The organism is Nonomuraea sp. NPDC002799 (genome assembly GCF_053592075.1).
Genome location: NZ_JBSFVA010000010.1, coordinates 1 through 56,236, shown reverse-complemented (window position 1 = coordinate 56,236; position 56,236 = coordinate 1). Strand labels below are relative to the sequence as shown.

Genomic DNA, 56,236 nt, shown 5'->3' with positions numbered 1-56,236 from the left:
CACGAACCCCGGCAGCGAGAGCAGATCGTGCAGCGCCGCGTGCAGGCTTCCGTACGCCGGCAACAGGTCGGGCGTCCCCGGCGGATAGCCGCTCACCGGGTCGGTGGTGAACACGCCCGCGCAGATCAGCATGACCCCCCAGACCCCCACCAGGATCGGCCCCCAGAGCGACCCCCTGACCTGTCCGGAGCCTTCGAGCGCCCGCCGCAGCCCGGCGGCGAGCGCGATGAACAGCACGCCCGCGACGATGAAGTTGACCGTCTGGACCCATCCGCCGGCACCGAGCGCGAGTGAGCTGACCGGGTGCCGCAACCAGTCGTAGTCCGGCCGCACGGCCCCTTGGACGAGGAACAGGATGACGAACAGCGGCCCGGCGACCACTCCGCAGAGGAGTAACAGCGCGGTCGTCCGGTCGCCGGTGTGTGTGTTGGTTCGCATGCTTGTCAAGCTAGCCTGACAGGAGCGGACCTGTCAATCCAGCCTGACAAACGGTGGGCCGGCTCTCCGCCGAACGCCGTGGGGGCGCCGCGCGGATGCGCGACGCCCCCACGGGGTGTACGGGTCTAGCTGCCGACCGGTTCGGCGCGGAGCCGGGCCGAGTGCTTGACCAGGGCGATCAGCACCTCCCGGCTGGACTCGCGCTTGCGGGCGTCGCACATGATGATCGGGATCGACGGGTTGAGCTGGAGCGCGAGGCGCACCTCGTCCAGATCGAACGTGGCCGACCCCTCGAAGCAGTTGACCGCCACCACGAACGGCGTCCCGCGCCGCTCGAAGTAGTCGACCGACGGAAAGCAGTCCGCCAGCCGCCGCGTGTCCGCCAGGATGACGGCGCCCAGCGAGCCCTCGGCCAGCTCGTCCCAGACGAACCAGAACCGCTCCTGCCCAGGCGTGCCGAACAGGTAGAGGACGTAGTCCTCGCCGAGCGTGATCCGGCCGAAGTCCATGGCCACGGTCGTGGTGCGTTTGGCCTCCACCGAGGTGAGGTCGTCCACGCCGATCCCGCGGTCGGTCAGGATCTCCTCGGTGCGCAGCGGCCTGGTCTCGGAGACCGCGCCCACCATCGTCGTCTTGCCCGCGCCGAAGCCGCCGGCGACCAGGATCTTGATCGCCGTCGGCAGGCGGGGGCGCTCAGAGCGACCGAAGGCCATCGAGCACCGCCCTGTACAGCTTCATGTCGTGCATGTCCACCTCGGATCGTGGTTCCTGGGCAGAGACGAGTTCGCGGTCGAAGAGGTCGCCGAGCAGCACCCGGATCGTGCCGGCCGGCAGATCCAGGTAGGCGGCGATCTCGGCGACGGACTTGGGTTCGCGGCAGAGCTGAAGGATCCGCAGATGCTCCGGGTCCAGCCCGGCGTCCGGGCCCGGTGGCGGGCCCACCGCCAGCGCCATGGAGATCAGGTCGAACTTGCCGTGCGCGGGCTGCGTACGGCCACGGGTCACCACATAGGGCCGGACGATCTCCGGATCCACCCAGTGCTCGTCGGCGGGCTCGCCGGGGCCCGGCTCCGGGCCCCTTGCCGGGGGGCCTCCGTCCAGGCCTCTCACCGGTCGCTCCGCGCGGCGGCCTCGGCGTTGCGGGCGCCCGAGGTGAGGTACTGGCCCACCCGGGCGACCATCATCGCCATCTCGTACGCGATCAGCCCGATGTCGGCGTTCTGCGCGCAGAGCACGGCCAGGCAGGCCCGCTCACCGGCGGTGGTCACGATGAGGAACTGGTTGCGCCACTCGACGACGGTCTGTCGCACCGGTCCGGCGCTGATGTGCTCGGAGACACCCTTGGCCAGGCTCTGCAGCCCGGAGGCGACGGCGGACAGATGCTCGCCGTCGGTCCGCTGCAACGCGGCCGACGAGGCCATCAGCAGGCCGTCGGAGGACAGCACGATGGCGTGGTCGGCCTCCTTGATGCGGCCGACGAGGTCGTCGAGCAGCCAGTTGAGGTCCGTGCCCGAGGTGGGGGTCATGACTCACCTTCCGGCTGCTCGTCCATCATCTCGGCCGCCCGCGAACGGCCGAGGCGGGTGCCTGACTGCAAAGATCCCATCATCGCGCGGATCTCCTCCGGCGAGCGCTCGTCATCGTCCTCCTCGAAGTCGGGCTGCGTGGGCGTGTCGTCACGCAGGGCCGCCGCCAGGTTGGCCTGGGGCACCCGGAGTGGCAGCCCTGACGGCGTGAATGCGGTCACAGGTTGCGGCTCCGGTTCTTCCGCCGGCGGTTGCGACAGTGGTTGTGACAATGGTTGCGACAACGGTTGCGACAGTGGTCGTTCTGGCAGGGGGGCCGGGTCGTCCACCGGTGCGGGGGCGGTGGCGAGCGGGCGCGCCGGAGCCTGCGCCGGCACCTGCGGTGCGGACCGGCGGGCCGAGTTGAGCGTGCGCACGTTCTCCGCCGTGGCCGGCCGCGTCGCCGTCGCCGTCGCGGCCGCCGAGGCCCGGCGCGGCAGCCGTTCCCCGCTCCCGCGCTCCTGCGGATCCGGCGTGGGGTCGAGCTGGACGAGCTCCTGCGGCAGCAGCACCACGACCGTGGTCCCGCCGTACGGGGACGCCTTGAGCACCACCTGGATGTCGTGCCGCCTGGCGAGCTGGCTGACGACGTAGAGGCCCAGGCGGGCGGTGCCGGTGATGCGGAACTCGGGCGGGTCGGCGATGCGCTCGTTCGCCGACTCCAGGTCCTCGGCCTTCATGCCCAGGCCCCGGTCCTCGATCTCGATGACGTACCCGTTGGCCACGAGCTGGCCGCTGACCTGCACGTTCGTGTAGGGCGGCGAGAACGACACGGCGTTCTCGATCAGCTCGGCGAGCAGGTGGATGACGTCACCGACGGCACGGCCGAGCAGCACGACGTCGCCCATCGGCAGGAGCGTGACGCGGGTGTAGTCCTCGACCTCGGCCAGCGCGCCGCGGACGACGTCCACCATCGGGACGGAGCGCCGCCAGGTTCGGGCGGGGGAGGAGCCGGACAGGACGATGAGGTTCTCGGCGTTGCGCCGCATGCGGATGGCGAGGTGGTCGAGCCGGAAGAGCTCCTTCAGCTCCTCGGGGTCGGCCTCGCGGCGCTCCATGACGTCGAGCACGGTGAGCTGCCGGTGGACCAGGCCCTGGGTCCTGCGGGCCAGGCTGAGCAGGATGTCGCGGATGCTGCGGCGCAGCTCCGCCTGCTCGGCGGCCACGCCGACGGCGGTGCGCTGGACGGCGTTGAACGCCTGGCCCACCTGGCCGATCTCGTCGTCGCCGAAGTCCAGCGCCGGCGCCTCCTTGGCCAGGTCGACCTCCTCGCCGCGGCCGATGCGGTCGACGATGCCGGGCAGCCGGTCGTCCGACAACTCGTGGGCGGCGTCGCGCAGCTTCTGGAGCTGGGCGAACAGCGAGCGGGCCGTGGTGATGGACAGGACGATCGAGGCGATGACCGCGAAGAGTCCGAGACCACCGGCCAGGATCAGCCGGATGACCACATTGACCGCGACCGGAACGGCCCGGTCCACCAGGCGGTCGCCGCCGCTGATCACCAGGGTGTTCAGATCGGCCAGGGCGCGGTCGACCGTCACCTTCCACTGCTCGGGGGCGAACGGCAGGCTGCCCAGGCTGGGGTCCTGCTCGGAGACCTGCGCTTCCAGGCTCCTGAGGCGGGTGAACGACTGGCCGTTGACCAGCTTGTCGTAGGCGCTCTTCTCCGAGGCGGGGAGGTCGACCCCGGCCTGTTCGGCGATGACCCGCCAGGCACCCACGGTCCGCGTGAACTGCGCGTGTTCCGCCGTGGTCAGCTGCCCCTCGGCGAACACGCCGGCGAGCAGCGCGTCCTCCCTGGTGATCATCTCGCGTGCCCGGCTCAGGGACATGAGCGTGCGGATGTCCTTGGCGAGCGTCTTGTCATCGAGGGTCGCCACCGAACCGTAGAGGCCGTAGACCGAGTCGATGATGTCGCCGTAGGCGGCCGTCGCCTGCAGCCGGCCCATCCGGCTCGTGTCGATGGCCTGCCGGGTCTGCTTGAGGGTGCCGAGCCGCCGGAGAGTGTCGGACAGCCGCTTGGCCCCCTCGTCGTCCGTCGCCAGATCGACCAGGCTCCCGCTGGACGCCTCTTCGAAGGCGGCGAGCATGCGGTCGGTCTGCTTGCGCTGGCTCTGCAGGTCCGTGCGGGAGCGGGGCGCCGGGTTGCTCAGCTTGACGGCCGAGGCGCGGCGTTCCTTCTGCAGCTCCACCAGCAGCGGCTCGCTGGGGGCGACGATGCTCGAGTCGACCTGGGTGACCCAGAGCAGGTTGACGCCCTCGCGAAGGGTGACCCACGCAGCGAAGGTCCACAGCGCCGCGAGCGAGACCAGCAGTGCCGTGACTTTGGTCCGCAGTCGTGTATTGCGGAAACCCATTATACCTACCCTGTGAAAAGTCATTTCGTGTGCTGACCACCAGGTCATGCGGTGGCATACCGGCGCTGTCGATCAAGGACCATAGCGCACGGTCAAACCGCTCTCAAGCAACAGTAATCACTTTGCTAGCAAATATCCCGGTTTTTGACAACATTAGTCAAATAGGCGCAGAATAGATATCCTGCCTAAGTGCACGACCCAGCCCCCTCCGAGTACTTCAGCATCACTAATGACGTCGCCGATCGCCTGCTTCGGGGATCGCACCAGCTCGCCGGCGTCCCCGAGGGGGACCGGAGCCTCGTGCTCCGGGCCGCGCTCGACGCGGTGCCCGAAGCGGCCGGCCTGATCGGTCCCACCGCCGGCCTGTTCGCCGACGGCGACAGCTCCGCCAGTCGGTTGTCCTTCAGTTGCCTGTCGGCCGCGGCGACCTTCCCGCACGCGCGGCGGGATCAGATCGCCGATCTCGGGGCACTGACCGCGATCTTGTTCGGCATCGATGACATTACCGACAACATCGCAGGACAGTGGTCTCGTCACGACATATCCGCGTTTTTCGGACAGCTTGGCGCGATCGTCTCCGGCGAGCCGGCCCAGCCGAGCGCCCCCGGCCCGGCAGGACAGGCCCTGCGCGCCTGGCAGGTGTGGTGCGCCCGCTTCCGCGAGCACGCCGGCGCCGCGGTGCACGCCCAGACCCTGCGCGAACAGCTCGAACTCGCCGGCGCCGCCATGATCAGGGAAGGCGTCTGGTCGGCGGGCGGCGAGCCCTGGCCGGCGTACGAGGACTATGTGACCAACGGCGCTCTCACGATCCTCTACCCCACCTGGTGGGCCGCCGCCCTGGCGATCTGCGGTCCGGCGCCCGCCGATGCCGGGCACTGGAGATCGTCCGCGCGGGTCACCGCGCTGGGCGCGGCGTGCATGCGGCTCGCCAACGACATCAGGACGTTCGAGCGGGAGCGGAGCGAGGGCAAGCCGAGCTCCGTGCTCATCCTGGAGCGTGCGGGACTGGCCACCGAGGCGGCGGTCGAGCGGGTCCACGCGCACTTCGCCGAGCTCGACGCGGAGTTCCTGGCGGCCCTCACGGAGGTGCCGGAACCGCTGGCGGGCATCGCCGAAGGGCAGCGCAGGAACGTCGCGTTCAACGGTGGCTGGTATATGGCCAGGGACACGCATGCGTACACCGTTCGGGAGCTGACCAGGGACGTGGGCACGTACGTGGACTAGGACGGCGCATCGGCCGGCCGGTGGCGTTCGAGCGTTCGCCGGGCGAGATGCGACGCGGCGAGCACCGCGGCGCGCGTCACGGCGAGCGGCACGTACAGATCCTTGTCGTGCCAGAGCGGAGGATGCGCCGCGCCGGCTGAGCGCGTCAGGTACGACTGGCCGGCGGCCACGGCGCGCAGGCGGCGCGCATCCGGCTCGCCGGCGGCCAGCAGGATCTGCATCGCGTACGCGGTCTCCTCCGCGGTGCCCTCCCAGCGGCCCCAGGAGCCGTCCGGCCGCTGGGTGCCCAGCACCCACGCGGCCGCCGCGCGCACCGGCTCGGCCGACACCTGCCCGCCGAAGGACTGGAGCGCCAGGGCGCAACTCGCGGTGGCGTAGTAAGGGGAGGCGTGCCACCTGTCCGCCCAGGCGCCGTCCGGACGTTGCCGGTCACGGATCCAGGCGGCCACGTCGGCCATGATCTGCCCGTAGCGCGGCGCGGCGGCGGGCACGCAGGCCACGTACTGGCCCAGCGCGTCCAGCACGTGCGCGTTGACGCTGACCGAGGCGCCCTGCTCGGCCGGCCAGGTGGAGAAATGGCTGCCGAAGCGGAAGCTCAACAGGCTGCCGGGCTCGCACGGCGCGCCCAGCAACGCCAGCGCGTACAGCGCCACGGAGGTCGTGTCGGCGTCGGCGGGCAGCCCCGGCCCCGCGGCCGCGCCGCCGGGCCCGATCGCCGTCCTCAGGTCCGCCACCATCTCCGGCGGCACCTTGACGGGCACGCCCGCGCGCACCAGCCAGCTGAGCACCCAGCCCCGCTCGAACACGGTGATGGGCAGCCCGACCGGCACCGGCCCGCCGTAGAGCCGGACGACCGCCTCCAGGTGGTCACGGGCCGAACGCCCGGTGTCATCGGTGTCCCGGCCGCCCAGCCAGGCGGCGGTGGCGGCAGGGGACGCCCCCACGGTTCCGATGGCCGCCGGGCGGGCGGTGGACACCTGGCCGGCCTCGTCGCCGGCGATCTCCAAGGCGTGCAGCAGCTTCTCCGGGATCTCGGCGCCTGAGCCGATCAACGACGTGACCCGGTGCAGGCGGTCGTAGCTCATCCTCTCGGGCAGCGGCAGCGGCGCGTGCCCGGTCAGCCGCTCGATGTGCCGGTTGATGAGGGCCACGAGCGAGGGCACGATGTGCTCGATCGCCGGCATGTCCGGCAGCTCGATCCGCCTGCCCAGCAGGACGGCCAACCGGCCCAGGCCGCGGTCCGCCACCCGGGCGAGGTGCCCGAGGTCGATGCCCCTGTCCGCGCGCGCCACCGCGGCCAGGATCGCCTCGGTGGCGCTCAGGGTCGGCACGAGGTCGTATCCGTCGGGAGCGCCCCAGGCCCCGTCCTGGCGCTGGGCGCCGGTCAGGTAGTCGAGCCGTTCCCGGTGGCCCACCAGCCAGGGGGCCAGTGAGACCAGCCGGCCGGTCTCGTAGACCGACGTCGACACCTGTCCCCATGGCCTGAGCATCAGGCTGTCGATCAGCTCTCCCGCGGAGGTGGCGGCGTCCGCCGCCGTGTCGCCGGTGACGCTCACGTCCGACGGCTCCGCTCGATCGGCAGCAGGCGCAGCATGATCTGCTGTTTCGGCCGCGCCGACGCTCCCGGCAGCGCGGTGAGCCGTTGCGGGTTGGCCACCACCAGCCGGTACTTGCTCAGCAGGGTGGCGATCACCAGCGGCGCCTCCATGCGGAACAGGTTCTGACCGAGGCAGGAGTGCGGGCCCGCGCCGAAGGGGAAGAACGCGTAACGGTGCCGGCGCTGGGCGCCCTCGTCGGCCCAGCGGTCAGGGTCGAACTCCAGCGGCCGCTCCCAGAACTCCGGGAGCCGGTGGGTGGTGTACGGGCTGATCAGCACCTGCGCGCCGGCCTTGATCCGGACGCCGCCGATCTCCGTGTCCGTCACCGCCTGCCGGGGGATGAGCCAGCCGGCCGGATAGAGCCGTAAGAGCTCTTGCAGGACCATGTGCAGATAGGTGAGCCGAGGCACGTGCTCCGGCCGCGCCGGGCCGTCGCCCACCACGCGGTCGATCTCTTCGTGGAGCCGCGCGCTGACGTCGGGATGGTCGTGCAGCACGGCCCACAACCAGGTCAGCGACATCGCCGTGGTCTCGGTGGCGGTGGCGTACATGCTCACCAGGTCGTCGCGGACCTGCCGCAGGGCCGCTTCGCCGCTGCCCTGTTCGAGCCTGGCCGTGAGGATCGCCGAGATCAGGTCGGATCTCTCGCCGCTGGGACCCTCCTGGCGCGCCCGCTCGATGACGGGATAGACGATCTCGTCGATGTTTCGCGTGGCCGTCAGGTACGCCCGGTCACCGGGGACCCTGATGGAGTACGGCATGAAGGGGAGGAGCAGCCGGAAGGCGATCGAGGTGGCGCAGACGGCGAACTCGGGCGCCAGCCGCTCGGCCATGGCCCGTGAGATCCGGCCGCCGAAGAGGACCTTGACGACGGCCTCATTGATGATCGCGGTCATCTGGTCGGCGCCGTCGAACGGCAACCCGGTCCGCGCGTGGTCGTCGAGCTCCCGGACGCGCTCGGTGATGGCGTCGGCCATGCCGTCGGACAGGGAGGCGGTGAACCTCGGGGTGAACAGCGGCTGGAGGATCTTCCTGGCGGACGTCCAATCCTCGCCCTCGCTCAGGATGCCCTTGCCGGTCACCCGCCGTACCGGGCGCCAGAACATGCCCTCGCGCCGGAAGTTGGTCCAGTCCGCCGTGAGAACCTGCTGGACGTGATCGGGGTGTGAGACCAGGTAAGGGCGGAAAGGGCCGAGGCTGACCCGGACGACCTGGCCCGCGGCTTCGGTGCCCATTTTGGCCAGCTCGTCGACCGGGTCTTTCATGAGCCGGGGTAGGGCTCGGTGAAAGGGGACGACGTGGGGGGTGGTCACGGAGGGTCCCGTGGCGTGCTGGGTGCGGCCGGTCGCCATGCGTGCCTCCTTCGCTGCGTACGGTGTCCGTCTCACATCACGGACGTTCCCTGACAAATGTCAAACGATGAGTGGAGTATCACATGCTTATGCATGTAGGTTCAAGATCGTACCCGGGTAGGAGCGCCTGTTGACTTTCAGCCACCCCTTGGCCGGCGGTGCGGTGATCCGCTGCCGGGACCTGCTCGAACCCGCACTGCGGGACGCCGTTTCGGTCCTGCATCCGTGGGGCGCCAGAATGGCCGCATTCGCCCTGGGCTGGTCGGACGCGGACGGCAGACCGCACAGCGGCGACGGCGGCAAGGGCGTGCGGCCGGCCGTCGCCATGCTCGCCGCCGAGGCCGTCGGCGCCACCGCCGAGTCGGCGCTGCCGGCGGCGGTGGCGGTGGAGCTCGTGCACGCGTTCTCCCTCGCGCACGACGACATCATCGACCACGACGAGCAGCGCAGGCACCGCGAGGCGCTGTGGAAGGCGTACGGCGTCGGGCCCGCGCTGCTGGCCGGGGACGCGCTGCTGGCCCTGGCCGTCAGCCGGCTCGCGGGGCGGCCGGAGGCCATGCCCTACCTGTCGGCGGCCCTCGTCGAGCTCGTCCAAGGACAGACCGCCGACCTGGCCTTCGAGAACCGGCCCTGGCACGGGCCCCACCAGGTCGCCGCCGACGAGTACGCGGAGATGGCGGCCGGCAAGACGGGCGGCTTGCTGGGCGCCGCCGCGGCGGCCGGCGTGGCCCTCGGCGGGGCTCCCGAGCTGGGGGATCGTATGTGGGGGATGGGACGGGATCTCGGGGTGGCGTTCCAGATCGTGGACGACATGCTCGGGATATGGGGCGATCCGGTCGTCACGGGCAAGCCCGTGCACAACGACCTGCGGAGAGAGAAGAAAACCTTTCCCGTCCTCGCCGCTCTGGGCTCCGGCGGGGCCGCCGCCCGCGAGCTGTCGGCCCTGTTGTCGGCCGGGGTCACCGACGAGGACTCCGTGCGGGAGGCCGCCCGGCTCGTGGAGGAGGCGGGCGGTCGCGCGGCGGCTCAGGCCCTGGCCGATCGGTACGTCTCTTCGGCCCTGGCAGTCGTGGACGAATGCCTGCCGGAGGCGGCGGCGTTGCGCGCGGTCTGCGCTTCCCTGGTCGACCGCGTCAACTGACGGGCCCTAAGTGACAGGCCCAGACGGACGGGCCCCGAGTGACGGACCCTGGGTGACGGGTCAGGGACGGGAGGCCGTGCCCAGGAGGGCCAGGTCGTCGGCGCTCAGCGTGAGCGAGGCCGCGGCCAGCAGCGGCCCGAGCTGGTCGACGTTGCGGGCACTGGCGATCGGCGCGGCGACGGTCGGCTGGGCGGCGACCCAGGCCAGCGCCACCGAGGCCGGCGCCACCTCGCGCTCGGCCGCCACCTGGGCCAGCGCCTCCAGCGTCCGGCGCCCGTGCGCCGTCTCCAGATACTCGGCCGCCTTCCCCGCCCGCGGCGAGTCGACGGTCGCACCGGGCGCGTACTTGCCGGTCAGGAAGCCGCGCGCCAGCCCGAAGTACGGCGTGCTGGACAGCCCCTCCCCGGCCACCACGTCCCGGAGCTCCGCCTCGTAGGCGCGCTCGACCAGGTTGTACGGCTGCTGCAACGCCACGTAGCGGACCAGCCCCTCCTCGTCGGAGATCTTGAGGGCCTCCGACAGGCGCGGCGCGGCATAGTTGGACGCCCCGACATAGCGGACCTTGCCCTCGCGCACCAGCGCGTCGAAGGCGCCCAGCGACTCCACCAGCGGCGTGTCGTGATCGTCGGCGTGCGCCCAGTAGAGGTCGATGTAGTCGGTACGGAGGCGGCGCAGCGAGTCCTCGACGGCCGTGCGGATGGTCGCGGGCGCGAGCCCCTTGAGCCCTTCCAGCATGCCGACCTTGGTGGCGAGCACGATGGAGTCACGGTTACGACGCTCGGCCATCCACTCGCCGATGATCGACTCGGAGGTCGACTCGCCGGTCGCCCAGTACGGGTAGACGTCGGCCGTGTCGAGGAAGTTGCCGCCGCCCTCGACGTAGGCGTCCAGGACCGCGAACGAGGTCTCCTTGTCGGCTGTCCAGCCGAAAACGTTGGTGCCGAGCGATATGGGGGAAACGGACAGGGCCGTGGTGCTGATCGATCTCATACGGCTATTATCCGCGGACCGACAAGGAGGCTTCATGCCGCCCCGATTACGCGGTTGCCTGGTCGTCGCCGGTGGCCTGCTCCTGCTCGCCGTAGCCGTGGTGCTCATCGACCCCGGGGAGCTGGTCAAGCCGAAACCCCGTGCCGCAGAGACCGGAACCCCGGCGGAGGTCGTGGCGGAGCATCGGCTCGACGAGCGCCGGATGGAGCTGACGATCAGGTCGGAGGCGCTCGGCGACACCACGAAGGTGCGCCTGCTGCTGCCCGAGGGCTGGGAGTCGCGTACGGACTGGCCGGTGTTGTGGTTGCTGCACGGCGGCCTCGACACCTACACCTCGTGGACCGCCAAGACCGACGCCGAGGCGCTCACCCGCGGCACCGGCGTCCTGGTCGTGATGCCGGACGGCGGCAGATGCGGCAGCTACTCCGACTGGTGGAACGGCGGCGACGGCGGCCCCCCGCGCTGGGAGACCTACCATCTCAAGGAGCTGCTGCCGCTGCTCGAAGCCCGTTACCGGGCCGGCCCAGAGCGGGCCGTCGCGGGTTACTCGATGGGCGGGCAGGGCGCCATGCTGTACGCGGCGAAGGGCCGGTTCAAGGCGGCGGCCTCCTTCAGCGGCGCCGTGCACATCCTCGCCCCCGGCGTCCCCCAGGCGGTGATGGCCGGGACCACGCTCGGCTGCTTCGGCACCGACTGGAAGCGCGTCTGGGGCGATCCGGCGGAGCAGCGGGACGTCTGGCGCGCGCACAACCCCTATGACCAGGCGGAACGGCTCGAAGGTGTCGAGCTGTACGTGGCGGCCGGGGAGGGCGATCTGGTGGAGGACCTGGCGAACCGGGCGGCCAGGGCGTTCGCCGGGCGGCTGGACGAGCTGGACATCCCGGTGCGCACCCACTTCTACCGTGGCGGGCACCAGCACACCTACTGGCAGCGGGAGCTGCACCGGGCGTACCCGATGCTCATGAATGCGATCGGCGCGCGCTGACCCCCGCCGCCGCGACGGCGAGCCGATCCGGCTGACCGGTCACCGGATCGGCCCCGTCGCGGAACTCATCGCCCGTCCGCTCGTCCAGCAGCTCGTCCAGCGCCGTGCGCAGGTGGCCCAGCAGGCCCCACACGTCGTCCATCCGTTCGGGACAGGCCACGATGCCGAAGTCGAGCATGCCGTCGTAGGAGAAGCAGGTGATGTTCAGGCCGCCGCTCATGTCCGTCAGGACGGACAGCGGATAGTACGACAGCACCCTTCCGCCGCACAGGTAGAGCGGGAACTGCGGGCCCGGCACGTTGCTGATGATCAGGTTGATCGGCGGGAACGCCAGCCCGGCCAGCTTGAAGATGGCCGGCGTGGCCAGGCTGGTGATCGGTGCCGGCAGCAGCGAGCACAACTCGCTCAGCCACGTCGCCGGAGCCTGCGCGAACCGCCGTTTGGCCCGGCCCATGGTCGCGCCGACGACGCGCAGCCGCTCCTTGGGGTCCGGCACGTTGGTGGGCATGGGGGCGACCATGGCGGAGATCTGGTTGCCGACCACGTCCTTGGCTCCGGCCGTACGGACCGCCACGGGGACGGCCACGATCAGCGGCGCCTCCGGCAGCGCGTCCCGCTCCCGCAACCACGAGCGCAGCGCCGAGGTGCACAACGTCATGACGACGTCGTTGACGCTCAGGCCGTTGGCCTTGGCGACGTTCTTGACGTCCTTGAGCGACAACGAGCCGAACGACACGTGCCGGCGCGCGCTGAGCGGTCCGCTGAGCGGGGTGCGCGGCACGGTGAGACTGGGCAGCTCGCTGCGCTGGTGCCGGTCGCCGGAGACGAGGCGCGCGGCCTTGGCGATCAGCTTCGCGCCCGGCATCCCGGCGGCCAGCGGAATGGCGTCCAGGTCGCCCGCGGCCCTGACCACGGACTGGACGGCGCGCACGGGATGAGTCGCGGTGCGGACGGCGGCTCCGGTCAGCATCTCCATCAGCCCCGGCCCGTCCGGCGTCGGGTGCGGTGTCGCAGCGGCGCGCCGTTGCTCGTCCGCCGCGAGTCGCGGCGCAGTGCCGTCCGGGAGCGGCGGCGCGGCGGTGGGCCGCCGGACGTCCGGAGTGAGATCGAGCAGGGTGGCGAGGGTCTCCGCGCCCGAGATGCCGTCGATGGCCGCGTGGTGCACCTTCGTGTAGACGGCGACCCGGTCATCGCCGAGCCCGTGGATCAGGTGCATCTCCCACAGCGGGTGCGCCCGGTCGAGCCTGCGCGTGTGGATCTCCGCCACGGCCTCGGCCAGCTGCCAGTCGCCTCCCGGATCGGGCAACGTCATCTCGTGCAGGTGGTGGTCGATGTCGAAGCCGGGATCGGCCACCCAGTAGGGGAGGTCCAGCCCGAGCGGGACCTCGGACAGCCGGAGACTGAGCGCGGGCGACAGATGCACGCGCTCGCGCAGCAGCTCGGCCAGCGCGGCCCTGGTGACCGCACCGTCGGCCGAGTGGAGGATCGCCAGCCCGGCCACGTGCGCGGCGGTGGTCGCCGTCTCGACATTGAGGAACTGGGCGTCGAGTGCGGTGAGCTGACGCATCTGCTCTCCTTTTCTCGTGATCTGCACAGCATCACAGGGGAGGATGTCCGTACGGTTTCCGCGAGAGTCTTTCAGATGAATTCAGGTGCGCCGTGCCGGCGAATAGGAAATGACCTGCTCAGCCGGGATCGGTGACATTTACCTATCCATTGACCACGTGTAGGGGATGCCGCACGACCGCGTCGAACAGGTAGCCGAAGGGATGCCGCAAGGTCGTCAGCGGTTGGGTGGCGCCGGTCTCGTCGGTGGCTCGCGCCATGAGCGTATACGCTCCGGTGCGCCGTGGCGACCACGAGATGTGCCAGGGCAACCAGGCGCCGACCAGGCGCTGACCACGGTGCTCCGCCCTGCGCCAGCTCAGCCCGCCGTCGAAGCTGACCTCCACCCGGACGATTCTGCCCCGTCCTGACCAGGACCTTCCGTGCAGGATGTGCGGGCCGCCGACGGGCAGACGCGCATTCCAGGCGAGCTCGAAAGCGCTCTTCACCGGTTGCGTCGTGACGTCACGATAAAAGACCGTGTCCCACGGGCTGTGCAGCTTTTTCGTGGAAACTTCTATGTCGCCGAGCCATTTGATGGACGCTATTCCCACCCATCCCGGCACCACCAGTCGCACCGGAAATCCATGGTCGGGAGGCAGCGGGCGGCCGTTCATCTCATAGGCCACCAGGACGTCGTCCATGGCCTTGCCGAGCGGCAGCGGCCTGCGTACGTGCCCGTAGTCCTCGAACGGCGCGTCCAGCCCCGTGGGCAGCACGTCCACCGCACCGGGCAGCAGCCCGGCCTCCTTCAGCAGGTACGCCAGCGGCACCCCGCGCCACCGCGCCACCCCGATCGCCCCCAGCCCCCACTGCGTCCCCGGCGCGGGGTCGTGCTGTTGCGTCCCGTAGAACCGCCGGCCGTTGCCCGCGCACTCGATCGCCGCGTCGTAGGTCCGCGACGGCATGGCGAGCAGTTCCTCGTAGCCGAAGTCGCGCGGACATCGCACGCCCGCCCCGTGCACCCGCAGCCGCCAGGTGGTGGCGTCGATGAGCGGGGTGGAGGTGTGGTTGCGCACGAAGAACCGGTCGTTCGGGGTGTGGTACCCCTGCCCCGACATGGCCTCCCACCGCATCTCGACGTTCTCTCCGTGCACCCTGAACAGGTGATCGGGCAGCGGCTTCACGATCGTCGCCAGGGTCTGCTTCATAGACGCCACCTCCGTAATACCTATTTCCTACCTGGAAACCATTTAATCTCCTCGCGCTGTTCCCCCGCACCCCGCCTGGCCAAACTCTGCCGGAACGTTCCATTCCATCTCTCCTGGCCTTACCCGGCCGCCGGAAGGGAGGAACCGCCTCCGGCGCCAGATCCTGGTCAGGCGATCCCGCCGCGGCGCGGGGGATGAGCAGGCCGTCTCCAAAGGGCAGGACCTTCTCTCTTAGCCATTTAGGTGACGAGTAGGCTCAGACCCGCTCATTTCGCCCGATATGTATGAGGAGATGCGTGAGAACCCAGGTGCTGGCCAGGATTTCAGGGGTGGCTCTCGCCGTTGCGGCCGTGCTTGTCGTGGCCGGCCACTTCGAAGCGGACGACAACCTGTCCGCGTTCGGCAGCACGATCAGTGACTTCGCCGCCTCGGACAGGGGCGGGGCCGTGGAAACCGGCATGTTCGTCGCAGGTGTGGCGTCATTGATTCTGCTGGTGGTCCTGCGCGCCACCCGGGCGCCGCTGACCAGGACCACCATCGCGCTGCTGCTGTTGTGGAGCGTCGGCGTGATCGCCTCCGCCGTGATCCCCACCAACCCGGCGGGCATGGACCTGACCACGACCGGCTACGTTCATCGCTACGTCTCCTTCGCGGCCTTCGCCGTCCTTCCCGTAGCCGGCCTCATCCTGGCCCGCCATCTGTCGCGGCAGCCGAGCTGGCGCGGGGTGGCCGCCCCTGTGCGCGGGCTGGCGATCGTCGTCCTGGCGGCCGGCGCGGCCATGCTGTTCGCCGCGTTCCCGGGGCACCGCGTCCTGATCGGGCTCGCCGAGCGGCTGCTGGTCCTCGCCGCCATCGGCATGCTGGGCGTACTCAATGTCCGGGCACACCGGCTGGCGCGCGGATGAGGTCTTCTGACGCATGAGGTACCCCGTGGTACGGGCCGCCCGCCGGATGCGCATCGCGTTCCGCCCGTGCCAGGCCAGCACATAGCAGGCGAGCAGCGCAGCGGCCCCGTCGGCGCCTCCCAGGATCACGCTCCGCACCAGGTCGTAGCCGCTCACCGCGGCCCGATCGGTCATCGCCCCGGCGGTAGCGCCGGCGATCGCCGCCAGCGCGACCGCGACCGGCACCGCGCGGCGCCGCCTGGCCGCCACCTTCGGTACCGCGCCGCGCCGCCTGGCCGCCGCCCCTGGCACTGCGCCGCGCAGCCCGGCCGTCACCCCCGGCAGCCGTTCCGGCCGGGCCGGGGTCCGCCGGTACCAGAGCACGAGCCATCCGGCCAGAGTCGCCAGACCGCCTGCCGAGCCGGCGTACATGAGCACGTTGAACACCCGATGCGGGCCGACGACCGGCAGGCGCAGCACCTGCCAGTGAGCCACCGCGAACCCGCCCGCCTGCGTGAACCCGTCCCAGACCAGATGCGTGGCCATTCCGGCGAGCAGCGCCGCCACCACCGCCGCGGGCGCCGGCCGCGCCGCGTCGGGCAGCCGGGCGCGCAACCCTTCGGGGGCCAGCGCGGTCAGCGGCGCCCGGACCACCCGGTGGAACAGCACCAGCAGCACCGCGCCCGCCGGCACTCCCAGCAGGGGCCCCCACCACGCGTGCGTGCTCGCCGACGAGAACGGCAGCGGCAGGTAGTACGGCAGATCGGGCACCATCGCCCCGACCGCCAGCGCGGACGGCGGCAGCCACCGCCGCATCGGCAGGATCGCCGCGACATGGCTCAGCGTGAACGGCACACGGCATTATCGTTCATGCGATCAGGACCGAGGGCGGCCGTTGCCCGGCAGCGGGCTGACGGGTGCCTGGCCGGGTTTGGTGGAAGGTGGAGGATCGTGACCGGTACGTGGTGGTGGGACCTGGTGATCGGCGTGGCGGTCGCGGTGGTGGTGTCGTGGGCCGCGTTGGTGGTCGCGCTGGCCGTCGTCCGTCCCCGGGGTGGGGTGTTGCGGGAGTCTCTGCGGCTGCTGCCGGACATGTTGCGACTTGTACGGCGGCTTGCCGCTGATCACACGCTTCCTCGCGGCGTACGCATCCGCCTGGGGCTGTTGCTCGTCTACCTGGCCTTCCCTATCGACCTGATTCCGGACTTCATCCCCGTCCTCGGGTACGCCGACGACGTCATCATCGTGGCGGTGGTGCTCAGATCGGTCGTACGGCGGGCCGGGCCGGCGGCCGTCGAACGGCATTGGCCGGGAAGCGCGGACGGGTTCGCGGCACTGGCACGGCTCACAGGGCTGAAGGGACCCCTGGAGGAATCCGCCTAGCCCCACCCGCCTCAGCGCCCCAAAAACCCCAGCAACCGCTCCAACGGCCACGTATTGATGACATCCTCCGACGTCAGCCAAGCCCGCTGCGCGATCCCCACCCCGAACCGCTGATGACCCAGATGCGGGATCGCATGCGAATCACTGTCGATCGAGAACTTCACTCCATGATGCTTGGCCAGCCGCACCAGATCACTCGGCAGATCGGACCGGTCGGGATAGGAGTCGATCTCCATGGCCGTCCCGGTGCGGGCGGCCGCGCGGAAGACGGCGTCCCAGTCGGCGTCCACGGGCTCCCTCTTGCCGATCTTGCGCGTGGTGGGATGCCCGATGATGTCGACGTACGGATTCTCGCAGGCGGTGATGAAGCGGCGGGTCATCTCGTCCCTGGGCATGCCGAAGTGCGAGTGCACCGAGGCCACGCACACGTCGAACTCGCGCAGCACCTCCTCGGGCCAGTCGACGGACCCGTCGGGGGCGATGTTGAGCTCGGTGCCGTGCAGGAGCCGCATGTCAGGATATTTCTGCTGAAGCTTTGCCACCTGCCCCCGCTGCTCCAGCGCCTTGTCCAGAGTCATCCGCTGCATCGTCAGGTCGGGCGCGTGGTCGGTGACCGCGTAATAGGCGTAACCCCGGGCGTGGCCGGCCGCCACCATGTCCTCCAGCGAGGCGATGCCGTCCGTCAGGTCGGTGTGCGTGTGCAGGTCGCCCCGGAGGTCGGCCAGCTCCACCAGCGCCGGCAACTCGCCCCGCAGCGCCGCCTTGACCTCCCCGCCGTCCTCCCGCATCGGCGGCGGCACGAACTGCATGCCGAGGGCGGCGTAGATGTCCTCCTCGGAGTCGGCGGCGATCACCCGCTCGCCCTCGAACAGCCCGTACTCGGACAACTTCCAGCCCTTCTTCACCGCCATCTCCCTGATGGCGACGTTGTGCTCCTTGGAACCCGTGAAGTACTGCATGGCGGCGCCCCACGACCCGGCGGGCACCACGCGCAGGTCCACCTGGGTGCCGGAGGTCGTGCGGATCGAGGTCTTCTTGTCGCCCGCCGCGATGACGTCGGCGACGTAGGGCTGGGCGCGGAAGTCGTCCATGATGGACTCGGGCGCGACCGCGAGGATGTCGATGTCGCCGATGGTGTCCTTCATGCGCCGCAGCGACCCCGCGTAGGCGATGCGCTCGGCCGTCAGCGACGCCATCACCTGCTCGGCCAGCGACATGGCGACGCCGATGTGCACCCGGCGGCCGGACTGCTCAAGCTGCTCGACGCCCTTGAGCAGGTTGGCCAGGGTCTTGGGGCCGAGGCCCTTGACGCCGTCGAGCCGCCCCGACGTGACCGCCTCGCTGAGCGCGGCGGGGGAGTCGATGCCGAAGTCCTCGAACAGCATGATGGCCGTCTTCGGCCCCAGCGTCGGCACCCGGGTCAGCTTGCGCACGCCCTCGGGCACCCGCCCCCGCAGGTCGTCGAGCTGGCGGAAGCTCCCGCGCTGGAGGAACTCCTCCATCTTCTTCGCGATCGCCTCGCCCACGCCGGGAACGCCGCGCACATCGACGACCGAGATGTCCTCCGGGAACCCCGCGATCGCCTTGGCCGCCTTCTGGTAGCTCCGCACCCGGAAGGCGTCGCCGCCGCAGAGCGCGAACAGCTCCGCGTATTCCTGCAGCGCCGACGCCGCCTCCTCATTTGCCCGCATGCCCATACTTTAGGGCGCGGCTCCGACAATCCCGAGCCGCACCAGCGCACCTCACGCGGCCGGTACGACGCCGGGAAGCCGTCCCCGCACCAGCGCACCTCACGCGGCCCGTACGACGCCGCGCGTCAACGCCGCACAGGGGCGGTGCCGCTGTCGTAGGTGTCGCGGGCGGCGGTGACCTGTTCGATGTGCGTCTCGGCCCAGCTCTTGATGGCCTGCATCACGGGCAGCAGGCTGATGCCCAGCGGGGTGAGGGCGTAGTCGACCCGTACCGGGACAGAGGGTGTGACCGACCGGGAGACCAGCCCGTCGCGTTCCAGGGTGCGCAGGGTCTGGGTGAGCATCTTCTGGCTGACCCCGGCGACGGTGCGGGAGAGATCGCTGTAGCGCTGCGGGCCGCCGGCGAGCGCGTTGAGCAGCAGGCTCACCCACTTGTCGCTGATGCGGTCGAGGAGCTGGCGGGCCGGGCAGTGCGCGAGGTAGGCGTCGTAGGCGACGCGGGCCTCCGCACGCTGCTGCGCGGCGGTGCGGGTGGTCATCGGGCTCCTCTGCGTGCGATACGCACCTTGAGGTGCGTACTTCCTGTCAGAGAGTAGCTCTCCCTACGGTGGTCCCCAAGTCCTGAGACAAGGGGAGAACTCATGCGTGCAGTCGTCGTCCGTGCCTTCGGCGGGCCCGAGGTGCTGGAGATCGCGGAAACGCCGGTGCCGGTCGCGGGAGAAGGGCAGGTGCTGATCCGGGTCGAGGCCGCGACGGTCAACCCCGTCGACCTGGCCACCCGCTCCGGTGGCCTCTCCGAGGCGGGCCTGTTGCCGGCACGGGAGGTGATCGGCATCGGCTGGGACGTCGCCGGAGTCGTCGAGGAGACGGGCCCGGGAGTCGCCGGATTCGTCCGCGGGGAGCGGGTGATCGGCCTGTCCGACCGGCTCGACGTGCCGCTCGGCGCCCAGGCCGACCATGTCGTGCTCGACGCGGACGCGGTCACCCGCGCGCCGGCGGGCGTCTCACCCGTGGCGGCCGCGACGTTGCCCCTGAACGGGCTCACCGCCGTGCAGGCGCTCGACCGGCTCGGCCTGACCGCCGGGCAGACGCTGCTGGTGACCGGTGCTGCCGGTGCCGTCGGCGGCTTCGCGGTCCAACTGGCCGTGGCGCGCGGGCTCCACGTGGTCGCGGTCGCCGGGGCCGACGATGAGCCACTGGTACGCGGGTTCGGAGCGGCTCTGTTCGTGCCCCGTACGGCACGGCTGGGCGAGGCGGTCCGCACCCTCGTCCCGGGGGGCGTCCACGCGGCACTGGACGCCGCCGTGGTCGGGGCGGCCGCCCTCGACGCGGTCCGCTCAGGTGGGGCCTTCGCCGCGGTGGTCGCGGGTGGAGCGCCGGCGCCGTTGCGCGGCACCCGGGTCTTCAACCACTGGATCCGCGCCGACGGCGCACGCCTGTCCGACCTCGTCGCCTTGGCCGAAGCGGGCTCGCTCACCCTCCGCGTCGCTGAGACCAGGCCCCTGGACCAGGTCGCCGCCGCCCACCGGCGCCTCGCCGAAGGCGGCCTGCGCGGCCGTCTCGTCCTCATTCCCTGAACGCCTACGGGGGAGAGGGCCCGGATCAGAAGCGCACCTCGCGCGGCCGGTACAGCTCTTCGAGAAAGCGCAGCTCCTTCTCCGACAACGACACCGACACGGCGGCCACCGCGTCGTCGACGTGCCGGTCCTTGGTGGCCCCGACGATCGGCGCGTTGACGCCGGGCTGATGGAGCAGCCAGGCCAGCGCGATCTGCGCGGCGGGCAGGCCGCGATCCTGGGAGAGCTGGGCCACCCGGTCGAGGATCAGCTTGTCGTTCTGCGGGTCGTACAGGTAGTCGATGCGCTCGTCCGACCCGGTTCTGGCGGTGGTGGCCGCCGCGCCGGCCCGCGCCAGCACGCCCCGCGCCAGCGGGCTCCACGGGATCATGCCCACGCCCTGGTCGGCGCAGAGCGGCCCCATCTCGCGCTCCTCCTCGCGGAAGAGCAGGTTGTAGTGATTCTGCATGGAGACGAACTTCGTCCAGCCGTTCGCCTCGGCCGCGTGCTGCGCCTTGGCGAACTGCCAGGCCCACATGCTCGACGCGCCGATGTAGCGGGCCTTGCCCGCCTTGACCACGTCGTGCAGGGCCGCCATGGTCTCCTCGATGGGCGTCTCGTCGTCCCAGCGGTGGATCTGGTAGAGGTCCACGTAGTCGGTGCCGAGCCGCGCCAGCGAGGCGTCGACGGCGGCGAAGATGTGCTTGCGCGACAGGCCGCCGTCGTTGGCGCCCTTGCCCATGGGGTAGTAGACCTTGGTCGCCAGCACGTAGTCCTCGCGCCGGGGGAAGATGCGGCGCAGCACCTCGCCGGTCACGACCTCGCTCTCGCCGCGACTGTAGATGTCGGCCGTGTCGAAGAACGTCACGCCCGCGTCGGCCGCCCTGCGCACGATCGGCTCGGCCTCGTCCCGCGCCAGCGCCCATTCCTGCCGCGCGGGATCGCCGTAACTCATCATGCCGAGGCAGAGGCGTGAGACCTGCAAGCCGGTATTGCCAAGCCGTGTGTAATCCATGTCGTCAACGATAGGGTCCGGCCCACCGGTTGATCGATGCGCCCCGGGGGGTCATGGTTGTCCAAAAACGGCGATGACCTTTACAGAGCGGTAGTCGATCAGGTCGATTAGAGGCACGAGCCGGCGGGGGAACGGCGGTTCGTGGCGCGACCGGGATTTGCGGATCTTGAACCGGGGGTGGGGTGGAACACACACGCCGTGGGCTCGTGTCGCGTGCACGTGCCAAATTAGAGATTCTCTCGTCTTCCTCCTGGGTGGGCGGCGCGGGGCTGGTGGCGGGGGGCGTCGGCCTCATCGTGGCGATCGAGACCGGGCTGGCCGGGTCGGGGATGGTGGTCGAGGGCACGCTCACGCTGCTCGTGCTGCTGGCTCTGCACGTCAAGTTCATCACGGAGACCCCGGCGCGCCGGGCCGGATCGTGGTGGATCGTGGCCGTCCAGGCCTGGCTGACGTACCTGCCGCTGCCGGTCTTCGGGGCGGCGTGGACCCCGGTGTGCGCGCTGCTGGTCGGGGCGTTGCTGATGACGGCGGCCCGGATCGGGTCGGTCGTGCTGGTGGTGCTGGCGATGTGCTGCCCCCTGGTGCTGCTCGCCGCGCCGGAACGCTCCATGATTGACCTGGTCTGGGTGATCGCCGGTCCGCTGCTCGGCGTGATGGAGTACGCCCTGGTGACGCTGGCCAGGCGAGCCGCTCAGCTCGCGGAGGCGCGTACCGAGGTCATGAGCAAGGCCGTCGCGCTGGAGCGCCGGCGCTTCACCCGCGACCTGCACGACCTGGTCGGTCACCGGCTCACGGTCCTGGTCCTGAAGGCGCAGCTCGCGCAGCGGCTGGTGGCCGAGGGGGACAAGCGGGCCGAGGATGAGATGACGGAGACGATCGAGCTGCTGCGCAGTCTGTCCGCCGACGTCCGGGCGGTCGCCCACGGCCTGCGCAGCTCCTCGCTGGCGGCGGAGCTGGGCTCGGCCCGCTCGCTGCTGGAGTCGGTACGCGTCCGCTGCCAGATCAGGGTGTCCTGCCACGACCTGCCGGACGAGATGGAGGAGGCCCTCACGCATTCCCTGCGCGAGGGCGTGACGAACGTCCTGCGGCACGCCGAGGCCCGCCAGTGCTCCATCCACCTCCTCGAACGCGAGCGGATGGTCCGCCTGACGATCAGGAACGACGGGGTGCGCCCGCCCCGCCGCCCCGGCGACGCCGGCCAGGGCCTGCTGAACATGGCGGAGCGGGTGTCCGCCCTGGGTGGCTGGCTGGAGGCGACGTCGTCGAGAAGCGGCCAGTTCACGTTCAGCGTGTACGTCCCACGAAAGAAATAACCTCTACCTGGTTAATTGTGTAAAGCTCACAAATGCATATGAGATATCCACATTTCGTCAATGTTACGTGTAACTAGACCCCACCCCTCCGAAGCGGCAATCTTTGAAGCACGCCGCCCAGGAGGTCCGCGCCAGATGGACAAGTATGAGCTGTACTGCCTGGTAGACCCGTATTTCTACGACACCATCGAGCACAGCACGGCCGATGACGCCGACTTTCCTCTTCTGCGCGAGACCGTACCCGCCGGCTGGTCCACCGCCCGCACCGACACGTGGGCCTATTTCGCCCCCGACAATGAGCCGCCGCTTCCCGGCCAAGGGTGGAAAATCCACGTTTCCGCACGAGTGGAAGACGCGGAGAAAGCCATCGCCGCCGTCCGCGACTACTGCTTCCCGAGGGCCATCGCGTTCAAGTTCCTGCGCGGCGCCCCCGTGCTGGTCATGGTCAACTCCAAGGCGGCCTCCCGCGCGTCCAGCGGCAAACTGATCACCATCTACCCCAGGGACGAGGGCCAGCTCGAACTCGTGCTCAAGGAGCTCGACGAGCTCCTGCGCGACGTGCGCGGCCCGTACATCCTGAGCGACCTGCGCTACGGCGCCGGCCCGCTGTTCGTCAGGTACGGCGGCTTCGCCGAGCGCCACTGCCTGTCCGCCGCCGGCGAGCGGGTGCTGGCCGTGGCGGACGGCGACGGGCAGCTCATCCCCGACGTGCGCGGCGCCACGTTCTCGGTGCCGCCGTGGACGACGCTGCCCGGGTTCCTGGAGCCGCATCTGGCCGCGCGCAACGCCGTGACGCTGGGCGGGCTGCCGTACACGATCGAGAGTGTCCTGCACTTCTCCAACGGCGGCGGCGTCTACCTCGGGCGGGACACGAGCACCGGGGAGCGGGTGGTCCTCAAGGAGGCCAGGCCGCACGCCGGCCTCGACGCGGCGGGCCGCGACGCCGTCGCCCGGCTCCGGCACGAGCGCGACATCCTCGAACGCCTGTCGGGACTGCCCGCCGCGCCCGCCCTGCTCGGCTACTTCACGCTGGGCGAGCACCACTTCCTCGTCCAGGAGTTCGTGGACGGCACGCCGTTGCAGCGGCGGCTGGTGTTCGACTACCCGCTGACCCGAGCCACCTGCACCGAGCAGGACCTCGCCGCCTACACCACGTGGGCGGTCGAGACCCTGGAGAACGTGGCGCTGGCGATCACCTCGCTGCACGAGCGCGGGGTCGTCTTCGGCGACCTGCACCCGGACAACATCCTGCTCACCGAGGACGGCCGGGTCGCGCTGATCGACTACGAGGTCGCCACGCTCGCCGGCGACGGGGCCCGCGCGGCGCTCGCCCACCCCGCCTTCGTCCCGCCGGCCGACCGGTACGGCGTGGACGCCGACCGGTACTCGCTCGCGTGCCTGCGCCTCGGTCTGTTCGCGCCGCAGTGCACGATCATGCTGCCACTGCACCGCGCCAAGGTGTTCGACCTCGGGGAGATCGTCAAGGAGACCTTCCCCGTCCCCGGCACGATGGTGGACGAGGCGGTCGCGACCATCGCGGGCGACACCCCACAGGAGGCCGCGTCGATGCCGGATTCCTGGCCCGAGCTGCGCGAGGCGATGTGCCGGGCGATCGTGGCCAGTGCCACCCCGGAGCGGGACGACCGGCTCTTCCCCGGGGACGTGGCCCAGTTCCAGCCCGGAGGCGGGCTCAACCTGGCCCACGGCGCGGCCGGCGTGCTCTACGCGCTCGCCGCCGCCGGGCTGGGGCCCTTCCCCGAGTACGAACGCTGGTTACGCGACCGCGCCCGCCACCCGGCCCCCGGCTCGGGGCTCGGCCTGTACGACGGGCTGCACGGCATCGCGCACGTGCTCGACCTGCTCGGGCACCACCACGACGCCTACGACGTGCTCGACGTCTGCCTGCGCGAGAAGTGGGACGGGCTGGAATCGGCCCTGTTCTCCGGCCTGTCCGGCGTCGGGCTCAACCTGCTGCGCTTCGGCTACACCGACCTGGCCCTGCGCGCGGTGGACATCTGCGCCGGCCGGCTCGCCACCGAGCCCGTCTCCGAGATCAGCGGCGGCGACCATTCGCGCGCCGGGCTGCTGTACGGCTCCTCCGGCCCCGCGCTGCTGTTCCTGCACGCCTACGAGCACACCGGCGACCCGGCGCTGCTCGACCTGGCGGCGACCGCGCTCCGCCAGGACCTGCGGCGCTGCAAGCACGCTCACGACGGCTCCCTCCAGGTCAACCAGGGCTGGCGGCTGCTGCCCTACCTCGGCGAGGGCTCCGCCGGCATCGCACTGGTGCTGGAGCGCTATCTCGCGCACCGGCACGACGAGGAGTTCGCGACCGCGCTGACCGAGCTGCGGCTCGTCGGACGGGCCGGCTTCTTCGTCCAGGCAGGACTGTTCACCGGGCGCGCCGGCATTCTCGCCGCCCGAGCGGGCGACACGCAGGATCACGTCAAGGGGTTGAGGTGGCACGCACTGCCGTACGGCGGCGGGCTGGCCTTCCCCGGTGACCAGCTGCAGCGCCTGTCCATGGATTTCTCGACTGGAACGGCGGGCGTGCTTTTCGCCCTCAGCACAGCGGTGGGCGACCAGCCAGCTCACTTGCCGTTCCTGGAGGCCGCTCCCGAGCGGCCTGTCTCCGACTCACCCCGGAAGGAGGTGTAACTCACATGGTGCTTCTCGACCTCCAGGGTCTCGAGGCCCCCGCGGCCAGTGACGTGGCCAGCGGCGGCAGCACGCTCACCGTTCTCGGATGCCACTCCAACAAGCCGAGCAACCTCAGTGTCGCACTCTGTCACTGATAGCGGCGATATGGGTCCCCGCGTCATCGATAGTGGCGCGGGGACATCATCAATGTTCCCACAAAGGAGGCGCCTCGTGCGCGCGGGAGACCGGTTGGTGATCGGCGCGGTACGGCACAACGGCCCCTGGCCCGCCGTGCTCGCGGTCACGGCGGTCATGGGGGCGGCCGGCGAGCTGGCCCTTCCCTACGCCATCGGCCGCACCGTCGACACGCTCGTCTCCGGCCGGCCGGACGTCATCCCCTGGCCGGCACTCTGCGCCTCTCTCGTCGTCACCGTCATGCTCTGCGAAAGCCTGGGCGTCTGGGCTCGCGGCGCCAGCGGCGCCCACGCCGCGGCCACGCTGCGGCTCGGCGTCCTGCGCCACCTCCTCGGCGCCGGTCCCGCGGCCACCCGCCGTTTCCCCGAAGGCGAGCTCGTCACCCGAGCCGGCCTGAACGCCGAGGAGGTCGGCCGGGCGCCGGAAACGGTGATCAGCGCGCTGGCCCTGCTGGTGCCCACAGCGGGCGCCCTGGTCGCGCTCACCCTCATCGCTCCCGTCCTGACGCTGACGCTCGGGGCGGGCATCGTCGTCATCCTGCTGGCCCTGCGCGCCTTCCTCCGCACCACGACCATCCTCGCGGGCGGTTACCAGGAGGTGCAGGGAGAGATCGCCGCGCGCCTCGTGGACGCCATGGACGGGGCCCGCACCATCGCCGCCGCCGGCACCGAGGCCCAGGAGACCCGGCGCGTGCTCGCGCCCCTGCCCCGGCTGCGCGCCCACGGCATGGACCTGTGGCGGGCCAACGCCACCGCCGCCGTCCAGGCCGGGCTGGTGGTGCCGCTCCTCGAAGTCGCCGTGCTGATCGCCGGCGGATACCTGCTCGCCGCCGGGCAGCTCACCATCGGCGAGTTGTACGCCGCCGCCCGCTACGCCGTCCTCGGTGCCGCGCTCAGCACCGCGCTGGGGCACATCGGGGGCCTGGCCAGGGCGCGGGCCGCCGCCGGGCGGGTCGGCGAGGTCCTCGACCTGCCGCCGGTCGCGCACGGCACGCGGACGCTCCCGCCCGGCTCGGGCACGGTCGAGTTCCGCGACGTCGCGGCCGGCGGTCTGACCGCCGGCGACCTGACGCTGCCGGGCGGGTCGGTGACGGCCGTGGTGGGGCGGTCGGGGTCGGGCAAGTCCCTGCTGGCCGCCCTGGCGGGCCGGCTGACCGACCCCGAGCGCGGCACCGTCCTGCTCGACGGGGTCCCGCTGGGCGAGCTGTCCAGACAAGAGCTGAGAAAGGCCATCGGGTACGCCTTCGAGCGCCCGGTCCTCGTCGGCGAGACGATCGGCCAGGCCATCGGCCCCGGCCACGAGGAGGCGGCCAGGGCCGCGTGCGCGGACACCTTCGTCCGGCGCCTGCCCCTCGGCTACGGCACGCCGCTGCTCGACGCCCCCATGTCCGGCGGCGAACGGCAGCGGCTCGGCCTGGCCAGGGCGTTCGCCCGCGGCGAGCGGCTGCTGGTCCTCGACGACGCCACCTCCAGCCTCGACACCGTGACCGAACGCCAGGTCGGCCAGGCCCTCACCGCCGGCTTCCACGGCCGCACCCGGCTGATCGCCGCCCACCGGCCGGCCACCGCGGCCCGCGCCGACCGGGTCATCTGGCTGGAGGACGGGACGGTGCGCGCCGTGGGACCGCATGACGTGTTGTGGCGGGATCCGGGCTACCGGGCGATCTTCCAGGGAACGGCGTCATGAAGCCCGTCGGCTGCTGGACCGCGCTGCGGCGCGAGCCGCGCCTGCTCGTCCGCATCGGGCTCTGGTCGGTGCTGGAGGCGGCGCCCGCGTTCCTCATCGGGCATGCCATCGCCAGGGCCATCGAGGACGGGTTCGCCCGGGCCGAGCCGCTGGTCGGGCTGGCGTGGCTGGCGGCGCTCGGCGTCACGTGGACGGTGGCCGCGGTGGCCGCGCGGCAGGTCGTGCTGGCCGTGGCCGGCGTGGCGGAGCCGTTCAGGGACGACCTGCTGGCGCACGTCGTGGAGGGGGCCGTGCGGCGGGAGCCGCGCACGGGCGGCGGCAGCGCCGCGGTCGCCCGCGCGGGGCTGCAGGTCGAGCTGGCCAGGGACGCCTTCGCGGCCGTGGTGACGACCGTGCGCGGCTTCGTGTTCACGGTGGTCAGCGTGGTGCTGGGGCTGCTGACGCTGGCTCCGCAGACGCTCGTGCTGGTGCTGCCGCCGTTCGTGGCGGGGCTCGTGCTGTTCCTGGCGTCGCTGCCCGCGCTGGTGCGGCGGCAGCGCGCGTTCCTGCTGGCCGACGAGCACCTGTCCGGCTCGATGACGGCCATGGCGGGCGGGCTGCGCGACATCGAAGCCTGTGACCTGCGCGAATCGGTGAGCGAGCGGCTGCGGCACGACGTCGGCGAGCAGGCGGCCGCCGCCCGCGCGCTGGCCAGGGTGACCGCCGTCCGCACCGCCGCCCTCGCCGTGGGCGGCTGGCTCCCCGTCCTCCTCGTGCTGGCCGGAACCCCGTGGCTGCTGAGCGGCGGCCTCGGAGCCGGCGTGATCGTCGGCACGCTCGCGTACGTGACGCAGTCCCTGGCCCCCGCCCTCGGCGGCCTCGTGCAGGGGCTCGGCGTCAGCGGCAGCACGCTCGCCGCCACCCTGGGCCGCATCCGCGCGGCCGGCCCGCCCGCCGTGCCGGCCCGCCTCCGGATCCGCCCCCGCACCCACGAGGTGCGCCTGCGCGCCGTCACCTTCTCCTACGGCCCTCGTTCCACCCCGGTCGTCGACCGCCTGGACCTCACCGTGCCCGAGGGCGACCACCTGGCGGTCGTCGGGCCCAGCGGCGCCGGCAAGTCCACGCTCGCGGCCCTGATCAGCGGTGTGCTCCGGCCCGGCGACGGCGAGGTCCTGGTCGGCGGCGTCCCCGCCGACCGGCTCGACCCGGCCGTCCGGGTGCTGATCCCCCAGGAGGCGTACGTCTTCCGCGGCACCCTCCTGGAGAACCTGACCTACCTCACCGATCCCGGCGCCGAGCTGGACGCCGCCGTCGCGGCCGTCGGAGCCACGGCGCTGGTGGACGAGCTCGGCGGGTACACGGCCCGGCTCGACCCGAAAACCCTGTCCGCCGGGCAGCGCCAGCTCATCGCCCTGACCCGCGCCTATCTCACCCCGGCGGCGTTGATCATCCTCGACGAGGCCACCTGCCACCTCGACCCCGCCGCCGAGGCGCGGGCCGAGACCGCCTTCGCCCGGCGCGGCGGCACCCTCATCGTGGTCGCCCACCGCCTCACCTCCGCCCTGCGCGCCCGGCGCATCCTGCTCATGGACGGCGCGCAGGCCACCATCGGCACCCACGACGAGCTGGTCAGGATCGCTCCGCTCTACGCCGACCTGGCCGGCCACTGGCATCCGGAGCCCGTGTCATGAGAATTCCAGACAGCTATCCCCCCGCCGAACGCCAGCCCATCACCGACCACCTGCACGGCCACGCCGTCGAGGACCCGTACCGCTGGCTGGAGGACCCCGGCGCCGCCCGCACCGGCGTCTGGCTCGCGGCGCAGGACCAGCAGTGGCGCGAGCACGCCGCCAAGCTGCCCCAGCGCGAGCGCTTCCTGGCCAGGCTCGTCGAGCTCCGGGACACCGGCCTGGTCACCTCGCCCGTGTGGCGCGGCGACCAGCGGTTCCACCTGCGCCAATCCACCTCCCAGGAGCACCCGGTGCTCTACTGCGACGACCGGATCGTGCTGGACCCCATGGAGCTCGACCCCACCGGGCTCACCACGCTCGACGACTGGCAGCCCGACCTGGAGGGCCGCCGCCTGGCGTACCAGATCTCGCGCAGCGGCGACGAGCGCGCCGACCTGTACGTCCGGGACCTCGGCACGGGCGAGGTCGTCGACGGCCCCATCGGCGGCTGCCGCTACTCCGCGATCGCCTGGCTGCCCGGCGGTGAGGCGTTCTACTACGTGCGCTTCCACGAGGGCGTCCACCTGCACCGGATCGGGAAGAGCGAGGACGTGCCGGTCTTCGCCCGTGGGCCGATCTCCTACAGCGTGCAGATCAGCGCCGACGGCCGCTGGTTGACGATCTCGGCGGGCACGGCGACGGGCAACGAGCTCTGGCTGGCCGACCTGGCCGGCCGCGACCCGGCCGAGCCGCGGCCGCGTCCCGTACAGGAGGGGTCGCACGCCCGCACGGCCGGCGCGGTGGCCTGCGACGGCCGCCTCTACCTGCTCACCGACCGGGACGCCCCCCGGCGCAGGCTCTGCGTCGCCGACCCGGCCACGCCGGACGTCTGGCACGAGCTGGTCGCCGAGGACCCGGAGGCGGTCCTGGGCACGTTCACGGTGCTGGACGGCGACCGGCTGCTCGTCTCCAGGACGCGGCACGCGGTCGGCGAGATCGCCGTGCACCACGCGCGCACGGGCGAGCGGCTCGGCGCGGTGCCCCTCCCCGGCAGCGGCTCGATCGCCTCGCTCAGCTCGCGCCCCGGCGGCGGCCCCGAAGCCTGGTTCACCTACACCGACGCCGTCACCCCCGCCGAGATCTGGCACTACGACGCCCGCACCGACGCCACCACCCTCTGGTCGGCCGCGCCGGGCCGCCCCGTGCTGCCCGACGTGCACAGCCACCACGTCGAGTACGTCTCGGCCGACGGCACCCGCGTGCGCATGGTCGTCGTCGCGCTCCCCTCACGCGGCGGCCCCCGCCCGGCCATCCTCAGCGGGTACGGCGGCTTCGGCATCCCCCTGCTGCCCGGCTACGCCGCCGACTCCCTGGCCTGGGTCGAGGCCGGCGGCGTGCTGGCCATCGCCAACCTGCGGGGCGGCGGCGAGGAGGGCGAGGCGTGGCACCGGGACGGCATGCTGGATCGCAAGCAGAACGTGTTCGACGACTTCGTCGCGGCGGCCGAGAAGCTGATCGCCGACGGGTGGACGACGCCGGGGCAGCTCGGCATCTGGGGCGAGTCGAACGGCGGCCTGCTCGTCGGCGCCGCCCTCACCCAGCGGCCCGACCTGTTCGCCGCGGCCGTCTGCTCGGCCGGGCTGCTCGACATGGCCCGCTACCACCACAGCGGCCTCGGCCCCTCGTGGACCGGCGAGTACGGCGATCCCGGCGACCCTGAGCAACTCGGCTGGCTGCTCGGCTACTCGCCCTACCACCGTGTCAAGAAGGGCACCGACTACCCGGCGACGCTGTTCACGGTCTCGGCCGGGGACACGCGGGTGGACCCGATGCACGCCCGCAAGATGTGCGCCGCGCTGCAGTGGGCCACCGGGGGAGACCGGCCGATCCTGCTGCGGCACGAGCTCGACGTGGGGCACGGGGCGCGCGCGGCCAGCCGGTCGATCGGCCTGGCGGCCGACGTCCTGGCCTTCCTGGCCGCACACACCGGGGCCGGCCCGGCCTGAAAGAGCCGGTTCGAAGGGGGCCCCGCCTGAAGGAGGGGCCCCGCAGATCGCCGCGCCTCAGATCCAGCCGGATTCCCTGGCGATCCTGATGGCGTCGATCCGGCTGCGCGCCCCCAGCTTGGCCGTGGTCTTGGAGAGGTAGTTGCGCACGGTGCCCTCCGCGAGGAACAAGGTCGCCGCGATCTCCCCGATCGACGCCCCGTCCGCCGCCGCGCCGATCACGTCCAGCTCGCGCTGCGTCAGCGGCGCCTCCGTCGAGCGCATCGCCGCGATGGCCAGCTCCGAGTCGATGACCCGCTCGCCCTCGGCCACCCGGCGGATCCCGTCGGCCAGCCGCCCGGCCGGCGCGTCCTTGGCCATGAACCCCCGGACGTGGGCGTCCAGCGCCCGCTTGAGCAGCCCCGGAGTGCCGACGCCGGTCAGGATCAGCACCCCGCACTCGGGTAACTGGGCGTGTAACTCGCCCGCGGCCGACAGGCCGTCCTTGCCGGGCAAGGCGATGTCGATCACCGCGACGTCGGGCCGGCAGGCGTTGGCCGCGGCCAGGATGCGATCACCTCGTTCGACCTCGGCCACGACCTCGATGTCGTCTTCGTAGGCCAGCAGCGCCACGAGCGCGCCTCGTACCAGATGCATGTCCTCAGCGAGCAACGTTCGAATCACCATGCGTCCTTGCGGTCGACCAGGCTTGCAACGGACTGCGGGCCCCTTCATCCTGACCTATCGGCTCGACTGTTGAAAGTCCCCTCAGACAAGCGAGCACCTGTCGCAGACGGCCACGGCCCCCTCGCAGGCGGTCATATGAGAGATGCTAACGACCATGAACCCCCGAGTGGAGCCACTTCCCTCCGAAGAGTGGGACGAGTTCATCCGCGCCAATCCGTACAACGTGTTCGCGACGCTGGCCCGCCATCCCCGGCTCTACCGGGAGTGGCTGCGCTTCGGCGGCGTCCTGCTGGACGGCACGCTGCCCGCCCGCGACCGTGAGCTGGCCATCCTGCGCACCGCGTTCCACAGCGGCAGCGCGTACGAGTGGGCCCACCACGCCCGGCTGGGCCGGCGGGCGGGCCTGACCGAGCAGGAGATCGAGTCGGTGCGCGAGCCGGACGCGCTGTGGTCCGTCGAGGACCGGCTCGTGCTCCAGGTCGCCGACGACCTGCACTACGCGGGCGACCTGACCGACGCCACCTGGGCGGCGCTCTGCGACCGCTACGACGAGGCGGGCCGGATCGAGCTGGTCATGCTGGTGGCCCACCATCGCATGCTGGCCATGGTGCTCAGGACCCTGAGAGTGCAGCTCGAGGAGTGATCATCGTGACGCCCGGCACCGAGCCGATCGAGGCCAGCGCCTTGCCGGCGTCGGCGAGCCCGATCGTGCGGGTGACGAGCTGGTCGGGATGCAGGATCCCGCCCCTGATCATCTCCAGCATCGGCGGATAGGCGTGCGCGGCCATGCCGTGGCTGCCCAGCAGCCGCAGCTCGTAGCCGATCACGCGGTCCATCGGCACCGGCGTCGGCCCGCCCGGCAGCAGCCCCACCTGGATGTGCCGGCCCTTGCGGCGCAGGCTCTCGACGGAGGCGGCACACGTCTGCGGGCTGCCCAGCGCGTCGAGGGACACGTGCGCGCCGCCCCTGGTCAGCTCCCGCACCTGGGCCGCCGCGTCGCCGGCCACGGCGTTGACGAAGTGCGTGGCGCCCGCCAGCTCGGCCAGGTGCAGCGCGTCGCCGCTGATGTCCACGGCCACCACGCGCGCTCCGGCCGCCGTCGCGATCATCACGGCCGACAGGCCGACGCCGCCGCAGCCGTGCACCGCCACCCACTCGCCGGGCCGGACCCTGCCCACCTCCGCCACGGCGCGGAACGCGGTGGCGAAGCGGCAGCCGAGGCCGGCCGCGGTGAGGTAGTCCATGTCCTCGGGGACCGGGATCAGGTTGACGTCGGCGTGGTCGATGGCGACGTACTCGGCGAAGGAGCCCCAGTGGGTGAAGCCCGGCTGCGTCTGGCGCTCGCACACCTGCTGGTCGCCGGTGGCGCAGGACGCGCACGAGCCGCAGGCGCAGATGAACGGGACGGTCACGCGTGCCCCCGGCAGCCAGCCGCGCACGTCGGAGCCGGTCGCCTCGATCACCCCGGCCAGCTCGTGCCCCGGGACGTGCGGCAGGGCCTTGATGTCGGGATCGTGGCCCTGCCAGCCGTGCCAGTCGGAGCGGCACACCCCCGTGGCCTCGACCCTGATCACCGCTCCGTGCGGGGCGGGCGCCGGGTCGGGCAGCTCCCGCACGTCGAGTTCTCCACCGAAGATGTCAAAGGCAACCGCGCGCATCTCATGAGCTTAGAGTGACTTGCCGCAGGTCCGCGCAGAGCCCGGCCGACCGGAGCGCCCGGCCCCGGCTGTGCGGCGGCTTCTTCGGTGGCTTTTCCGGCGGCTTTTCCCGCAGATGACGGTGACATCCCCGAGTGAGGTGTCAACGCTGACGTTCAGGACAGAAGTGGGTGATGGGAAGAGACCTGGACAAGGAGCGATTTACCGAAGCGGAGTACGCCGCGTTCGGCGAACGCATCCGAGAGCAGCTCGGCGTCCTGCGCGAGCTGCTCCACACCCCCGGCTTCGGCCAGGGGCCGACGACGATCGGTGCTGAGCTTGAGCTGTTCCTCGTCGACGAGCGGGGCCGGCCGCTGCCCCGCAACAGTGAGGTGCAGGCCGCCCTCGACGACCCCCGCGTGGTGCTGGAGCTCGGCCGCTTCAACATCGAGGTGAACCTGACCCCCACCCCGCTGGCCGGCGAGCCCTTCGAGCGGATGGGCGCGGAGGTGCAGGAGACGCTCACCAAGGTGGACGCGGCGGTCGAGGGCGGTGGCGCGCTGCCCATCGGCATCCTGCCCACGCTCGACGCCGAGGACTTCACGGTGGGCGCCCTCAGCGACCAGAACCGCTATCGGGCGATGAGCAGGGGGATCAGGCGGCTGCGGCTGGAGCCGTTCCTGGTCAAGATCGACGATCTGGAGTTGTCGGTGGAGGACGTGATCCTCGAAGCCGCCAACACCTCCTGGCAGGTGCACATGCGCACGCCGCCCGAGAGCTTCGCCCGGGTGTTCAACGCCGCCCAGCTCGCCATCGGGCCGGTGCTGGCCGCGTGCGGGAACTCGCCGTTCTTCCTCGGCCGGCGGTTGTGGGAGGAGACGCGGATCGCGCTGATGGAGGAGGCCGCCGACGACCGGGACGTGGCGCGCGGCGAGCGCAGGGACGGGCGGGTCACGTTCGGGTCCGACTGGGTGCGCGAAGGGGCGCACGAGCTGTTCGAGCGGTACGTCCATGACTACGAGCCGATCCTGCCCGATCTGACGGAGGGGGCGGATCGGTACGAGGTGCCCGAGCTGCGGCTGCACCAGGGCACGATCTGGCAGTGGAACCGGCCCGTCTACGACCCCGCGGACGGCGGCCACCTGCGCATCGAGATGCGCGCGCTGCCCGCCGGACCCTCGTGCGCGGACATGGCGGCGAACACGGCCTTCCTCCTCGGCCTGACGCTCTCGCAGGCGGAGCGGGACCTGACCGGCTACCGGTTCGCGGAGGCGTACCAGAACTTCTACCGCGCGGCCATGGACGGCCTGGACGCCAAGCTCTCCTGGCCCGGCCGCGAGGGCGAGTTCGAGGCGGCGGACCTGGTCCTCAGCCTGCTGCCCGAAGCGCGGGCCGGGCTGCTCAAGGCGGGCGTGTCGGCGCACGACGCCGACACGGCGCTGGACGTGATCGCGCAGCGGACCCGGCTGCGCCGCACCGGGGCGGCGTGGCAGCGGGAGGCGCTGGAGCGGTTCGGTGGCGACCGCGAGCAACTCGTCCGGCGCTACCGTGAGCTGGCCCTGTCCGGGATGCCCGTGCATATGTGGCCCTGAGGGCAAACTCCCGTCGTTCTCCATCCGTCAAACTGGTCAAGGGACGGAAAAGAGAGGGAGTTATGGCGGGTACGGGGATGGTTCCAACGGAAAAAGCGCCATATGTGATTAATCGGGCAGCGGGGAGCTGGGCCGAGGGGGCGGCCAAGCTGGCCCAGGAGATCGGGAGCACCGCGGTCGAGGCCCTGCTGGCGCAGGCCAACAGGGCCGCGAAGAACAAGGGGGCGGCCGGCGCGCTCGGCTCGATGCAGCCGAAGCCGGCCGCCTGGTACGCCTTCGACGACCGCGACCAGGACACCACCGACTGGTATCCGCAGGGGCTGACCAGCGGCGAGGACTCCGGCGAGATCGGGGTGCCGGTGTTCATGGCGAGCTGGTACTTCAAGCCGGAGGGGGGCGAGCGGGGCGTCAGGGTGTCGTTCCTGAGCCCCAGGCTGCTGAAATACCAGCACGCGCTGCTGGTCGAGGCGAAGCCGAACGGCTCCTACGGGCCCATCGACATCCACGCCGGCGGCATCGCCTGCCACGGCGACCTGCTCTACGTCGCCGACACCGTCAGGGGCCTGCGCGTCTTCGACCTGGGCAACCTGCTCGACCTGCGCACCGCCCAGAACGACCTGGGCGATCCCGAGCGGATCGGCCGCCGCGGCGGCAAGTTCCACGCCTTCGGCTACCGCTACGTGATCCCGCAGACCGCCATGTGGGAGGTGGCGAAGCCGGGGCCGAGATTCTCCTTCGTCTCGATCGACCGCAGCGGGAGCACGCCGCTGCTGGTCACAGGCGAATACCGCGAGAACGATTCCCGCGGCTGGGTGGGCCGCTGGCCGCTGCCGTTCGCCGGCGGCGAGCCCGACGACGCCTTCGTCATGGGACACCCCAAGATCCAGGGGGCGATCTCGTGGGACGGCAAGTGGTACCTCAGCCAGGCGGCCGACTCCGTCACCAACGGCCAGCTGCTCGTGCACGCCGGCGACACGCTGCAGAGCAGGCGGTTCCCGATCGGTCCCGAGGACCTCACCGTGCAGGACGGGAAGTTGTGGAGCATCACCGAGTTCAAGGGCAAGAGGGTGATCTTCGGGGTCAGTCTTTGAGGTGCTCGAGCAGCACCTTCCGGTAACCGGCGTCGAAGTCGTCGTAGCGCGCCCGCAGCCGGGCGCCCGGCCAGTCGGCCGGTAGCAGCTCCTGCGGCAGCAGCGGGTCGGCCAGCAGGTGCCGCAACACCGCGGCCGACACCAGGAAGCCCTCCGCCAGTCCCGCGCAGCGGTCGAGGGCCCGTTCCAGCCCGCGCGCCTCGGCTGCCCAGCCGTCCAGATCCCACAGCAGGGGAGTGGGGTCGCCGTGCGGGCGGCCGTCGATGAGCGTGCACTGCGCGGTGACGATCTCCGGCCACCCGCGGACCAGGTTGGCCGGGCGCAACCAGGTGCCCTCGCGCAGCTCGGCCAGGCGCAGCGCGGCCATCGTGTGCCGGAACGCCGCCCGGTCGGCGGGCGCGCGCCGCTCGGCCGTGACCACGGCCACCTCCCACGTGCCGTCCCACGGCCTGGTGTGCGGGTCGCGGCTCTCGTCCTGCCTGGCCTGGCGCTCGATCAGCCGCTCCGTCAGCGTGTACGAGCGCTCGGACTGGATCAGGTCGCCGGCCGCGACCATGCGCGACAGCGCCACCCGCACGGTGCCCTCCGCGATCCCGAACAGCGCGCCGATGCGCACGAGGTGGCGGGCCGACAGGCGCGGCGGGTGGCTGCCCAGCAACGCGCTCAGCACGGCCGATCGGGCACTCAGGTTGTTACGCTCTTCCATCGCGTGTCGAGTATATGTAACACTCGCGAGTATGGGGCGCTATCTCATCGAACCTTTCGACCGCAGCACCGGCAGCACCGGCAGCGACCGCGTCGACCGCAGTGACCGCTACGCGACCGAGCGCTACCAGGGCGCCGCCGGGCGCAACTGGTGGCGCTGCGATCCCACGCTGCGCCTGCTCATGCGGCGCTACCTGGGCGACGGCTTCGCCTGGGCGGAGCCGCATCTCGACCGGCTGGGCGCGCTCATGGGCGGGCTGGTGGCCGAGTGCGCGGAGGAGACCGACCGTAACCCGCCGCGTCTGGAGAAGTACGACAAGTGGGGCAGGGACGTCAGCCAGGTCGTCATGCCGCCGTCGTTCCAGGCCGCCCGGCAGGCGCTGATGGCGGACAACTTCACCGCGCCCGCGTTCGCCGAGGAGGCCCGCGCGCACGGGGCGGATCCGGCCGCGCTGGCCGCGGCGTGGACGTACCTGCTCGATCAGGCCGACATCGGGATGGGCTGCGCGCTCGGCACCGGCGGGGACATGGTGGTCTCCCTGGCCGAGAAGCACGCGCCCGCGGACGTGCGCGATCGGGTGCGGGAGATCTTCGCCAACGGGTACTACTCGGGCGAGGCAGCTCAGATGTTCACCGAGCGGACGGGCGGCTCGGACCTGGCGGCCCTGGAGGCCACGGCGGTGCCCGACGGCGACTCGTGGCTGCTGTCAGGGCTCAAGTGGTTCGCCTCCAACGCAGGCGGGTCGGCGTTCGTGGTGCTGGCGCGGCTGCCCGAAGGGGACGTGGCGCCGTTCCTGGTGTTGTGGGAGCGGCGGGACGGCTCGCGCAACGGGGTGCGGATCAGGCGGCTCAAGGACAAGCTAGGCACCAGGTCGGTGGCTTCGGCCGAGGTCGAGTTCACCGGCGCGGAGGCGTTCCCGCTGTCCGAACATGGCACTCGCTCTAGCTCCGGCACCGGCACCAGGTCCGGCTCCAGCTCTGGCCTTGGCACGATGATGAAGCTCACCAACGCCTCCCGGCTCGGCGTGGCCATGATGGGCGCCGGCGTGGCCCGGCGCGCGCTGGTGGAGGCGATCTGCTACGCCCAGGCCCGAGAGGCGTTCGGGCGCCCGCTCATCGAGCAGCCGCTGATGCGCCGCAAGCTGGCCGAGCTGATCGTCGAGGTCGAGGCCGCCCAGGCGCTCGCCTTCGACGGGCTCGCGGGCCCGCGGTCGCGGATCACGCCCGCCCTCATCAAACTGCGCACCGCCCGGCTCGGCGTGACGGCGGCCAGCGACGCGATCGAGGTGCACGGCGGCAACGGCTACATCGAGCAGTGGCCGGTGGCCCGGCTCCTGCGCGACGCCCAGGTCAACCCGATCTGGGAGGGCGGCGACAACATCCTCTGCCTCGACGTGCGGCGCGCCATGGTCAAGGAGCAGGCCCACCTGCCCTTCCTCGACCGGCTGCGCGCGCTGGCCACCTCCGACCTGGTGCACACCCGCATCGACGACCTGACCAAGGCGATCTCCGCGTGGTCGGCCCTGGAGCACTCCGTGGCCGAGGAGCGGCTCTACCCGCTGGCGCAGTTCATGGCCGACGTCTATGCCGCCGCGCTGCTGGAGGAGCAGGCGACGTGGGGGCTCGACGACGGTCGCAAGGCGCTCGTGGCCCGCCTCTACGCCGAGACCCACCTGGCCGAGCGCGGCCCGCTACGCGGCATCGACGCACCCGCCGACGCGGACCAGTTCGACGTTCTCCTGGCGGGAGTGGTCACCCTCTGACCGACGCCGGCCATCGGCGTCAGCCGCAGACTGTTCACCGGATCCGGCCTCGGACTCGGATTCGGTGAACAGCGGTCAATCGTGCCCGGACAGCCGGAACCAGACCGATCGGCCGGGTTCGTCGCCGTGCTGGATTCCCCAGGCGTCGGCGAGCGTGTCCACCAGCCACAGGCCCCGGCCGCCATCCTCGTCGAGGGCAGGACTGCGCATGGCGGGCGCGGTGGCAGGACGACGAAGCCGCGGACGTCGTCGCTGCGCTTGACGATCGTGACGGCCAGGCCGAGAACCTGCCCGGACCAGGCCACCAAGCGTCCGGCGTAGCCGCACGCCGCGGCCACGACGGTCTCGGCGGTCTTGACCGTCTGGGAGTCGATGCGCCCTGCCGTCGGCAGTTCGCCCCGTCGGCCAAGAGGCGCAGGCGTGGGCGGTGTCCTGGACTGTCACGCTGCCCGTCGGTTCCCTCCTGGGGGTGTCACCCGCTGCCGGGGAGACTCCTGAGGCAGGAGATGGGCGAGCAGGGAGCGGGCCTCTCGCAGCCCGTCGATCTGGTCGTCCATGCTCCGCAGCCGTTCCCGTAGCACCTCCGACACGCACGCGTTGAGCTGCGGGCCGGGGCCCTCGACACAGGGAAGGATCTCGCGGATCACCCGGGTTGGCAGGTTCGCCGACAGCAGGGCCCGGATGTGCCGGACTATGACGGGGGCGTCCTCGTCGTAGGCCCGGTGGCCGCTGTCGGCCCTGACCGAGGTGAGCAGCTCCTGCTCCTCGTAGTAGCGCAGGAGGCGGGGGCTGACACCAGTCTGGCGTGACAGCTCACCGATCTTCATGTGATGTACCTCACAGCTGCTTGAATCTCACATCTATGACAGGTCATAGCGTCGCAGACATGACGACATATTTCCTTCTCGGCGGCGACCTGCAGGTGAACCGGCTCGGCTACGGCGCGATGAGGCTGAGCGACGACCCCACGTCGCGCCCGGCCGACCAGGCGCACATCTGGCGGGCACCGGTCGAGCGTGAGGCCGCGGTGGCACTGCTGCGGCGGGCCGTGGAGCTGGGCGTGAACCTCATCGACACCGCCGACGCCTACACCCTCGGCGGCAATGAGGAACTGGTGGCCGAGGCGCTGCACCCCTACCGAGAGAGTGTCGCGGTGGCGACGAAGGTGGGCGTCGCACGGCCCGGTCCCACCGAGTGGGTGCCGCTCGGGCGTCCCGAGTACCTGCGTCAGCAGGCGGAGCTGAGCCTGCGACGGCTGCGGGTGGAGCGGATCGACCTGCTGCAGCTGCACGCGGTGGACCCCACGGTGCCGTTGGCCGACCAGGTCGGCGCGCTGAAGCAGCTGCGGGACGAGGGCAAGGTACGCCACATCGGGCTGTCGAAGGTGAGCGTCGAGCAGCTCGCCGAGGCCGCCCAGGTCACGCCCATCGCGGCCGTGCAGAACATGTACAACCTGGTGGCCCGGGAAGACGAGGACGTCGTCGACTACGCGGCCGCGAACGACATCGCGTACCTGCCCTTCTTCCCGATCGCGATGGGCGGGCACACCGGCTCCGGAAGCCCGCTGGCCGGCGTCGCGAGTGAGGTGGGCGCGACCCCGGCGCAGACCATGCTCGCCTGGTTGCTGCGGCGCTCGCCGACGACCATCCCGATCCCGGGCACCACCTCGCTCGCCCACCTGGAGGAGAACCTGGGCGCGCTGTCCGTGAAGTTGTCCGACGAGCAGTACGAGCGTCTGTCGGCGCTGTCCTGAGGGCGGGGCACCCCGGCGGGTACGGCCGTTGCCTCTCCTGTCGCGGCCGAAGGCGTACATCTGGGCGGGTCGCCTCGGGCGGACCGCCACGCCCATCCGGCCGTGGTCCTGCCACGCCGCCGGCCGGTGATCTCGTGTCAACGAGAGGTGAGGTCCATTTCGGGCTTGAGCCGGTTCGGAGTCTCCGCCGGCTCCGGCCACGCACGACGTGACCCTGAGAAAGCCGGCCATCCGTGCGGCGCCGACCGGGTCCCCCAGAGCGCGACGGCGATGTACAGGGCCTGCTCGGGTCCTCATCGGGTAGGGCGTGGCCTGCCTGAACGGCTCGCCGGACGGCTGTCCGCATCTTCGAGCTGTGGTCCGCGCTGTGGAACGGCGATCTGAGCCTGGCCGACCAGATCATGGCGCCGCAGTTCCGGCTCCGTTATGCCCAGCCGGGCACGGACGCCTTCGACCACATCCGAAATCCCTCACACCTGGCCGAGATGATCGCCCAGTTCCGGGCGGCCCGTCCCGGGCCGCACTTCGCCCCCGACGGCGAGGCCGTCGCAGATGTCCACCTTGCCGACGGTGTCGCTCACGGCAGGGTCGCCCGGCCTTGTTTGGCGCGCTTCGCCGACGAGACCGGGCGTGACCTGCGCATCAGCGGGTTTGACATGCTTCGCATCGAAGACGGTCTCATCACCGAGGTTTGGTCAGTCTCCGGCGGAAGAACCGGACGGGTCTTCTACGACGACTGAAGATCAACGACCGGCGTGAGGTGCCGGCTCGCATGAGGCGATCGCCCGTCGCGCTGCGCTTGTCGCTGGTCGGAATCGTGGCTTGAGATTACGCTCGGGACGTCTTCCCGAGGAGGGTCGCATGACCGTACGCGTAGAGCGCGAGGGGCCTGTCACCACCGTGGTGCTCAACAGGCCCGAGGCGCGCAACGCCGTCGATCGCAAGACCGCCGACGCCCTGACGGACGCCTTCCGGGACTTCGAGGGCTCCGACGCCGCCGTGGCGGTGCTCTGGGGCGAGGGCGGCACGTTCTGCGCCGGAGCCGACCTCAAGACGCTCGACAACCACGTCGGCGAGGAGGGCGACGGGCCCATGGGGCCGACCAGGATGCGCCTGACCAAGCCGGTCATCGCCGCCGTCGCCGGGCACGCCGTGGCCGGCGGGCTGGAGCTCGCCCTCTGGTGCGACCTGCGGGTGGCCGAGGAGGGGGCGGTGTTCGGGGTGTTCTGCCGGAGGTGGGGGGTGCCGCTCATCGACGGCGGCACCGTACGCCTGCCCCGGCTCATCGGCGCATCGCGGGCCATGGACATGATCCTCACGGGCCGGCCCGTCGAGGCGCGGGAGGCCTACGACTGGGGGCTGGCCAACCGGCTCGTTCCCCACGGCACCGCCCGGGGGCAGGCCGAGGCGCTGGCGCGCGACATCGCCCGCTTCCCGCAGACCTGCCTGCGCGGCGACCGGCTCTCGGCGCTGGAGCAGGACGCGCTGGAGGAGGTAGAGGCGATGCGCAACGAGCTGCGCCACGGCCTGGTGTCGCTGCCGGACGCGGTGGGCGGCGCGGCCGGCTTCGCGGAGGGTGCGGGCCGTCACGGCAGCTTCGACTGATCGGCACCCGCTCCGTCCGGGTGTCCGGTCTTGTTCGGTCCCGTCCGGTTCGACTGATCGGTACCGGCCCTGCTCGGCCTGGTCCGGGTGGCCGGTCTTGGTCGGCTCAGCCTGATCGGCCTGGCCCGGTCGGCTTCGGGGGACTGTCGGAGGCGGCACGTATCGTGACCCTATGCCTGACATCGAGGTCGCAGGGCGCGAGGTGCACGTCACCAGCTCCGACAAGGTGGTCTTCCCGCAGTCCGGCCACACCAAGCTGGACCTGATCCGGTTCTACGAGGCCGTGGGCGAGGCGGCGCTGCGGGGTGTGCACGGGCGGCCGATGGTGCTCAAGCGGTTCGTGCACGGCATCGAGAAGGAGGCCTTCTTCCAGAAGCGGGCGCCGGCCAAGCGGCCCGACTGGATCGAGGTGGCCGAGCTGAAATACCGCTCGGGGCTGAGCGCGGAAGAGGTGGTCTGCACCGACCTGGCGCAGTTGTTGTGGGTGGTCAACCTCGGGTGCGTCGACCTCAACCCGCATCCGGTGCGCGCCGACGACCTCGCACGGCCCGACGAGCTCCGCATCGACCTCGACCCCGTGCCGGGCGTCGAGTGGGCCGACGTGCTGAGGACCGCGCAGGTGGCGCGGGAGGTGCTGGCCGACCATGGGCTCGTCGCGTGGCCCAAGACGTCCGGTTCGCGCGGGTTCCACGTCTACGCGCGGATCGAGCGGCGCTGGCCGTTCGCGAAGGTGCGCAAGGCAGCCGAGACAGTGGCGCGGGAGGTGGAGCGGCGAGCGCCCGAGCTGGCCACCAGCCGGTGGTGGAAGGAGGAGCGGCACGGCGTGTTCGTCGACTTCAACCAGAACGCCTACGACCGCACCGTGGCCTCCGCCTACTCCGTGCGCGCCGTGCAGGACGCCCGCGTGTCCACGCCGCTGACCTGGGACGAGGTGCCGGGTTGCCGGCCCGAGCGGTTCACCATCGACACCGTGCCCGCGCGGCTGGCCGAGCGGGGCGACCCGTGGGAGGACATGGATCTGCATCCCGGGTCCCTCGACGGGCTGCTGGAGCTGGCCGAGGAGCTCGGGCCCGCGCCCAAGGCGCCCAAGGGCAGCGGGCGCAGGCAGCAGACCATGCCTGTCATCGAGATCGCCAAGGCCGAGCACAAGGACGAGGCGATGGCGGGGTTCGAGCGGTGGAAGGCCCGCCATCCCGAGGTCGCGGCCAAGCTGGAGCCCGCCGACGTGCTGGTGGACGGCATGCGCGGGCGCAGCAGCGTGTGGTATCGCATCCGGGTCAACCTGCAGCACGTTCCCGATGAGGAACGGCCGGAGCAGGAGCCGCTGGAGGTCGACTACGACCCGTGGCGCGGCGCCCGCCCGGAATAGGCGGCCGGAGCGGGAGCGGCTGGAGGTTGACTCCGATCCGTGGCGCGGTGCCCGCCGGGAACGATCCTTTGAATCCCGATAGACAGTTAGTGGGTGGAATGTCGCCTTCTGCGAGCTTTCGACTGCACTGCGTGCATATACCGATTTTTGGTGGGTAGCGCCGTTGCATTGGCTCCTCGGAGGAGGAAACCGTGGATATCAACCTAGGCCAAGGCATCACGGACGCCTGGCGGTCGATAGCGACGTTCGTTCCGAAGCTGGTCGCGTTCCTGGTGATTCTGGTCATCGGCTGGATCGTGGCCAAGGCGCTGGAGAAGATCGTCAACAAGGTGCTCGAACGCGTCGGCTTCGAACGGATGGTGGAGCGCAGCGGCGTCTCGCGGTGGCTGGAGCGCAGTAGATACACCGCCAGCAGCCTGCTGGCCAAGATCGTCTTCTATGCGATCCTGCTGGTCACCCTGCAGATTGCCTTCAGCGTCTTCGGGCCCAACCCGATCTCGGCGCTGCTGACCGGCGTGGTGGCGTGGTTGCCCAGGGCCATCGTGGCCATCGTGATCATCGTGGTGGCCGGGGCCGTGGCCAAGGCCGTCAGGGACGTCGTCGGCGGTGCGCTCGGCGGGCTGTCCTACGGTCGCTGGCTGGCGACGGCCGCGGCGGTGTTCATCTGGGCGCTGGGCATCATCGCCGCGCTCAACCAGATCGGCGTCGCCACCGCCGTCACGACTCCGGTCCTGATCACGGTGCTCGCCACCATCGGGGCGATCGCGGCGATCGGGCTCGGCGGCGGTCTCGTACGGCCGATGCAGCAGCGCTGGGAGCGCTGGCTGGGCCGCATCGAGGAGGAGGCGCCGCAGGCCAGGGCGCACGCGGAGGCTTATCAGCGGGGACGCGAGGACGCTCGGTCGATGACCGACGAAACGGCGCCCATCCGCTCGACGCCGGGCGGGGCGACCCGCTCGGAGTTCCCGCCCGGATGAGCGGGGGCCCGGCCGGGCCAGGCTTCTCACCTTCACTCGGCTGAGCCCGGCTCCGGGTTCGCCTGGCTGAGCCCCGCCCACCGACTGGCCCCGCCGTCACGGACCGGGGTCAGGCGGTGGGCGGAGGTCCGCCGCGACGGGATGATCCTGGCCGGGATCTCGTCTGGAGGGCCCGGTCAGGCGGGGTGGCCGTCTTCGAGGAGGCCCTGTTCGCGGGCCAGCCAGCAGACCGCCGTCAGCCGGAGCACAGGCGCGTCGGCCTCGTCCCTGAAGATCCAGCCGCGGTGCCGCAACTCGTCGATGAAGCCCAGCAGATAGTCGCTCAGCGTCTCGCGGTCCAGCGGGATCGCGTCCCGCAGCACCGCCGCGTGCTGATCGACCGCGGCCACCAGCCCGGGGTCGCCGACCATCCGGGCCAGCTGGGACTCGCCCAGGGAACCCATCAACCATCGCAGGGGCGCAGCGGCCCAGCCCTCCTCGAAAACCACCAGCCAACTTTAAAGCATCTCCCAAGGTCAGCGCCCCTTCCGGCCAAAAGCGCGGCCCCTCACGGCATCCCGACGTAGTTCTCCGCCAGCGTCGTCGCGGCGGCCTCCGAGGTGGTCACGTAGTCGAGGTAGGAGAGCTGCAGCCGCCTGCCGTACGCGTCGTCGTCCTCGAACGTGTGCAGCAGCGTCGTCATCCACCACGAGAAGTGCTGCGCCCGCCACACCCGCTTCAGGCACGCCTCGGAGTAGCCGTCGAGCAGCTCGGCCGAGCCGTGCTCGAAGTAGGCCGCGAGCGCGTCGGTGAGCACGCGGACGTCGGCCACGGCCAGGTTGAGCCCCTTGGCGCCGGTGGGCGGCACGATGTGGGCGGCGTCGCCGCCCAGGTAGAGCCGGCCGTACTGCATGGGCTCCACGACGAACGCCCGCATCGGCGTGACGCCCTTCTCCGTGATCTCCCCGGTGGTCAGCGTGAAGCCGGGCACGCTCTCCAGCCGGGCCTTGAGCTCGGCCCAGATGCGCTCGTCCGGCCAGTCCTCCAGGCGCGCGTCCGCCGGAACCTGCAGGTAGAAGCGGCTGACCGTGGGGGAGCGCATGCTGTGCAGGGCGAAACCGCGCTCGGTCCTGGTGTAGATCAGCTCCTCCGACGACGGCGGCACGTCGGCCAGGATGCCGAGCCAGGCAAAGGGATAGTCCCGCTCGAACACGCTCAGAACGCCCTCAGGGATGGCCGGCCTCGACACGCCGTGGAAGCCGTCGCAGCCGGCGATGACGTCGCAGTCGAGCCGTTCGCCGCCGAACGTCAGGTACGGCTGCGACTCCATGTCGTGCACGGCCACGTCCTCGACCTCGAACCGCACGTCCCCGCCCGCCGCGAGCCTGGCCGCGATGAGGTCCTTGACCACTTCCTGCTGCCCGTACACGGTGATGGACCGGCCGGGGACGAGCTTCTCGAACGGGATGCGGTGCCCGGCGCCGCCGTACCGGAGCTCGATGCCGTGGTGCGGCAGCCCCTCGCGCAGCAACCGATCGCCGACGCCCGCCGCGACCAGCGTGTCCACCGTGCCCTGCTCCAGCACTCCGGCGCGGACCCGCCGCTCGACGTAGTCGCGGCTGCGCTTCTCCAGCACCACGGAGGAGATCCCGCGCAGATGGAGCAAATGAGAAAGGAGCAGGCCCGCGGGCCCTGCTCCGATGATCCCGACCTGAGTTCGCATGAGGGAAGCATCCTGCCTTGAGCGGGATTCAGCCGAGAAAACGCTTCCACTGGACGGAAGAATTGAGCAGGATTACGCCATGGCGGGAGGATCCCGCGCCCCCGGGCGCACGGTCACGTCGAAGGTGCTGGCCATCCTCGGCGCGTTCGACCCGGCCCATCCGCAGCTCACGCTGACGGATCTGGCCAGGCGGAGCGGGCTGCCGCTGAGCACCACGCACCGGCTGGTCGGCGAGCTGGAGGAGGGCCAGGCGCTGAGCCGCGCACCCGACGGGCGGCTCCGGGTCGGGCTGCGGCTGTGGGAGCTGGGCCAGCTCGCGCCCGGGCGGCTGCAGGAGCTCGCCCGGCCGTGGCTGCAGGAGCTGTTCGCGGGCACCGGCGAGAACGTGCACCTGGCCGTGCGCGACGGCCTTGAGGTGCTGTACGTGGACAAGGTGCACGGCAGGCGGGCGGTGCCCATCGTCTCCAGGACCGGTGGCCGGCTGCCGATGCATCCGACGGGGGTGGGCAAGGCGCTGCTGGCGTTCGAGCCCGACTGGTTCGTCAAGTCCTACCTGGCCCGCCGGCTCGAACGCCCGACCCCGCACTCGATCACCGAGCCGGGGCGGCTGGCCAGGGAGCTGGCGGCGGTGCGGGCGCAGGGGTACGCGCTGACGTATGAGGAGATGACGCTCGGCTCGTGCTCGGCGGCGGCTCCCATCCTGGTGGACGGGCGGGCGGTGGCGGCCCTGGGCATCGTGCTCTCCTCCCGGCGCGCACGCGAGCTGCCCCGGCTGGTCGAGCCGCTGCTGAGCGCCGCCGCCGGCCTGGCGCGGGCGTGCGCTAGTCCCCCAGCTTCTGGATACGGTCCTTGAACAGCGTGGTCGCGATGGCCGCCTTGTGCGGCTGGCCCTTGAGGAAGGCCGTGGCGAAGCTCTTGGCCTGCTCGTAGGAGACCTTGCCCGGCATGGGCGGCTCGTTCGGGTTGACGTCCACGTCCACCAGCGCCGGGCCGTCGTGGGCCAGCGCCTGACTGATCGCCGCGGCCACGTCGCCCGGCTTGGTGACCTTGGCGCCGAACCCGCCGCACGACCTGGCCCAGGTCGAGAAGTCGGCCTCGGGCTGCGCGAAGCGCACGCCGTGCTCCGGATAGCCGAGCACCATCTGCTCCCACAGGATCTGGCCGAGCGCGTTGTTGTTGTTGATGATCACCTTGATCGGCAGCCCGTGCTGGACCGCCGTCAGGAACTCGGCCATCAACATCGAGAAGCCGCCGTCGCCGACGTACGCGATGACCTGCCGGCCGGGGAAGGCGTGCTGCATGGCGATGGCGTACGGCAGCCCGTTGGCCATCGAGGCCAGCGTGCCCGACAGGTAGAACCGGCGCTCGCCGCGGATCGTCCAGTGCCGGGCCGCCCACGTGGCGATCGTGCCGCTGTCGCAGGTCAGGATGGCGTCGTCGGCGGCGAGCCGGTCGAGGACCGAGACGGCGTACTGCGGCGCGATCGGCTCCCGGTCCGCGTTCTCCAGCGACTCCATGTCGGCCCGCCACTTGACCATCATCTTCTGATATTTCGCCAGATGAGCGTTCCCGTTCCGGCGCGTCAGCAGCGGCAGCAGCGCCGCCAGCCCCTCCTTCGCGTCGCACACCACGGGCACGTCGGTCGCGATCCGCGCTCCCGCCCGCGTCGGCTCCGCCTCGAACTGCACCACCCGCGTCTTCGACGGCTCCGGCAGGAACTTGGAGTAGGGGAAGTTCGTGCCCACCATGAACAACACGTCGGCGTCGTCCATCAGCTCCTCGCTCGGCCGCGTGCCGAGCAGCCCGATCCCCCCGGTCGTGTACGGCGAGTCGTCCGGAATGACCGCCTTGCCGGGCAGCGTCTTGACCACGGGCGCCCCCAGGGCCTCGGCCACGGCCAGCACCTCCCGCCCGGCGTGCAGCGCCCCCTGCCCGACGAGCATGGCGGGCCGCTCGGCCTGGTTGAGCACCTCGGCCGCCCGCTCGATGTCCTCCTGACGGGGGATCCCGGACGGCGTGAGGTAGACGGGCGCGGTCTCGGGCGGCCGCACCGGGGCCACGCTCTTGTACGGATCCGCCCCCGCCTCGGCCACCTGGATGTCGTTCGGCACCGTGAGATGGGAGACCCCGCGCCGCGCGTAGGACGTCCTGATCGCCAGGTCCACCAGCGAGGGCAACTGCGCCGGGTTGGTGATCATCATGTTGTACTCGGCCACGTCGGCGAAGAGCTTGTCCAGATGCACCTCCTGCTGGTAGCCGGTGCCGAGCACGGACGTCTCCTGCATCCCCGTGATGGCCAGCACCGGGACGTGATCGAGCTTGGCGTCGTAGAGGCCGTTCAGCAGGTGGATGCCACCGGGGCCGGAGGTGGCCAGGCAGACCCCGATGCGCCCGGTCGCCTTGGCGTAGCCGGTGGCCATGAACGCCGCGGCCTCCTCGTGGTGGACCAGGACGAACCGTACCCGGTCACGATGGCGCCGCAGCCCCTCCATGATGCCGTTGATGCCGTCCCCCGGCAGGCCGAAGACGGTGTCGACGCCCCAGTCCGCGAGCCGTTCGATCAGGGATTCCGCTGCGATACGAGCCATGTGAGGCGCCCTACCCCGCTCTCCGGTAAGCAGACGCGAGTGCGTGGTTCATGGACATTTCCGGGAATTCGCGGGTAGGGACCCGGCATGCGCATTCTGGTCACGGGAGCCACGGGGACGCTCGGCGGCGCCCTGGTGCCCGCGCTGGTCAAGGCGGGTCATCAGGTGCGGGCGTTCAGCCGGGCCAAGCGGGAGAGCCGCGGCAACGTCGAGTGGGCGTGGGGCGACCTCATCTCGGGCGCCGGCCTGCCGGACGCCGTACGCGACGTCGAGGCGATCGCGCATCTGGCCACGAGCGGCCCCAAGGGGCGTGGCGCCGTGGACCTGCCCGGCACCCGCATGCTGATCGCCGCCGCCCGCGAGGCCGGGGTGCCGCACCTGCTGCTCACCTCGCTCGTCGGCGCCGACCGCATCGCCACCGGCTACCCGGTGTACAAGCTGGCGGCCGAGCGCCTGATCGCCGGGAGCGGACTGGGCTGGACGATCCTCCGCGCCACGCCGTTCCACCAGACGCTCGACCGGCGGCTGCGGGACGTCACGTCGCTCCCCGTGCTGCCCGTGGACCGCTCGCTGCCCTGGCAGCCGGTCCACACCGGCGAGGTGGCCGCCCGCGTGGCCGGCCTGCTCGCCGGCGGCCCCGCCCGAGCGGAGATCGACTACGGCGGCCCCCAGGTCCTGAACACCGAGGAACTGGTCAGGACCTGGTTGCGGGCCAAGGACCTGCACTGCCTCTGCCTGTCCGTCCGCTTCCCCGGCCGGCGGTACGCGGCCCAGCGCGCCGGAGCCCTGCTCACCGACGCCACGCCCAAGGGCGAGATCACCTGGCACGACTACCTCTGCCCTCCGCCGCCCGAGCTCTCCGACGACTTCGCCACCGAGCACACCGCCTCGCCGACCAGCCCGGCGAACCAGCCGGAGCACGATCCCGACCTGCGCGTCTATGGCGGCGACGAGGGCTACGAACGCCAGACCCGGGGCTAGCCCGGTGCGCGCCCGCCGGCGACCGGTCCCGGCCTGGAGATTTGTCGGTATTGTCTGGCTGGACGTCGCACAGATCAGCGCAGCACGGAAGCGAGACCGCATGTCTTTCCAGGCCTATCTGGACAATATCGAGGGCAAGACCGGCCTGACGCCCCGCCAGTTCATCGCCCTCGCCCATGAGCGCGGCTTCGACGAGCCCGCGACGAAGGCGGGGACCATCGTCGAGTGGCTCAAGGAGGACTACGGGCTTGGCCGCGGGCACGCGATGGCACTCGTACACGTGATCAAGAAGGGTGCGCAGATCGACGCGAAGCATGTCGGAACCACTGGCACGCACCGCGACGAATCCGACACCCTGTGGCTCGACGGAAAGGACAACCGGTAGCCGGCGTGAAGGGGGCCCTGCACTCAGGGCACCGGCGTGACCATCGGCCTGGCTCTGGAAAGCCGAAAACCCCAGACTCTCGACATTTGCCGTGAGCTGGGGCCGGTGGAGCTGGTGGACGATACAGGGATTGAACCTGTGACCTCTTCCGTGTCAGGGAAGCGCTCTCCCGCTGAGCTAATCGTCCGTATTGAGTTGGGGAACTCAGAGCGGAAGACGGGATTCGAACCCGCGACCCTCACCTTGGCAAGGTGATGCTCTACCACTGAGCCACTTCCGCATGGCGCTTTCTTTACTATAGCGGATCCTGCAGAGTCCGCCGGATACCGAGGTGGAGACGGGATTTGAACCCGTGTAGACGGCTTTGCAGGCCGCTGCCTCGCCTCTCGGCCACTCCACCAGGAGTTTAACTCCGAGCGGAAGACGGGATTCGAACCCGCGACCCTCACCTTGGCAAGGTGATGCTCTACCACTGAGCCACTTCCGCGTGAAACCGTCGGCGACGTGCGCCGGGCCACGGGAAAACCATATCGTCTCCGCGGAGTGCCCGTGCGCAACGAACGGCCGCGTGGCCCGCGCGAGCCGCGCGGGCCACGGTGCTCCGAGCGCCGAGCGGGCCGCGCGGCCGGACGACCCCGAGTCAGCTGATCAGGCGGACGTCGTCCGCTCGCACGAACATCACCCGGTGCCCGAGCTGGATCTGGTGATAGCGGACCTTGCCGGTGGTCGTGACGTGCCGGGACGGCCTGAAGGCGTTCGCGGCGTAGTAGGAGCCGGTGATCGTGTCGCCCACCGTGTAGGTCTGACCGGGGGAGATCTTGTACTGGAGCGGCGTCAGAGGCTGGTAAGCCGCCGCCCGATAAGCGGATTTTTCGGGGTACGCGCGGCCGTACACCTTGGTGTTGGGCTGCAACGGGGTCACCAGCGGGCCCTTCGCGGGGACCGCGGTGGGGTTGGCGGCCGGGTTGTGGAACCAGGCCTGCTGGCCCAGGTACCAGATGGCCGTCCAGTCGCCTTGCCGGGCCGCGACGGCGTAGCGCTGGCCGGTGGAGGCGCGGGCGCTGTGGTCGTACACGCTGTAGGTGCTCGGCTTGCCCGGATGTTTGCCGGGGTCCGTGACCAGCGGGGAGGTCTCGCTCGGCTCCTTGTGCAGCCACACGGTGGCGGTGCCGTGCGCGGGGCAGGACTTGCCGGCCTTGGTGGTGACGCAGCCGGTGAAGCGGGGGCGGTGCGTGTCGTAGGACGGGCGGATCATGATGGAGTCGCCGTTCTTGTCTCCTCTGAGCGGCTTGTTCATGAGGGCGAAGTAGTGGGCCCAGTCCCAGTACGGGCCGGGGTCCTCGTGCATGCCCGCCACGGTCTTCGGGGAGGTGCCGGGAACGTTGTCGTGGCCCAGGATGTGTGCGCGGTTGAGCGGGATGTCGTGCTTGTCGGCCAGATACCTGACGAGCTTGGCCGACGAGCGGTACATCGCCTCCGTGTACCAGGTGCCGCCCTTGGCCAGGTAGCCCTCGTGCTCGATGCCGATGGAGCGGGTGTTCACATCCCAGTTGCCCGCGTGCCAGGCGATGTCCTGCGTCGGCACGTGCTGGGCGACATGTCCGTCGCGGGAGCGGATGGTGTAGTGCCAGCTCACGTACTTCGGATTGCGGATCATGGAGGGTATGCCCTGGTAGGTGCCCTCGGTGTCGTGGACGATGATGTAGTCGACGGCGCGGGCCCGGCTCAGGTGGTCGTGGTTGCCGTAGTCCCTGTCGTTCTTCTTGCCGAAGCGCGCGCGGGCGGCGGGCATCCATTCGCACCTGAGGCTGCTCGGGCATTCCACCTGGCCGGAGCGGGGGAGCGGGTTCTCCCGCCGCCGGCCGCCGGCGGCGGTCTCCTTGCTGGTGCCGCCGCGCCCGCCGGCTTCGGCGGGCTCGGCCGTGGTGCTCCAATAGCCTTCGACCTGCTCGTCCGCGAAGCCGTCACCTGCGCCGAAGGAGAAATCCTCGCCGGTGGCGCCGTCAGCGGTGGAGCCGTTCGGTGTGGCGCCGTCCATGGAGGCGCCGTCCGGCGTGGTGCCGGTGTTCTCGCCGGTGCTGCGGTCATCGTCGGCGGGCGTCGCCGCGCTGGCGGCGGGCCGCTCCTTCGCGGCAGCGGCCCGCCCGTCCGTCATCGTCCCGGGCGCGGGCAGGCCGCGCACCGGGTCGAGCCGCACCAGGTGCCCGTCGTCCGTACGCCGCCGCACACCCTCCCGCATCACCGCGAACACCTCGTCGGCGAACGCACGGGCGGCCCATGGGTCCTCCGTGCCGGAGAAGCGCGCGACGGCCTCGTACCAGTCGGCCGGATCGACGGCGGGCCGCGACTGGTAGGAGGCGAGCAGTGCGGCGCCGGCCCTGATGTTCGCGGCCGGATCGCTCCGCAGCCGGGCGGCCGCGACGCCGATCAGGCGTCCGGCCTCGGGCAGCGTGGTCCGGGGCCGCGGCTGCGCCGTCCGCAGCGCCGACGAGGCGATGGCCGCGACGCGTTCGGGGGACAGCGGGCGGGACGCGTCGCCCCGGGGATCGCCGAGCGCGTCACCGAGCGGCGTCCCCGCCTGGGCGGGGATCACGTCCACGAGGTGCATGGGCCCGTAGCCACCCGCCGTGCTGGGCAGGCCGCCGTTCGCGTCCCATCGGGAGCCCAGGTACGCGACCCCGAGCAGGACGCTCACCGGCACCCCGTACTCACGCGCGGCGGCGGCGAAATCCCCCTGCCGCCCGGCGGTGGCGAAGTCGCGTCCGGGGGCGGTTGCCCCCTCGGCGAGCCCGGTCCCGACGGCCGAGGGATGGACGCCGCCCGGTGCGATGAGCGCGCCGGCGGTCAGGAGGGCGGCGAGCCTGAACTGCATGAACATCTCCCCATGGAACGTCACGATACGACTACTCACCGTAACCATTCCCAGAAAGGGATGTGTCAGACGGGTCGGATGATACGGATGAGGTCTGCCGGATCTGCGGCGAACTCGGCATCCCAGTCATCCGGCGCAAGATGATCAGCCAGCCGGTGCCGTGGACGGCGGCCCGCAGCCGTCCTCATCGACCTCGGTCTCGCGGCCGGAGCCTTCGCCTGGTGGCGTCTGGGGCGAGGCTGGGGCCGTTCGAGCGTCCTTTAGCGTGATTCCTGCCCGATATCGGGCAGGATATTGCTGTGTCGCACTCCAGATGCGTAGTGTCCTCGTCTGTGTCCACAGCACGGCATCCCTACGAAGATCTCATCGCCCACCTCACCCGGACGAGCCCGCTCGCTCCCGGCGAGGCCGCCCGGGTGGTCGCCGACGTGCTGTCGTACTTCTCCGAGACCGTCGAGGAGTATGTCCGCCGCCGCCATGGCGAGCTGAAGACCGGCGGCCACACCAACGACGAGATCTTCCCCCGGATCGCCGCCGAATTACGGGGCCGCAAGGTGACGGCGCCGGAGTTGTCCCTACGCCAGCTACGCAGGATCGTTTACGGATGAAGGAGAGACCTCGATGTGCGGAATCGTGGCCTATGTCGGCCCCAAGGACGCGGCACCCATCCTGCTGGAGGGTCTGCAGCGGCTCGAATACCGGGGCTATGACTCGGCCGGCGTCGTGGTGTCCAACAAGGGGCTGAAACTCCGCAAGGTCAAGGGCCGGGTGGCCGACCTCGCCAAGGTGGTGCCACCCCGGTTCAAGGGCAGCCTCGGGATCGGGCACACACGATGGGCCACGCACGGCGTCCCCAGCGACGAGAACGCCCATCCGCACCTGTCCGCCGACCAGCGCATCGCGGTCGTGCACAACGGCATCATCGAGAACGCCGGCGAGCTGCGCGCCAAGCTGGCCGCCGACGGCGTCGTGTTCGCCTCGGAGACCGACACCGAGGTGCTGGCCCACATGATCGCGAACGCCGCCGACGAGAACGACTCGCTGGAGGAGGCGGTCAGGAAGACGCTCAAGAGCATCGTCGGCACGTACGGCATCGCCGTGATCGACGCCGAGCGGCCCGGTGAGGTGGTCGTGGCGCGCAACGGCAGCCCGATCGTGCTGGGCATCGGTGAGAAGGAGATGTTCGCCGCCTCCGACGTGGCCGCGCTGGTCCGCTACACGCGCCAGGTCGTGCACCTGGAGGACGGCGAGCTGGCCGTGCTGCGGGCCGACGGCTTCCACACCTTCGCCAGCGACGCCCGCGAGACGGCCAAGGAGACGCTGACCGTCGACTGGGACGCCGGCCACTACGACACCGGCGGCTACGAGCACTACCTGCTCAAGGAGATCTCCGAGCAGCCCGAGACGATGACCCGCACGATGAGCGGCCGGCTCGACGAGCGTTTCCACGTGGCCCACCTCGGCGGGCTCAACATGGACGCCCGCGAGACCCGCTCCTTCCGCCGGGTGAAGATCATCGGCTGCGGGTCCGCCTACTACTCCGGGCAGATCGGCGCGCAGCTCATCGAGGAGCTGGCCCGCATCCCGGCCGACGCCGAGCCGGCCAGCGAGTTCCGTTACCGCAACCCGGTCGTCGATCCCGACACGCTCTACGTCGCGATCAGCCAGTCGGGCGAGACCTACGACACGCTCGCCGCCGTCCAGGAGCTCAAGCGCAAGGGCGGCCGCGTCATCGGCATCGTCAACGCCGTGGGCAGCGCCATCGCCCGCGAGGTCGACGGCGGCATCTACCTGCACGCGGGCCCCGAGGTCTCGGTCGCCTCGACCAAGGCCTTCACCTCGACCTCGGTGGCCTTCGCGCTGCTGGCGCTGCACCTGGGCCGGGTGCGCGACCTGTCGCCCGCCGACGGCCGGCGCGTGGTCGAGGGCCTGCGCCGGATGCCCGGCCAGATCGAGGAGATCCTCGCCCAGAGCGACAAGATCGCCGAGCTGGCGCAGAAGTACGCCGGGCACGCGAGCATGATGTTCGTCGGCCGGGTGCGCGGCTACCCGGTGGCCAGGGAGGGCGCGCAGAAGCTCAAGGAGATCTCGTACGTGCACGCCGAGGCCTATCCGGCCAGCGAGCTCAAGCACGGCCCGCTCGCGCTGATCGGCCCCGACATGCCGACGGTCGCGATCGTGCCCGACGACGAGCTGCTCGACAAGAACCTCACCACCCTCGGCGAGATCCGCGCCCGTGGCGGCCGGGTGCTCATGGTGGGCCACCGCGAGCCCGAGTCCAAGCTGGCCGACGACGTGATCGTGATCCCGAAGAACGAGATCGAGCTCGACCCGATCCTGCTCACGATCCCGCTGCAACTTCTCGCCTACTACGCCGCCGTGGCGCTGGACCGAGACGTGGACAAGCCTCGCAATCTCGCCAAGAGCGTCACGGTGGAGTAATAGAACGCCAATTCAGCCACATTGTTCTCAAGGTAGTGTTATCTGGCTGCGGACGACATAAATTCGATACTGTGCGGCAGTTCGACTACCAGAGGCCCAATCTCGCACGCATGTACGATTACATGCTCGGCGGGAAGGACAACTTCGCGGTCGACCGCCAGGCCATCGACCAGCTGGCGGAGCTGATCCCGGAGGCGGTCCCCTTGGCCCGCGCCAACCGGGCCTTCCTCCAGCGCGCCGTGCGCTATGTCGCCGCAGCCGGGGTGCGCCAGTTCCTGGACCTCGGCAGCGGGCTGCCGACCCAGGGCAGCGCGCACGAGGTCGTCCCCGAGGCCAGGGTCGTCTACGTCGATCGCGATCCGGTCGTGGCCGCGCACGCCGGCCTGCTGCTCGAAGGCTCGGCCCGTGCCGCCTTCGTCGAGGCCGACCTGCTCGACCCCGGGGACGTGCTGGCCAAGGCCGGCGCCTATCTCGACCTGGACGAGCCGATCGGGGTGGTGCTGGTCTCGATCCTGCACTTCCTGCCCGACGCGGCGAATCCCCAGCACGCCGTGGCCCTGCTGCGCGCGCGGCTGGCGCCCGGCAGCTACCTGCTGATCAGCCACGCCACCTCCATGGGCCACGTCGAGCCCGACGACGGGGCCAAGGGCGTCTACCGGGGCTCCTCCGGGAGCGGGGGCGCCGATCGGTGCCCGAGCGAGATCCGGGCGTTCTTCGGTGACTTCGTGCTGGATCCGCCGGGGCTGGTGCAGGCGGTCGACTGGCGTCCTGACCGGCCCAAACTGGTGGGCGACTGGTCGCTGCCCTCGTCGTTGATGGCCGGGGTGGCGCGCAAACCCGGCTGACCGCGCCCGCTGACCGCGCCCGCTGACCGCGCCCGCTGACCGCGCCCGCTGACCGCGCCCGCTGACCGCGCCCGGCTGCCGCGCACGACGCGCCTCGCCGGTCCCGCGAGAAGCGATTGCCGTATTAGTACTCCAGCCGCACTTCCCTGAAGTAGGTGTGCCTGGGCATGCCTGGGACGACCCAGGGCCACCTGGGTCTGTCGGGGTAGATCCTGGGTGAAAGAGGAACGGCCACCGCTGTGATCATTCAGGTGTGATGGAACTGAAGATCATGCGGTGGCCGCGTTGGCCAGGGTAGAACATCTCGACGCTGCTCGTCTGCAAGCATGCCTGGATCGTGCGTTCGCGCTGGTGGCCGGTCGTTTCAAACGCCCGGAAGTACGGCGGCGGGCCCGGGCCTGCGTTGAGGGAATGCTGTCCGGGCTGGAGCGTAAGAACGGATGGTCACTAGCCGAGTACGCAGGTGAGACCACTCCGGATGGGATGCAGCGACTGTTCAACGCCGCGAAATGGGATGTCGACGGCGTGCGCGACGATATCCGCGGCTACCTGATGGAGCACTTGGGCGAGGCTGACGGGGTACTGGTCGGGGACGACACCGGTTTCGCCAAACAGGGCGGCTGCTCGGCCGGAGTGCAGCGGCAATACACCGGCACTCTCGGCAAGGTCACCAACTGCCAGATCGGGGTGTTCCTCGGCTACGCCTCCAGTCGCGGCCGGGCCGTGCTGGACCGGGAGCTCTATCTGCCCCGGGACTCCTGGATCGCCTCACCGGAGCGGTGCGCTGCCGCGCAAGTCCCCGAGCAGGTCGGCTTCGCGACCAAACCCCAACTACTGCA

At 71.1% G+C, this 56,236-nt stretch carries 50 protein-coding genes, 4 tRNA genes and 1 pseudogene (1 of these 55 cut by a window edge); 28 read left to right on the top strand and 27 right to left on the bottom strand.

What is annotated here, in order from left to right:
* The 5 genes from ACWD0F_RS20025 to ACWD0F_RS20005 form a co-directional block, all read right to left on the bottom strand.
* Positions 1-438, bottom strand: partial view of a DUF998 domain-containing protein gene (locus ACWD0F_RS20025; protein ID WP_449877445.1) — the 5' portion only. The gene continues 258 nt to the left of window position 1, outside the view; only the first 438 of its 696 coding nucleotides appear in the window; its start codon is at positions 436-438; the stop codon falls past the left edge of the window.
* 125 nt (positions 439-563) lie between these two features.
* Positions 564-1,151 (bottom strand): GTP-binding protein, encoded by a 588-nt coding sequence (locus ACWD0F_RS20020; RefSeq protein ID WP_449877443.1) that lies wholly within the window; start codon positions 1,149-1,151, stop codon positions 564-566.
* Positions 1,132-1,548, bottom strand: a complete 417-nt coding sequence (locus tag ACWD0F_RS20015) for a DUF742 domain-containing protein (protein ID WP_449877441.1) — start codon at positions 1,546-1,548, stop codon at positions 1,132-1,134. The genes ACWD0F_RS20020 and ACWD0F_RS20015 overlap by 20 nt, the downstream gene beginning before the upstream one ends.
* Positions 1,545-1,964, bottom strand: a complete 420-nt coding sequence (locus ACWD0F_RS20010; protein WP_449877439.1) for a roadblock/LC7 domain-containing protein — start codon at positions 1,962-1,964, stop codon at positions 1,545-1,547. Before ACWD0F_RS20010 ends, ACWD0F_RS20015 begins: the two co-directional genes overlap by 4 nt.
* Positions 1,961-4,360, bottom strand: coding sequence for a sensor histidine kinase (locus ACWD0F_RS20005; RefSeq protein ID WP_449877437.1), 2,400 nt, complete (start codon positions 4,358-4,360; stop codon positions 1,961-1,963). Before ACWD0F_RS20005 ends, ACWD0F_RS20010 begins: the two co-directional genes overlap by 4 nt.
* A 189-nt stretch (positions 4,361-4,549) precedes the next feature.
* On the opposite strand from ACWD0F_RS20005, the gene ACWD0F_RS20000 reads away from it, so the two are divergent.
* On the top strand, positions 4,550-5,584 hold the full coding sequence (locus tag ACWD0F_RS20000; RefSeq protein ID WP_449877435.1) for a terpene synthase family protein: 1,035 nt from the start codon (positions 4,550-4,552) through the stop codon (positions 5,582-5,584).
* On the opposite strand, the gene ACWD0F_RS19995 is transcribed toward ACWD0F_RS20000, so the two are convergent.
* On the bottom strand, positions 5,581-7,140 hold the full coding sequence (locus ACWD0F_RS19995) for a prenyltransferase/squalene oxidase repeat-containing protein (RefSeq protein WP_449877433.1): 1,560 nt from the start codon (positions 7,138-7,140) through the stop codon (positions 5,581-5,583). The two genes, ACWD0F_RS20000 and ACWD0F_RS19995, sit on opposite strands and share 4 nt — an antisense overlap.
* Positions 7,137-8,534 (bottom strand): cytochrome P450, encoded by a 1,398-nt coding sequence (locus ACWD0F_RS19990; protein ID WP_449877431.1) that lies wholly within the window; start codon positions 8,532-8,534, stop codon positions 7,137-7,139. The genes ACWD0F_RS19995 and ACWD0F_RS19990 overlap by 4 nt, the downstream gene beginning before the upstream one ends.
* A 130-nt stretch (positions 8,535-8,664) precedes the next feature.
* On the opposite strand from ACWD0F_RS19990, the gene ACWD0F_RS19985 reads away from it, so the two are divergent.
* On the top strand, positions 8,665-9,675 hold the full coding sequence (locus ACWD0F_RS19985) for a polyprenyl synthetase family protein (RefSeq protein WP_449877429.1): 1,011 nt from the start codon (positions 8,665-8,667) through the stop codon (positions 9,673-9,675).
* Between the two features lie 60 nt (positions 9,676-9,735).
* Here ACWD0F_RS19985 and ACWD0F_RS19980 read toward each other — a convergent pair whose 3' ends face one another.
* The gene (locus ACWD0F_RS19980; RefSeq protein WP_449877426.1) at positions 9,736-10,665 is read right to left on the bottom strand and encodes an aldo/keto reductase; all 930 of its coding nucleotides are present in this window, start codon (positions 10,663-10,665) and stop codon (positions 9,736-9,738) included.
* 34 nt (positions 10,666-10,699) lie between these two features.
* On the opposite strand from ACWD0F_RS19980, the gene ACWD0F_RS19975 reads away from it, so the two are divergent.
* A complete protein-coding gene (locus ACWD0F_RS19975; protein ID WP_449877425.1) occupies positions 10,700-11,650 on the top strand; it encodes an alpha/beta hydrolase in 951 nt (316 codons plus the stop codon).
* On the opposite strand, the gene ACWD0F_RS19970 is transcribed toward ACWD0F_RS19975, so the two are convergent.
* Both ACWD0F_RS19970 and ACWD0F_RS19965 read right to left on the bottom strand, forming a co-directional pair.
* The gene (locus ACWD0F_RS19970; protein ID WP_449877423.1) at positions 11,625-13,217 is read right to left on the bottom strand and encodes a WS/DGAT/MGAT family O-acyltransferase; all 1,593 of its coding nucleotides are present in this window, start codon (positions 13,215-13,217) and stop codon (positions 11,625-11,627) included. The genes ACWD0F_RS19975 and ACWD0F_RS19970 overlap by 26 nt on opposite strands.
* A 142-nt stretch (positions 13,218-13,359) precedes the next feature.
* Complete coding sequence (locus ACWD0F_RS19965) at positions 13,360-14,406, bottom strand: sulfite oxidase (protein WP_449877421.1); 1,047 nt, start codon at positions 14,404-14,406, stop codon at positions 13,360-13,362.
* A gap of 284 nt (positions 14,407-14,690) precedes the next feature.
* Between ACWD0F_RS19965 and ACWD0F_RS19960 the strand changes: the two genes are divergently transcribed.
* Positions 14,691-15,311 carry a DUF998 domain-containing protein gene (locus tag ACWD0F_RS19960; RefSeq protein WP_449877821.1) on the top strand — a complete coding sequence of 207 codons (621 nt, stop codon included), beginning with the start codon at positions 14,691-14,693 and terminating at the stop codon, positions 15,309-15,311.
* Between the two features lie 93 nt (positions 15,312-15,404).
* Here ACWD0F_RS19960 and ACWD0F_RS19955 read toward each other — a convergent pair.
* Positions 15,405-16,145 (bottom strand): annotated as a pseudogene (locus tag ACWD0F_RS19955) (DUF4184 family protein); the annotation flags it as partial.
* 96 nt (positions 16,146-16,241) lie between these two features.
* Here ACWD0F_RS19955 and ACWD0F_RS19950 point away from each other — a divergent pair.
* Positions 16,242-16,673 carry a YkvA family protein gene (locus ACWD0F_RS19950; protein ID WP_449877419.1) on the top strand — a complete coding sequence of 144 codons (432 nt, stop codon included), beginning with the start codon at positions 16,242-16,244 and terminating at the stop codon, positions 16,671-16,673.
* Positions 16,674-16,684: 11 nt separating this feature from the next.
* Here ACWD0F_RS19950 and polX read toward each other — a convergent pair whose 3' ends face one another.
* Together polX and ACWD0F_RS19940 are read right to left on the bottom strand one after the other, a co-directional pair.
* Positions 16,685-18,364 carry a DNA polymerase/3'-5' exonuclease PolX gene (gene polX, locus ACWD0F_RS19945; RefSeq protein ID WP_449877417.1) on the bottom strand — a complete coding sequence of 560 codons (1,680 nt, stop codon included), beginning with the start codon at positions 18,362-18,364 and terminating at the stop codon, positions 16,685-16,687.
* A 125-nt stretch (positions 18,365-18,489) separates the two neighbouring features.
* Positions 18,490-18,903 (bottom strand): winged helix-turn-helix transcriptional regulator, encoded by a 414-nt coding sequence (locus tag ACWD0F_RS19940; protein ID WP_449877415.1) that lies wholly within the window; start codon positions 18,901-18,903, stop codon positions 18,490-18,492.
* Between the two features lie 102 nt (positions 18,904-19,005).
* Between ACWD0F_RS19940 and ACWD0F_RS19935 the strand changes: the two genes are divergently transcribed.
* Positions 19,006-19,941 (top strand): NADP-dependent oxidoreductase, encoded by a 936-nt coding sequence (locus ACWD0F_RS19935; protein ID WP_449877413.1) that lies wholly within the window; start codon positions 19,006-19,008, stop codon positions 19,939-19,941.
* 25 nt (positions 19,942-19,966) lie between these two features.
* Here the strand turns inward: ACWD0F_RS19935 and ACWD0F_RS19930 are convergent, their stop codons facing one another.
* On the bottom strand, positions 19,967-20,935 hold the full coding sequence (locus tag ACWD0F_RS19930) for an aldo/keto reductase (RefSeq protein WP_449877412.1): 969 nt from the start codon (positions 20,933-20,935) through the stop codon (positions 19,967-19,969).
* Between the two features lie 254 nt (positions 20,936-21,189).
* Here ACWD0F_RS19930 and ACWD0F_RS19925 point away from each other — a divergent pair, with 254 nt between their 5' ends.
* The 6 genes from ACWD0F_RS19925 (at position 21,190) to ACWD0F_RS19900 (ending at position 30,424) form a co-directional block, all read left to right on the top strand.
* Positions 21,190-22,248: a sensor histidine kinase gene (locus ACWD0F_RS19925; RefSeq protein ID WP_449877411.1), complete on the top strand. Its 1,059-nt coding sequence runs from the start codon at positions 21,190-21,192 to the stop codon at positions 22,246-22,248.
* A gap of 135 nt (positions 22,249-22,383) precedes the next feature.
* Positions 22,384-24,906 (top strand): class III lanthionine synthetase LanKC, encoded by a 2,523-nt coding sequence (lanKC, locus tag ACWD0F_RS19920; protein ID WP_449877409.1) that lies wholly within the window; start codon positions 22,384-22,386, stop codon positions 24,904-24,906.
* Between the two features lie 5 nt (positions 24,907-24,911).
* Positions 24,912-25,043 carry a SapB/AmfS family lanthipeptide gene (locus ACWD0F_RS19915; RefSeq protein WP_449877407.1) on the top strand — a complete coding sequence of 44 codons (132 nt, stop codon included), beginning with the start codon at positions 24,912-24,914 and terminating at the stop codon, positions 25,041-25,043.
* A 76-nt stretch (positions 25,044-25,119) separates the two neighbouring features.
* Complete coding sequence (locus ACWD0F_RS19910) at positions 25,120-26,769, top strand: ABC transporter ATP-binding protein (protein ID WP_449877405.1); 1,650 nt, start codon at positions 25,120-25,122, stop codon at positions 26,767-26,769.
* The gene (locus tag ACWD0F_RS19905; RefSeq protein WP_449877403.1) at positions 26,766-28,439 is read left to right on the top strand and encodes an ATP-binding cassette domain-containing protein; all 1,674 of its coding nucleotides are present in this window, start codon (positions 26,766-26,768) and stop codon (positions 28,437-28,439) included. Before ACWD0F_RS19910 ends, ACWD0F_RS19905 begins: the two co-directional genes overlap by 4 nt.
* Entirely contained in the window at positions 28,436-30,424 is a 1,989-nt protein-coding gene (locus ACWD0F_RS19900) for a prolyl oligopeptidase family serine peptidase (RefSeq protein WP_449877401.1), read from the top strand. The genes ACWD0F_RS19905 and ACWD0F_RS19900 overlap by 4 nt, the downstream gene beginning before the upstream one ends.
* 57 nt (positions 30,425-30,481) lie before the next feature.
* On the opposite strand, the gene ACWD0F_RS19895 is transcribed toward ACWD0F_RS19900, so the two are convergent.
* Entirely contained in the window at positions 30,482-31,087 is a 606-nt protein-coding gene (locus ACWD0F_RS19895) for a response regulator transcription factor (RefSeq protein ID WP_449877819.1), read from the bottom strand.
* Between the two features lie 157 nt (positions 31,088-31,244).
* Here ACWD0F_RS19895 and ACWD0F_RS19890 point away from each other — a divergent pair, with 157 nt between their 5' ends.
* A complete protein-coding gene (locus tag ACWD0F_RS19890) occupies positions 31,245-31,733 on the top strand; it encodes a carboxymuconolactone decarboxylase family protein (protein ID WP_449877399.1) in 489 nt (162 codons plus the stop codon).
* Here the strand turns inward: ACWD0F_RS19890 and ACWD0F_RS19885 are convergent.
* Positions 31,702-32,748: a zinc-dependent alcohol dehydrogenase family protein gene (locus ACWD0F_RS19885; protein ID WP_449877397.1), complete on the bottom strand. Its 1,047-nt coding sequence runs from the start codon at positions 32,746-32,748 to the stop codon at positions 31,702-31,704. The two genes, ACWD0F_RS19890 and ACWD0F_RS19885, sit on opposite strands and share 32 nt — an antisense overlap.
* Positions 32,749-32,921: 173 nt before the next feature.
* Between ACWD0F_RS19885 and ACWD0F_RS19880 the strand changes: the two genes are divergently transcribed.
* Together ACWD0F_RS19880 and ACWD0F_RS19875 are read left to right on the top strand one after the other, a co-directional pair.
* Positions 32,922-34,319, top strand: a complete 1,398-nt coding sequence (locus ACWD0F_RS19880) for a glutamate--cysteine ligase (protein WP_449877395.1) — start codon at positions 32,922-32,924, stop codon at positions 34,317-34,319.
* 104 nt (positions 34,320-34,423) lie between these two features.
* Positions 34,424-35,410 (top strand): hypothetical protein, encoded by a 987-nt coding sequence (locus ACWD0F_RS19875; RefSeq protein WP_449877393.1) that lies wholly within the window; start codon positions 34,424-34,426, stop codon positions 35,408-35,410.
* On the opposite strand, the gene ACWD0F_RS19870 is transcribed toward ACWD0F_RS19875, so the two are convergent.
* Positions 35,400-36,116, bottom strand: coding sequence for a PaaX family transcriptional regulator C-terminal domain-containing protein (locus ACWD0F_RS19870; protein WP_449877391.1), 717 nt, complete (start codon positions 36,114-36,116; stop codon positions 35,400-35,402). The genes ACWD0F_RS19875 and ACWD0F_RS19870 overlap by 11 nt on opposite strands.
* 31 nt (positions 36,117-36,147) lie before the next feature.
* Here ACWD0F_RS19870 and ACWD0F_RS19865 point away from each other — a divergent pair, with 31 nt between their 5' ends.
* Complete coding sequence (locus ACWD0F_RS19865) at positions 36,148-37,878, top strand: acyl-CoA dehydrogenase family protein (protein WP_449877389.1); 1,731 nt, start codon at positions 36,148-36,150, stop codon at positions 37,876-37,878.
* Between the two features lie 75 nt (positions 37,879-37,953).
* On the opposite strand, the gene ACWD0F_RS19860 is transcribed toward ACWD0F_RS19865, so the two are convergent.
* Positions 37,954-38,088, bottom strand: coding sequence for a hypothetical protein (locus tag ACWD0F_RS19860; RefSeq protein WP_449877387.1), 135 nt, complete (start codon positions 38,086-38,088; stop codon positions 37,954-37,956).
* Positions 38,089-38,318: 230 nt separating this feature from the next.
* On the bottom strand, positions 38,319-38,705 hold the full coding sequence (locus tag ACWD0F_RS19855) for a MerR family transcriptional regulator (protein WP_449877385.1): 387 nt from the start codon (positions 38,703-38,705) through the stop codon (positions 38,319-38,321).
* Between the two features lie 59 nt (positions 38,706-38,764).
* Between ACWD0F_RS19855 and ACWD0F_RS19850 the strand changes: the two genes are divergently transcribed.
* The 5 genes from ACWD0F_RS19850 (at position 38,765) to ACWD0F_RS19830 (ending at position 43,582) form a co-directional block, all read left to right on the top strand.
* Positions 38,765-39,631 carry an aldo/keto reductase gene (locus ACWD0F_RS19850; RefSeq protein ID WP_449877383.1) on the top strand — a complete coding sequence of 289 codons (867 nt, stop codon included), beginning with the start codon at positions 38,765-38,767 and terminating at the stop codon, positions 39,629-39,631.
* Positions 39,632-39,975: 344 nt separating this feature from the next.
* A complete protein-coding gene (locus tag ACWD0F_RS19845; RefSeq protein WP_449877817.1) occupies positions 39,976-40,371 on the top strand; it encodes a nuclear transport factor 2 family protein in 396 nt (131 codons plus the stop codon).
* Between the two features lie 121 nt (positions 40,372-40,492).
* Complete coding sequence (locus ACWD0F_RS19840) at positions 40,493-41,236, top strand: crotonase/enoyl-CoA hydratase family protein (RefSeq protein ID WP_449877381.1); 744 nt, start codon at positions 40,493-40,495, stop codon at positions 41,234-41,236.
* A gap of 172 nt (positions 41,237-41,408) precedes the next feature.
* Entirely contained in the window at positions 41,409-42,605 is a 1,197-nt protein-coding gene (gene ligD, locus ACWD0F_RS19835; protein ID WP_449877379.1) for a non-homologous end-joining DNA ligase, read from the top strand.
* 197 nt (positions 42,606-42,802) lie between these two features.
* Positions 42,803-43,582, top strand: coding sequence for a mechanosensitive ion channel family protein (locus ACWD0F_RS19830; protein WP_449877815.1), 780 nt, complete (start codon positions 42,803-42,805; stop codon positions 43,580-43,582).
* Positions 43,583-43,758: 176 nt separating this feature from the next.
* Here the strand turns inward: ACWD0F_RS19830 and ACWD0F_RS19825 are convergent, their stop codons facing one another.
* Positions 43,759-44,070: a DUF6401 family natural product biosynthesis protein gene (locus ACWD0F_RS19825; protein ID WP_449877377.1), complete on the bottom strand. Its 312-nt coding sequence runs from the start codon at positions 44,068-44,070 to the stop codon at positions 43,759-43,761.
* Between the two features lie 59 nt (positions 44,071-44,129).
* Entirely contained in the window at positions 44,130-45,284 is a 1,155-nt protein-coding gene (locus tag ACWD0F_RS19820) for a 4-hydroxybenzoate 3-monooxygenase (protein WP_449877375.1), read from the bottom strand.
* A gap of 79 nt (positions 45,285-45,363) precedes the next feature.
* Here ACWD0F_RS19820 and ACWD0F_RS19815 point away from each other — a divergent pair, with 79 nt between their 5' ends.
* Entirely contained in the window at positions 45,364-46,137 is a 774-nt protein-coding gene (locus ACWD0F_RS19815) for an IclR family transcriptional regulator (protein ID WP_449877373.1), read from the top strand.
* Here the strand turns inward: ACWD0F_RS19815 and ACWD0F_RS19810 are convergent.
* The gene (locus ACWD0F_RS19810; protein WP_449877371.1) at positions 46,106-47,872 is read right to left on the bottom strand and encodes a thiamine pyrophosphate-dependent enzyme; all 1,767 of its coding nucleotides are present in this window, start codon (positions 47,870-47,872) and stop codon (positions 46,106-46,108) included. The two genes, ACWD0F_RS19815 and ACWD0F_RS19810, sit on opposite strands and share 32 nt — an antisense overlap.
* Positions 47,873-47,959: 87 nt before the next feature.
* Between ACWD0F_RS19810 and ACWD0F_RS19805 the strand changes: the two genes are divergently transcribed.
* Positions 47,960-48,853 (top strand): SDR family oxidoreductase, encoded by an 894-nt coding sequence (locus tag ACWD0F_RS19805; protein ID WP_449877369.1) that lies wholly within the window; start codon positions 47,960-47,962, stop codon positions 48,851-48,853.
* 100 nt (positions 48,854-48,953) lie between these two features.
* A complete protein-coding gene (locus tag ACWD0F_RS19800; protein WP_449877367.1) occupies positions 48,954-49,238 on the top strand; it encodes a DUF4287 domain-containing protein in 285 nt (94 codons plus the stop codon).
* A 112-nt stretch (positions 49,239-49,350) separates the two neighbouring features.
* Here the strand turns inward: ACWD0F_RS19800 and ACWD0F_RS19795 are convergent.
* The 5 genes from ACWD0F_RS19795 to ACWD0F_RS19775 all read right to left on the bottom strand — a co-directional run bounded on the left by ACWD0F_RS19795 (position 49,351) and on the right by ACWD0F_RS19775 (position 52,149).
* Positions 49,351-49,425 (bottom strand) — tRNA-Val (locus tag ACWD0F_RS19795).
* Positions 49,426-49,446: 21 nt separating this feature from the next.
* A tRNA-Gly gene (locus ACWD0F_RS19790) sits at positions 49,447-49,518 on the bottom strand.
* Positions 49,519-49,567: 49 nt separating this feature from the next.
* Positions 49,568-49,638: transfer RNA gene (locus tag ACWD0F_RS19785), tRNA-Cys, on the bottom strand.
* 15 nt (positions 49,639-49,653) lie between these two features.
* Positions 49,654-49,725, bottom strand: a tRNA-Gly gene (locus tag ACWD0F_RS19780).
* A gap of 153 nt (positions 49,726-49,878) precedes the next feature.
* Positions 49,879-52,149 carry an N-acetylmuramoyl-L-alanine amidase gene (locus ACWD0F_RS19775; RefSeq protein ID WP_449877365.1) on the bottom strand — a complete coding sequence of 757 codons (2,271 nt, stop codon included), beginning with the start codon at positions 52,147-52,149 and terminating at the stop codon, positions 49,879-49,881.
* 293 nt (positions 52,150-52,442) lie between these two features.
* On the opposite strand from ACWD0F_RS19775, the gene ACWD0F_RS19770 reads away from it, so the two are divergent.
* From ACWD0F_RS19770 to ACWD0F_RS19755, 4 genes are all read left to right on the top strand, one after another.
* The gene (locus ACWD0F_RS19770; protein ID WP_449877363.1) at positions 52,443-52,718 is read left to right on the top strand and encodes a hypothetical protein; all 276 of its coding nucleotides are present in this window, start codon (positions 52,443-52,445) and stop codon (positions 52,716-52,718) included.
* A 13-nt stretch (positions 52,719-52,731) separates the two neighbouring features.
* Entirely contained in the window at positions 52,732-54,552 is a 1,821-nt protein-coding gene (gene glmS, locus ACWD0F_RS19765) for a glutamine--fructose-6-phosphate transaminase (isomerizing) (RefSeq protein ID WP_449877362.1), read from the top strand.
* Between the two features lie 35 nt (positions 54,553-54,587).
* Positions 54,588-55,397 carry an SAM-dependent methyltransferase gene (locus tag ACWD0F_RS19760; RefSeq protein WP_449877360.1) on the top strand — a complete coding sequence of 270 codons (810 nt, stop codon included), beginning with the start codon at positions 54,588-54,590 and terminating at the stop codon, positions 55,395-55,397.
* A gap of 285 nt (positions 55,398-55,682) precedes the next feature.
* The coding region (locus ACWD0F_RS19755) for an IS701 family transposase (RefSeq protein ID WP_449877813.1) at positions 55,683-56,236 on the top strand (554 nt) is incomplete at its 3' end.

Bases quoted from the DNA above. Each gene is read 5' to 3' on its own strand.
- ACWD0F_RS19850 (WP_449877383.1), top strand. From the start codon at position 38,765: ATGACGACATATTTCCTTCTCGGCGGCGACCTGCAGGTGAACCGGCTC.
- lanKC (WP_449877409.1), top strand. From the start codon at position 22,384: ATGGACAAGTATGAGCTGTACTGCCTGGTAGACCCGTATTTCTACGAC.
- ligD (WP_449877379.1), top strand. From the start codon at position 41,409: ATGCCTGACATCGAGGTCGCAGGGCGCGAGGTGCACGTCACCAGCTCC.
- ACWD0F_RS19810 (WP_449877371.1), bottom strand. From the start codon at position 47,872: ATGGCTCGTATCGCAGCGGAATCCCTGATCGAACGGCTCGCGGACTGG.
- ACWD0F_RS19815 (WP_449877373.1), top strand. From the start codon at position 45,364: ATGGCGGGAGGATCCCGCGCCCCCGGGCGCACGGTCACGTCGAAGGTG.
- ACWD0F_RS19890 (WP_449877399.1), top strand. From the start codon at position 31,245: ATGAACCCCCGAGTGGAGCCACTTCCCTCCGAAGAGTGGGACGAGTTC.
- ACWD0F_RS19800 (WP_449877367.1), top strand. From the start codon at position 48,954: ATGTCTTTCCAGGCCTATCTGGACAATATCGAGGGCAAGACCGGCCTG.
- ACWD0F_RS19855 (WP_449877385.1), bottom strand. From the start codon at position 38,705: ATGAAGATCGGTGAGCTGTCACGCCAGACTGGTGTCAGCCCCCGCCTC.
- ACWD0F_RS19935 (WP_449877413.1), top strand. From the start codon at position 19,006: ATGCGTGCAGTCGTCGTCCGTGCCTTCGGCGGGCCCGAGGTGCTGGAG.
- ACWD0F_RS19975 (WP_449877425.1), top strand. From the start codon at position 10,700: ATGCCGCCCCGATTACGCGGTTGCCTGGTCGTCGCCGGTGGCCTGCTC.
- ACWD0F_RS20020 (WP_449877443.1), bottom strand. From the start codon at position 1,151: ATGGCCTTCGGTCGCTCTGAGCGCCCCCGCCTGCCGACGGCGATCAAG.
- ACWD0F_RS19860 (WP_449877387.1), bottom strand. From the start codon at position 38,088: ATGCGCAGTCCTGCCCTCGACGAGGATGGCGGCCGGGGCCTGTGGCTG.
- ACWD0F_RS19880 (WP_449877395.1), top strand. From the start codon at position 32,922: ATGGGAAGAGACCTGGACAAGGAGCGATTTACCGAAGCGGAGTACGCC.
- ACWD0F_RS19905 (WP_449877403.1), top strand. From the start codon at position 26,766: ATGAAGCCCGTCGGCTGCTGGACCGCGCTGCGGCGCGAGCCGCGCCTG.
- ACWD0F_RS19885 (WP_449877397.1), bottom strand. From the start codon at position 32,748: ATGCGCGCGGTTGCCTTTGACATCTTCGGTGGAGAACTCGACGTGCGG.
- ACWD0F_RS20005 (WP_449877437.1), bottom strand. From the start codon at position 4,360: ATGGGTTTCCGCAATACACGACTGCGGACCAAAGTCACGGCACTGCTG.
- ACWD0F_RS19970 (WP_449877423.1), bottom strand. From the start codon at position 13,217: ATGCGTCAGCTCACCGCACTCGACGCCCAGTTCCTCAATGTCGAGACG.
- ACWD0F_RS19960 (WP_449877821.1), top strand. From the start codon at position 14,691: ATGAGGAGATGCGTGAGAACCCAGGTGCTGGCCAGGATTTCAGGGGTG.
- ACWD0F_RS19870 (WP_449877391.1), bottom strand. From the start codon at position 36,116: ATGGAAGAGCGTAACAACCTGAGTGCCCGATCGGCCGTGCTGAGCGCG.
- ACWD0F_RS19990 (WP_449877431.1), bottom strand. From the start codon at position 8,534: ATGGCGACCGGCCGCACCCAGCACGCCACGGGACCCTCCGTGACCACC.
- ACWD0F_RS19915 (WP_449877407.1), top strand. From the start codon at position 24,912: ATGGTGCTTCTCGACCTCCAGGGTCTCGAGGCCCCCGCGGCCAGTGAC.
- ACWD0F_RS19940 (WP_449877415.1), bottom strand. From the start codon at position 18,903: ATGACCACCCGCACCGCCGCGCAGCAGCGTGCGGAGGCCCGCGTCGCC.
- ACWD0F_RS19965 (WP_449877421.1), bottom strand. From the start codon at position 14,406: ATGAAGCAGACCCTGGCGACGATCGTGAAGCCGCTGCCCGATCACCTG.
- ACWD0F_RS19930 (WP_449877412.1), bottom strand. From the start codon at position 20,935: ATGGATTACACACGGCTTGGCAATACCGGCTTGCAGGTCTCACGCCTC.
- ACWD0F_RS19900 (WP_449877401.1), top strand. From the start codon at position 28,436: ATGAGAATTCCAGACAGCTATCCCCCCGCCGAACGCCAGCCCATCACC.
- glmS (WP_449877362.1), top strand. From the start codon at position 52,732: ATGTGCGGAATCGTGGCCTATGTCGGCCCCAAGGACGCGGCACCCATC.
- ACWD0F_RS19840 (WP_449877381.1), top strand. From the start codon at position 40,493: ATGACCGTACGCGTAGAGCGCGAGGGGCCTGTCACCACCGTGGTGCTC.
- ACWD0F_RS19820 (WP_449877375.1), bottom strand. From the start codon at position 45,284: ATGCGAACTCAGGTCGGGATCATCGGAGCAGGGCCCGCGGGCCTGCTC.
- ACWD0F_RS20010 (WP_449877439.1), bottom strand. From the start codon at position 1,964: ATGACCCCCACCTCGGGCACGGACCTCAACTGGCTGCTCGACGACCTC.
- ACWD0F_RS19865 (WP_449877389.1), top strand. From the start codon at position 36,148: ATGGGGCGCTATCTCATCGAACCTTTCGACCGCAGCACCGGCAGCACC.
- ACWD0F_RS19805 (WP_449877369.1), top strand. From the start codon at position 47,960: ATGCGCATTCTGGTCACGGGAGCCACGGGGACGCTCGGCGGCGCCCTG.
- ACWD0F_RS19980 (WP_449877426.1), bottom strand. From the start codon at position 10,665: ATGAGATCGATCAGCACCACGGCCCTGTCCGTTTCCCCCATATCGCTC.
- polX (WP_449877417.1), bottom strand. From the start codon at position 18,364: ATGCGGGCAAATGAGGAGGCGGCGTCGGCGCTGCAGGAATACGCGGAG.